At 66.7% G+C, this 57,671-nt stretch carries 45 protein-coding genes (2 of these 45 running past the window's edge); 27 read left to right on the top strand and 18 right to left on the bottom strand.

The genetic code is table 11. From position 1 onward, the window contains the following. Positions 1 to 171 carry the start of a glycosyltransferase family 2 protein gene (locus IHE57_RS01975; protein ID WP_209370429.1) on the bottom strand. Its footprint begins 885 nt before the window's first position, so 171 of the gene's 1,056 nt are visible here — the first part of the coding sequence; it begins with the start codon at positions 169 to 171; the stop codon falls past the left edge of the window. Further along, positions 161 to 1,231, bottom strand: coding sequence for a glycosyltransferase (locus tag IHE57_RS01980; protein WP_209370431.1), 1,071 nt, complete (start codon positions 1,229 to 1,231; stop codon positions 161 to 163). Before IHE57_RS01980 ends, IHE57_RS01975 begins: the two co-directional genes overlap by 11 nt. Before the next feature lie 317 nt (positions 1,232 to 1,548). On the opposite strand from IHE57_RS01980, the gene IHE57_RS01985 reads away from it, so the two are divergent. Genes IHE57_RS01985 through IHE57_RS02000 form a run of 4 tightly spaced genes read left to right on the top strand, consistent with a single transcriptional unit; the run spans position 1,549 to position 7,872 of the window. Next, positions 1,549 to 3,513 carry an SDR family NAD(P)-dependent oxidoreductase gene (locus tag IHE57_RS01985; RefSeq protein WP_366933826.1) on the top strand — a complete coding sequence of 655 codons (1,965 nt, stop codon included), beginning with the start codon at positions 1,549 to 1,551 and terminating at the stop codon, positions 3,511 to 3,513. A 32-nt stretch (positions 3,514 to 3,545) separates the two neighbouring features. Beyond that, positions 3,546 to 4,643: an aminotransferase class I/II-fold pyridoxal phosphate-dependent enzyme gene (locus IHE57_RS01990; RefSeq protein WP_366933827.1), complete on the top strand. Its 1,098-nt coding sequence runs from the start codon at positions 3,546 to 3,548 to the stop codon at positions 4,641 to 4,643. Beyond that, positions 4,640 to 5,623, top strand: a complete 984-nt coding sequence (locus tag IHE57_RS01995) for an LCP family protein (protein ID WP_209370433.1) — start codon at positions 4,640 to 4,642, stop codon at positions 5,621 to 5,623. The genes IHE57_RS01990 and IHE57_RS01995 overlap by 4 nt, the downstream gene beginning before the upstream one ends. Beyond that, entirely contained in the window at positions 5,620 to 7,872 is a 2,253-nt protein-coding gene (locus IHE57_RS02000) for a helix-turn-helix transcriptional regulator (protein ID WP_209370434.1), read from the top strand. Before IHE57_RS01995 ends, IHE57_RS02000 begins: the two co-directional genes overlap by 4 nt. 23 nt (positions 7,873 to 7,895) lie before the next feature. On the opposite strand, the gene IHE57_RS02005 is transcribed toward IHE57_RS02000, so the two are convergent. The 5 genes from IHE57_RS02005 to IHE57_RS02025 form a co-directional block, all read right to left on the bottom strand. Beyond that, positions 7,896 to 9,551: an FAD/NAD(P)-binding protein gene (locus tag IHE57_RS02005; RefSeq protein WP_209370435.1), complete on the bottom strand. Its 1,656-nt coding sequence runs from the start codon at positions 9,549 to 9,551 to the stop codon at positions 7,896 to 7,898. Positions 9,552 to 9,806: 255 nt separating this feature from the next. Further along, positions 9,807 to 11,537 (bottom strand): ABC transporter permease, encoded by a 1,731-nt coding sequence (locus tag IHE57_RS02010; RefSeq protein ID WP_209370436.1) that lies wholly within the window; start codon positions 11,535 to 11,537, stop codon positions 9,807 to 9,809. 3 nt (positions 11,538 to 11,540) lie between these two features. Further along, positions 11,541 to 12,473, bottom strand: a complete 933-nt coding sequence (locus IHE57_RS02015) for an ABC transporter ATP-binding protein (RefSeq protein ID WP_209370438.1) — start codon at positions 12,471 to 12,473, stop codon at positions 11,541 to 11,543. Further along, positions 12,470 to 13,174 (bottom strand): TetR/AcrR family transcriptional regulator, encoded by a 705-nt coding sequence (locus IHE57_RS02020; protein WP_209370440.1) that lies wholly within the window; start codon positions 13,172 to 13,174, stop codon positions 12,470 to 12,472. The genes IHE57_RS02015 and IHE57_RS02020 overlap by 4 nt, the downstream gene beginning before the upstream one ends. A gap of 67 nt (positions 13,175 to 13,241) precedes the next feature. Continuing rightward, a complete protein-coding gene (locus IHE57_RS02025) occupies positions 13,242 to 14,552 on the bottom strand; it encodes an MFS transporter (protein ID WP_209370442.1) in 1,311 nt (436 codons plus the stop codon). A gap of 139 nt (positions 14,553 to 14,691) precedes the next feature. Here IHE57_RS02025 and IHE57_RS02030 point away from each other — a divergent pair, with 139 nt between their 5' ends. Together IHE57_RS02030 and fbaA are read left to right on the top strand one after the other, a co-directional pair. Beyond that, positions 14,692 to 16,614 (top strand): BCCT family transporter, encoded by a 1,923-nt coding sequence (locus IHE57_RS02030; RefSeq protein ID WP_209370444.1) that lies wholly within the window; start codon positions 14,692 to 14,694, stop codon positions 16,612 to 16,614. 193 nt (positions 16,615 to 16,807) lie between these two features. Beyond that, on the top strand, positions 16,808 to 17,833 hold the full coding sequence (gene fbaA / locus IHE57_RS02035; RefSeq protein WP_209370446.1) for a class II fructose-bisphosphate aldolase: 1,026 nt from the start codon (positions 16,808 to 16,810) through the stop codon (positions 17,831 to 17,833). A gap of 484 nt (positions 17,834 to 18,317) precedes the next feature. Here fbaA and IHE57_RS02040 read toward each other — a convergent pair whose 3' ends face one another. Continuing rightward, positions 18,318 to 19,856: an alanine/glycine:cation symporter family protein gene (locus tag IHE57_RS02040; RefSeq protein ID WP_209370448.1), complete on the bottom strand. Its 1,539-nt coding sequence runs from the start codon at positions 19,854 to 19,856 to the stop codon at positions 18,318 to 18,320. A 330-nt stretch (positions 19,857 to 20,186) separates the two neighbouring features. Here IHE57_RS02040 and IHE57_RS02045 point away from each other — a divergent pair, with 330 nt between their 5' ends. From IHE57_RS02045 to IHE57_RS02060, 4 genes are all read left to right on the top strand, one after another. Next, entirely contained in the window at positions 20,187 to 21,821 is a 1,635-nt protein-coding gene (locus IHE57_RS02045) for an ABC transporter substrate-binding protein (protein WP_209370450.1), read from the top strand. A 143-nt stretch (positions 21,822 to 21,964) separates the two neighbouring features. Then, complete coding sequence (locus IHE57_RS02050; protein ID WP_209324064.1) at positions 21,965 to 23,056, top strand: ABC transporter permease; 1,092 nt, start codon at positions 21,965 to 21,967, stop codon at positions 23,054 to 23,056. After that, positions 23,056 to 24,099: an ABC transporter permease gene (locus tag IHE57_RS02055; protein ID WP_253719826.1), complete on the top strand. Its 1,044-nt coding sequence runs from the start codon at positions 23,056 to 23,058 to the stop codon at positions 24,097 to 24,099. Before IHE57_RS02050 ends, IHE57_RS02055 begins: the two co-directional genes overlap by 1 nt. Beyond that, positions 24,096 to 25,829 (top strand): dipeptide ABC transporter ATP-binding protein, encoded by a 1,734-nt coding sequence (locus tag IHE57_RS02060; RefSeq protein ID WP_209370452.1) that lies wholly within the window; start codon positions 24,096 to 24,098, stop codon positions 25,827 to 25,829. The genes IHE57_RS02055 and IHE57_RS02060 overlap by 4 nt, the downstream gene beginning before the upstream one ends. Before the next feature lie 269 nt (positions 25,830 to 26,098). On the opposite strand, the gene IHE57_RS16515 is transcribed toward IHE57_RS02060, so the two are convergent. Beyond that, positions 26,099 to 26,758 (bottom strand): TetR/AcrR family transcriptional regulator, encoded by a 660-nt coding sequence (locus tag IHE57_RS16515; RefSeq protein ID WP_209324062.1) that lies wholly within the window; start codon positions 26,756 to 26,758, stop codon positions 26,099 to 26,101. Between the two features lie 299 nt (positions 26,759 to 27,057). Here IHE57_RS16515 and IHE57_RS02070 point away from each other — a divergent pair, with 299 nt between their 5' ends. Further along, a complete protein-coding gene (locus tag IHE57_RS02070; protein ID WP_209370454.1) occupies positions 27,058 to 27,633 on the top strand; it encodes an NADPH-dependent FMN reductase in 576 nt (191 codons plus the stop codon). Between the two features lie 216 nt (positions 27,634 to 27,849). Beyond that, positions 27,850 to 28,611: an SDR family NAD(P)-dependent oxidoreductase gene (locus IHE57_RS02075; RefSeq protein WP_209370456.1), complete on the top strand. Its 762-nt coding sequence runs from the start codon at positions 27,850 to 27,852 to the stop codon at positions 28,609 to 28,611. Positions 28,612 to 28,735: 124 nt separating this feature from the next. On the opposite strand, the gene IHE57_RS02080 is transcribed toward IHE57_RS02075, so the two are convergent. The 5 genes from IHE57_RS02080 to IHE57_RS02100 form a co-directional block, all read right to left on the bottom strand. Next, positions 28,736 to 28,951, bottom strand: coding sequence for a hypothetical protein (locus IHE57_RS02080; protein ID WP_209370458.1), 216 nt, complete (start codon positions 28,949 to 28,951; stop codon positions 28,736 to 28,738). Beyond that, complete coding sequence (locus IHE57_RS02085) at positions 28,948 to 30,129, bottom strand: beta-eliminating lyase-related protein (RefSeq protein ID WP_209370460.1); 1,182 nt, start codon at positions 30,127 to 30,129, stop codon at positions 28,948 to 28,950. The genes IHE57_RS02080 and IHE57_RS02085 overlap by 4 nt, the downstream gene beginning before the upstream one ends. 36 nt (positions 30,130 to 30,165) lie before the next feature. Continuing rightward, positions 30,166 to 30,978, bottom strand: a complete 813-nt coding sequence (locus IHE57_RS02090; RefSeq protein ID WP_209370462.1) for a hypothetical protein — start codon at positions 30,976 to 30,978, stop codon at positions 30,166 to 30,168. Between the two features lie 97 nt (positions 30,979 to 31,075). After that, the gene (locus IHE57_RS02095) at positions 31,076 to 33,073 is read right to left on the bottom strand and encodes a sensor histidine kinase (protein ID WP_209370464.1); all 1,998 of its coding nucleotides are present in this window, start codon (positions 33,071 to 33,073) and stop codon (positions 31,076 to 31,078) included. Beyond that, the gene (locus tag IHE57_RS02100; protein ID WP_209370466.1) at positions 33,070 to 33,999 is read right to left on the bottom strand and encodes a DMT family transporter; all 930 of its coding nucleotides are present in this window, start codon (positions 33,997 to 33,999) and stop codon (positions 33,070 to 33,072) included. The genes IHE57_RS02095 and IHE57_RS02100 overlap by 4 nt, the downstream gene beginning before the upstream one ends. 167 nt (positions 34,000 to 34,166) lie before the next feature. Here IHE57_RS02100 and IHE57_RS02105 point away from each other — a divergent pair, with 167 nt between their 5' ends. Then, positions 34,167 to 34,916: a response regulator gene (locus IHE57_RS02105; protein ID WP_209370468.1), complete on the top strand. Its 750-nt coding sequence runs from the start codon at positions 34,167 to 34,169 to the stop codon at positions 34,914 to 34,916. A 28-nt stretch (positions 34,917 to 34,944) separates the two neighbouring features. Here the strand turns inward: IHE57_RS02105 and IHE57_RS02110 are convergent, their stop codons facing one another. Further along, positions 34,945 to 35,976, bottom strand: a complete 1,032-nt coding sequence (locus IHE57_RS02110; protein WP_209370470.1) for a nitronate monooxygenase — start codon at positions 35,974 to 35,976, stop codon at positions 34,945 to 34,947. Positions 35,977 to 36,337: 361 nt separating this feature from the next. Between IHE57_RS02110 and IHE57_RS02115 the strand changes: the two genes are divergently transcribed. The 7 genes from IHE57_RS02115 to IHE57_RS02145 all read left to right on the top strand — a co-directional run bounded on the left by IHE57_RS02115 (position 36,338) and on the right by IHE57_RS02145 (position 44,470). Next, entirely contained in the window at positions 36,338 to 37,969 is a 1,632-nt protein-coding gene (locus tag IHE57_RS02115; protein ID WP_209370472.1) for an acyltransferase family protein, read from the top strand. A 131-nt stretch (positions 37,970 to 38,100) separates the two neighbouring features. Further along, positions 38,101 to 39,372, top strand: coding sequence for a trans-sulfuration enzyme family protein (locus IHE57_RS02120; protein WP_366933828.1), 1,272 nt, complete (start codon positions 38,101 to 38,103; stop codon positions 39,370 to 39,372). 246 nt (positions 39,373 to 39,618) lie between these two features. Further along, positions 39,619 to 41,418: a sensor histidine kinase gene (locus IHE57_RS02125; protein ID WP_209370474.1), complete on the top strand. Its 1,800-nt coding sequence runs from the start codon at positions 39,619 to 39,621 to the stop codon at positions 41,416 to 41,418. Then, complete coding sequence (locus IHE57_RS02130) at positions 41,406 to 42,050, top strand: response regulator transcription factor (RefSeq protein ID WP_209370476.1); 645 nt, start codon at positions 41,406 to 41,408, stop codon at positions 42,048 to 42,050. Before IHE57_RS02125 ends, IHE57_RS02130 begins: the two co-directional genes overlap by 13 nt. A 1-nt stretch (position 42,051) precedes the next feature. Further along, positions 42,052 to 43,029: a DUF4097 family beta strand repeat-containing protein gene (locus tag IHE57_RS02135; protein ID WP_209370478.1), complete on the top strand. Its 978-nt coding sequence runs from the start codon at positions 42,052 to 42,054 to the stop codon at positions 43,027 to 43,029. Between the two features lie 68 nt (positions 43,030 to 43,097). After that, a complete protein-coding gene (locus tag IHE57_RS02140) occupies positions 43,098 to 43,850 on the top strand; it encodes an SDR family oxidoreductase (RefSeq protein ID WP_209324048.1) in 753 nt (250 codons plus the stop codon). 80 nt (positions 43,851 to 43,930) lie between these two features. Further along, positions 43,931 to 44,470, top strand: a complete 540-nt coding sequence (locus tag IHE57_RS02145; RefSeq protein ID WP_209324047.1) for a DUF421 domain-containing protein — start codon at positions 43,931 to 43,933, stop codon at positions 44,468 to 44,470. 31 nt (positions 44,471 to 44,501) lie between these two features. Here IHE57_RS02145 and IHE57_RS02150 read toward each other — a convergent pair whose 3' ends face one another. Then, positions 44,502 to 45,482, bottom strand: a complete 981-nt coding sequence (locus tag IHE57_RS02150; protein ID WP_343071796.1) for an amidohydrolase family protein — start codon at positions 45,480 to 45,482, stop codon at positions 44,502 to 44,504. A gap of 101 nt (positions 45,483 to 45,583) precedes the next feature. On the opposite strand from IHE57_RS02150, the gene IHE57_RS02155 reads away from it, so the two are divergent. Then, positions 45,584 to 46,447: a DUF402 domain-containing protein gene (locus IHE57_RS02155; protein ID WP_209324046.1), complete on the top strand. Its 864-nt coding sequence runs from the start codon at positions 45,584 to 45,586 to the stop codon at positions 46,445 to 46,447. 61 nt (positions 46,448 to 46,508) lie between these two features. Further along, complete coding sequence (curA, locus tag IHE57_RS02160) at positions 46,509 to 47,531, top strand: NADPH-dependent curcumin/dihydrocurcumin reductase (protein WP_209324045.1); 1,023 nt, start codon at positions 46,509 to 46,511, stop codon at positions 47,529 to 47,531. 13 nt (positions 47,532 to 47,544) lie between these two features. On the opposite strand, the gene IHE57_RS02165 is transcribed toward curA, so the two are convergent. Beyond that, positions 47,545 to 49,203: an ABC-F family ATP-binding cassette domain-containing protein gene (locus tag IHE57_RS02165; RefSeq protein ID WP_343071795.1), complete on the bottom strand. Its 1,659-nt coding sequence runs from the start codon at positions 49,201 to 49,203 to the stop codon at positions 47,545 to 47,547. Between the two features lie 234 nt (positions 49,204 to 49,437). Next, positions 49,438 to 50,439 carry an asparaginase domain-containing protein gene (locus tag IHE57_RS02170; protein ID WP_209324043.1) on the bottom strand — a complete coding sequence of 334 codons (1,002 nt, stop codon included), beginning with the start codon at positions 50,437 to 50,439 and terminating at the stop codon, positions 49,438 to 49,440. A gap of 41 nt (positions 50,440 to 50,480) precedes the next feature. Between IHE57_RS02170 and IHE57_RS02175 the strand changes: the two genes are divergently transcribed. From IHE57_RS02175 to IHE57_RS02195, 5 genes are all read left to right on the top strand, one after another. Continuing rightward, on the top strand, positions 50,481 to 50,936 hold the full coding sequence (locus IHE57_RS02175) for an MmcQ/YjbR family DNA-binding protein (protein ID WP_209324042.1): 456 nt from the start codon (positions 50,481 to 50,483) through the stop codon (positions 50,934 to 50,936). A gap of 72 nt (positions 50,937 to 51,008) precedes the next feature. Further along, on the top strand, positions 51,009 to 52,472 hold the full coding sequence (locus IHE57_RS02180) for a DUF3375 domain-containing protein (RefSeq protein WP_209370479.1): 1,464 nt from the start codon (positions 51,009 to 51,011) through the stop codon (positions 52,470 to 52,472). Continuing rightward, on the top strand, positions 52,469 to 53,242 hold the full coding sequence (locus tag IHE57_RS02185) for a DUF4194 domain-containing protein (RefSeq protein WP_253719827.1): 774 nt from the start codon (positions 52,469 to 52,471) through the stop codon (positions 53,240 to 53,242). The genes IHE57_RS02180 and IHE57_RS02185 overlap by 4 nt, the downstream gene beginning before the upstream one ends. Next, a complete protein-coding gene (locus IHE57_RS02190; protein WP_209370480.1) occupies positions 53,239 to 56,661 on the top strand; it encodes an ATP-binding protein in 3,423 nt (1,140 codons plus the stop codon). The genes IHE57_RS02185 and IHE57_RS02190 overlap by 4 nt, the downstream gene beginning before the upstream one ends. Further along, positions 56,658 to 57,671, top strand: partial view of a Wadjet anti-phage system protein JetD domain-containing protein gene (locus IHE57_RS02195; RefSeq protein WP_209370481.1) — the 5' portion only. Its footprint extends 300 nt past the window's final position; the window shows 1,014 of its 1,314 coding nt (coding positions 1-1,014); its start codon is at positions 56,658 to 56,660; its stop codon lies beyond the right edge, outside the window. The genes IHE57_RS02190 and IHE57_RS02195 overlap by 4 nt, the downstream gene beginning before the upstream one ends.

A 57,671-nucleotide genomic window follows, 5' to 3' on the forward strand; every position in this document is an offset into this window, starting at 1 on the left:
GGCCATGGCGAAGTCCTCGATGATCGCCGGCGTGGAATCTGTGGAGCCGTCATCGACGACGATGAGTTCGAGTTCCTCATGGCACTGGGCGAGTACCGAGCGGAGGCAGTCCGCGAGGAATCTCTCTCCGTTGTAGACGGGAACGATGACCGAGATCAGCTCATTCGACATGCTGATTCTTCTCCGCTGCAGGTGAGGCGGTTTCACTGCCGCTGACGGACGGCAGGAAACGACGTATCCCATCGGCCGCGTGTGAGTAGTCGAGAGTGCTGCGGTCGAAAGACATCGGTTCCAGCAACCGACCTGACGTCCAGTCAGCGGCGATCCGGTCAGCCAGTTCTCCAGCCTCGCCGTCAGCGGCGAAACGTGCCAAGGGAATATCGCGCACCCCTTTGACATCGAAGGCATAACTGGGGCATCCCATCGCCAGGCTCTCCAGCATGACTCGGGGAAGCCCTTCCCATTGCGAGGTGTGTACCAGGGCATGACTGCGCTCCAGAGCGGCGGCGGCGTCGCCGGCTCCGTTCGCGGTGACGATGCCCGACAGCCCCCGGCTCCCGACATCTGCGCGGATCTCGTTGCGGAATTCCCCTTCGCCGAGCATCTCCAAGCGGAAGACGACGCCGCTTTCGCGAAGATGAGCAGCGATGTCGAGGGCGAGGTGGGGGCGTTTCCGAGAGGAGAACTCTCCGATCCAGCAGAGACGGAGGGGCCCCTCCGGCAACGGTCTCACCGGGTAGTCGAGCAGATCGAGTCCGACTCCCGACGGCAGATGCAGGTGCGGACGGCCGGCGAACCGGGCAGCGAACCAGCGCTGATCGTCGGAGTTCAGCGAGATGACTCCGGCTGTGCGCGCCAAGAGTGCGCGTTCGACGAGGGGCCAGATACGATCTCCGATCGAGCGTGCGTCATTCCAGTGGAGACCGTGACAGAAGTAGACGACTGGGACCGTTCCGCCGGCCAGCCTCACCAGCGCCGAGGCGGTCGCCGAATTCGTGACGACGACGTCGAGGTCTTTGCGTTCTGACCACCGTCGCAGTCCGGTCAGAGCCTTGATCATCCGCAGGTCGGGACGACGAGAGAGACCGGGGATCACTGTCGCCCGGGCGGCCTTCATCGGCGATCCCGCTGCGAAGCTGACGTAATGACCGTGTGAGCGCCATGATGCTGCGATCTCGATGAAGAAGGAGTCCAACATCCCGCCTGTGCTGGCCAACAGTCCGATTCTCACTTCGTGCCACCGTCCTTGAGTCTGCGCACTGATCGACATCCTCAGAATAGGAGGCGGAAGCAGGAGGCAGCAGGTGAAGCGGGGCGGAGTACGGATTCCCGCAAGCCCCCTGCGGTTCACCGTCGGGGCCCGGCCACAGAGCCGACTGAAGGTCTCTGAACAGCTGTTTTGCGTTGATCCTCGGTTGACCTCGCGAGCGAACCGAGTGGCTGAGTATCGGGTACCAGTGATGACCTGAAGGTGACAGAGTAATGACGCGAAGCTGTCCGGAGTCGACCCCCTAGTGACCGAGATTCCGTTGGGGAACTCTGGGCTTCGTGAAAACTCTCAATGAACTCCCAGAACCCCTGTCAGCTCCCGGTGAGACCCAGCGCCGCCGGCTCTACTCCAGCTCTGTCGGGCTCGCCTGCATGGACGCGGCAGCCCTCATCGTCTCGTGGTTCCTCGTCGTCTCCCTCTTCGGGCGGGTCTGGGGAGGTGAGTTCTTCCTGCTTCTGCCGCTCCTGATCATCGGCCAGCTCGGCTTGGGCTACCTGCTCTCGCTCTACCGGAACCGATACCAGCTCGGGTCCGACCACGAGCTGCGCAATCAGGGAATGGTCGCGGCCATCCTCTTCGCCGGCACTTCTCTGGCGGGTGCAGTCCCCGAATACCGCGAGGACATTCCCTGGCTGCTGCTGGCGCTCCTCTTCGCACAGGCACTTATGATCTTTGCCAGGCAGCTGCTCCGAGTGCTCAGACAACTGCGCCTTGTACCCGTGTCTGGAGAGCCTGTCGTCATCGTCGGTGCCGGGGACCTCGGTGCTTCGCTGGTCTCACAGATGATGGCCGACCCGCTCAGTCCGTATCGGCCCGTGGCGATCGTCGACGATGACTCCAGCAAGCTCCGGCAGCTCATCCACGGGGTCCCCGTCCGAGGAACGACCTCCGCCATCGCCGAGGTGGTCGCTTCCTCCAACGCAGCCGGTGTGATCGTCGGCATCGCCGACGCTCCTGCGAAGGTGTTCGCATCACTGGTGCGGCGTCTCGACTCGGACCAGATCTGGGTCAGGGCGGTGCCCTCTCCGCTGGATATGCTCTCTTCAGACGTCGGCATCTCTGACATCCGCGACCTCGACGTCACTGATCTCATCGGCAGACCGGCGGCAGAGCCGGAGAGCGAGCAGATCTCCCGGCTCGTCGAGGGACGCACCGTCCTCGTCACCGGCGCAGGCGGATCGATCGGCTCGGAACTGTGTCGGATCATTTCCCGGCATGCTCCCCGTCGCCTGATCATGCTCGACCGTGACGAGTCCGAGCTGCACTCTCTGTGCATGAGCCTCGAAGGACGCGCTCTGATGGACTCTCCGGACCTCGTCCTCGCCGATATCCGCGATTTTCCGGCTCTTGACCGTGCCTTCACCGAGCTCAAACCGGACATCGTCGTACACGCGGCCGCTCTCAAACACCTGCCGATGCTCGAGAGCTACCCTGCCGAAGGGTGGAAGACCAACGTGCACGGTTCGCTCAATGTGCTGCGTGCGGCCCAGAAACACGGCGTGGGGCGCTTCGTGAACATCTCCACGGATAAGGCCGCGAACCCCAGCAGCGAGCTCGGGCGGTCGAAGTTCGTCGCGGAGCGATTCACTGCCCACTTTGCTGCGGCAACCGGTCTTCCCTACGTCTCAGTGCGGTTCGGAAACGTCCTCGGCTCGCGTGGATCAGTGCTCATCTCATTCGCCGACCAGATCCGACGCGGCGGACCGCTGACCGTGACCCATCCCGATGTCACACGTTTCTTCATGACCATTCCCGAGGCTTGCCTGCTGGTTCTGCGCGCCGCTGCTCTGGGCAGCAGCGGGCAGACGCAGGTGCTGGACATGGGCGAACCTGTGCGCATCGTCGAACTCGCCAAGCGGCTGATGGCGGTGACGGGGCGAACGTGCCCCATCGTCTACACAGGGCTGCGCGCTGGAGAGAAGCTGAATGAAGAGCTCTTCTCCCCGGAGGAGCTTGATCGAACCTCGGCAAATGGGGTGTCGTGGACTGTCGACGTGCCGCCTCTGGACCCCGATGCGGTGCCTGACGCGGCGGCGTCGCTCGAGGACATTCGGAGCTGCTACCTCATCACGGTCGATGCCGCGGAATCACCTCTGGCAGCGGCTTCGGCAACCGGTCGGGCGGATGACGCAGACGTCGGGGAACCAGCAGCGGCGGCTCCCGCCTCCCGGGAGAAACCCAGCATCGATGCCGACGACCGCGAGGCAGCGGCCCTCGGACTGACCGCACAGGGACGGGCGTGATGGAGATACGGATTCCCCTCTGCCTCCCCTCCGTGGGAGAGCTGGAAGAACAGGCGATCGTCTCTGCTCTGCGTTCAGGCTGGGTCGCCCCGGCCGGACCTCAGCTCGCCGAGTTCGAGTCGCGGCTGGCAGCCGTCACGGGCCGTAAACATGCGGTGGCGGTGAGCTCCGGAACCGCGGCGCTGCACCTTGCCCTGCTCTCGCAGGGGATCGGGCGCGGCGACCGAGTAGCGGTACCGACGCTCACCTTCGCAGCGACGGTCAACGCCGTCTACTATGTAGGCGCCGAACCGGTCTTCATCGACTGCGACGAGGCGGGTCTGATGGACTCATCTGTCCTCGAAGCCGCATGCTCTGAGGCGCTGCCCTCGGACCGACCGATCCGGGCGGTGCTGCCTGTCGATCTCTACGGCAGGCCGGCCGACTATCAGCGCATCGTCCGAATCGCCGAGACATACGGAGCCGTCGTCATCTCCGACGCTGCAGAATCGCTGGGCGCCGGAACCTGCGACGCCCCGGCCGGATCCTTCGGAGCCGTCGCGGCGGTGTCTTTCAACGGCAATAAGATCATCACGACCTCCTCGGGTGGGGCGGTTCTGTGTTCCGATCTGGAGACCGCCGAACGGGTGCGCTATCTCTCGACACAGGCGAGGCAGCCGGTGCTCCACTATGAGCACACCGAGGTGGGGTACAACTACCGCCTGTCCAATCTCCTCGCTGCTCTGGGCACTGCGCAGCTTGAGCGGCTCGAAGCGATCGTGGAAAGGAAACGCGAACATCACCACGGCTATGCTCAGGCGCTGGCCCGCATCGCAGGACTGGACCTGCTCTCCGCCGCTGACGGCAACTGCTGGATGAGTGTCCTCATCGTCGGCCCGGAGTCGGGCACAGATGCGTGGACGTTGGGAGAGACCCTGCTGCACCGCGGCATAGAAACACGTCCGGTGTTCAAGCCGATGCACTTGCAACCCGTCCACACCGGTTGCGATCTGCGCTATATCACCGGACGCGCCGAAGCGCTGTACGGCACCGGTCTGGCATTGCCGTCGAGCACAGACCTGACTGCGGACGACAGAAACATGGTCGCTGCCGAGATCGGTGCTGCCATCGGAGAGGCGGTCACGGTATGAGAAAGCGGGCTGCAGTCCTCTGCACGGGGCTCACGGTCGTCGCACTGCTTGTTCTCGGAGCAGGGCTCGGCGCCTACAACGGGTATCTCGCAATGGCCTGGGACAGGGGCGTGACGACAATCGACGACTCCGATCTCGCGGCGCAGCTGAGTGTGCCGACCGAGACCGAGACATCTGCGGAATCCTCGGCCGTCGACATACTCCTCATCGGCACCGGGGAGCCGCGGAACGAAGTGGGAGTCGCCGCTGCCAGCGAGATCGCCGCCGATCTCGTCATGCTCGCCCACATCCCCGCGGATCGGAGCGGAATCCAGCTCGTCTCGATTCCGGATGATGCCTCGGTGAGTGTGCCGGGAGGCGGCCACGACACGATCGAGGCCGCTGTCTCACTCGGCCTGCCGATGGCAGTGCGAACCGTGTCGAATCTCCTCGGAACGGGGATCGATCATGTGGTCCTCGTCGACCTGGCCATGCTCGACACCGTGGCGGCGCTCCTCGGAGGAATCGAGGTCGAGTCGACGGTGGCCTTCGAATCCGATGGACACAATTTCACCTCGGGGCCGAACCTGCTCGACAGCTCCTCCGCGCTCGCCTTCTTCAGCGGACATGGTGCGTTGCCGGAAGGGAAGCTGCAGCGCACACACAATCGACAGGAATTCATCCGTGCCGCCGGCTCTCAGCTGGTGGCGACGGGCCATCTGTCCGAGCCATTGAAGATGTCTGCCGTCATCACCGAGATCAGTCCCTATCTGAGCGTGGACTCAGGGCTCGACGCCAGCACGCTCGTGGGACTCGGCTCGCAGCTGAGGGCAATCAGTGAGGACGATATCGACTTCATCACCTTACCGGCCGCAGGCGATGATGCCACGGACGACGGACGGCTTCGAGCGGACAGATATGACGTGGAGGAGTTGAAACGATCGATCGCTGCCGATTCCGTCGGCGACTACGCTGCCGAAGCGACGGTGCGACTCCGATGATCGACCAAGCCGCACTGCGACTGACCGCAGCTCAGATGCGGGACCAGTTCGATCTCGCCGAAGACGAGGCTGCGGCGCTGCAGATCGCCAGCGGTGGCTGGGTGTCCTTCGCCAGAGCGGCCATCGACGCCGTCGAGTCCAGTGGGCGGGGACTGCTCGAAATCGTGAGCTCCTCAGCTCTGGCAGATTTTGTGGTGGCGCACACGGACGAGTTCTCGCTGTCACTCTCACCTGCGGACCAACGTGCGCTCGGAGTGCTGTCGCTGCTCGACGGATTCGACGACGATGTGGCCGAGATCGCTCTGGAAGTGGCTTTCGAACAATGGCCGGAGCCACTCCGGGCCGATGTTCCCACGGTGCTTCTGCGCCTGCAGATCTCGGGGGCGGTGATCTCTGGGCCGGGGGGCACCCCATGGCACGTGCCCGTCCTCGTCGCGGCGTGGGCCCGCAAAGCTCTCACCGAGAGCACGCCGGATGGCGAGGCTGAGACAGCCGAAAGCTCTCTGGCCGAGGCTCTCACCGCACAGGTGGAACTGTCGGGGTCTACGGACGCTCTGCTGTTGGACAACGCGGTTGTCTTAGCCCGCAGGACACGTCAATGGAGGCTGCTCGATCGTTTATTCCTCACCTGCGGGTACCCGATCTTCTATCTCTTTCCCCGGTCCAGCATCCCGGCGTTCGCCCGCCTGCCGGCGCCGGCTCTGCGAGCTGTTCCGGAGCTCGAAGAGGTCACAGCGGTGGCGACCATGGCACACGACGCCCTGCTCAGCCGAGACCCTGGCTCCGAAGTGGGCTTCCCGGAAACGGCCCGTGCTTGCGTGGCCCGTTTGACCGCGCCGGGGGCATCGCACGTCAGATACACGGTGCAACCGGATCAAGGCGACTCAGAAGACGAATCCCAGCAAATCGAAGAGATCGGAACTTCCATGAGATTCCATGCAGTGATGAATGAGATGGCACGCCTCGGCAACGCAGGGGAACACCGCACCGCAGCCGAGTCGGGAGCCTCCTGGACCGCAAGCGGAGTGGCTCGGCGTTCACGCCGAGTCGTCCGCCTGCAGGCATCGATTCACAGCGTACTGGCCGAGGAACCCGGTCGCGCGCTGGCGCTGCTGCGGTCGATCGAGGACGAGGTGAAGGAGGAGGCCGCGCTGGGGGACTTTCTTCCGCCGGCCGTCATCGCGTGGTCTGCTCTGGCGTCGTATCTCGCGGGAGATCAAGAGCGTGCCGATGCAGAGCTCGCTGAGTTCGCGCTGTTCGACGACCCTCCGTTCGTGCAGGAGCAGACCTTCCGGTCCGCGGCGCTCGTCGTTCAGGCCTACCGCAGTCTCGACGCCTTGAATCTGGTCGATGTCGAAGCGGTGGTGCGACGGATGCGCGATTATCCGGACATGGGCGAACTCTGGTATCACGTGCCGATCATCGAGCGGAAACTCTTTCAGCTGGTGGCAACCTCAAGGTCCGCTCTGCTGCGGTCAGAGGAGTCGATCAATGTCCACGCGTACAGGGCCGCTTCCGACAGACGGATCGAGTCTCTGGTCGCCTCACGCATCGGTATGCTCATCAGTCTCGGACAGCTGCATCGAGCGGAGACTCTGCTGGAGTCGGTCTCCGGACCTCATGGCATCGGGCAGGTGCTCCAGGCTCGCGGCGAATTGGCGGCAGGACGCAATGGAGCGGCTGTGCGAATCGCTGAGGCACAGTACTACGAGAATCATATCTGCACTCGGGACAGGGCTGAGCTCACGGGAATCAAAGCCGCCGCACTGCTTCGCCTCGGCGACAAGGAGGAGGCACTGGATTCTTTCGCGGAACTGCTGGAACTCTCGGTGTTGGTGGGGTCGCTGCTGCCGGTCGTTCAGATGCCCATCGTCGAACGACGCGAACTCCTCCGCGCCAGTGCAGACAAGCCCGTGTGGCAGAAGATCGCGAGAATCATATCCCCGTCAGCCGGCGACGAGCTCAACGTCGAAAGCACACCGGAAGCCTTGATCGGACGATTGGGCAGCCTCGGTGCGGCCGTCGTCGGAGTGGTGGACTTTCCTACGCTCGGTCACCGCGAGATGGTCCTGCTCGAAAGTCTCGGACGGGGGGCGAGCGTTGCCGAAATCGCCCACGATCTCAGGTTGGTTCAGGGCACGGTCAAGAACAATCTCTCGTCCCTCTATCGCAAACTCGGCGTCAACAGCCGGGACGCGGCAGTCGCCCGTGCCCGGAGCCTCGGCTATCTCGATGCCGGCGGTGCCTAGCGGAGGATCCGACTCTTCCGTGATCACAGTGCCGGGATCTGCACACGCGCTTCCATCGTCTGTCGATCGAGCAGGTCGACTACGAGCTTCTCGGCGACCTGAGGGGCCAGCGAGAGGATTCGGATCACGCTCTCGATGTGCCAGTAGGCGGCTGCCCCCTGAGTGTGGCCGGCGACGAGCGGTCCGAGGACGAAGATTCCCGAAGCGGCCCGGAACGACGAGTCCAGGACGAGGCCCGTTCGTGAAGCGGAGGCGCGGGCGATGCCGGATCCGAGCATCTGTCGCAGCAGGGCGGACCGGGTCTCGGTCACACGTTCGAATCCCGTTCCGTTGACGACGACCGCATAGTCTCGATCCGTCGATGTCGACGAGGACTCCGCTGCCCCGGACGAGCCTGTCGGCGGATCCACGGTGGCGACCAGTCGGCCCGCAGAGATTCGGACCTCGCGGAAGCGTCCGGGAACGAAATCGATGGTGCTGTCATCGATGCCCTCGACGAGGAGGTCGAGAGAATCGCCGCCTGCGCGGCGCAGCAGGTCATTGATGATCAGACCGTGCTCGGTGGCCATCGAGCATCTCTCGTAGTCGTCCATATAGGCGAGAGAGGAGCCGACTGCACCGATGAGCACCGCAATCGTCGAATTGACGTTGCCTTTCCGGATCGCGGCGGCAAGCTCTGCCTTGACCGTGCGGCTGAGCTCCGATGCGCGCAGCGGTTCACCCGCCTCGGCGGCGGCGAACAGTCGGTCGAGGAGCGGTGTCGAGGCGCTTTCCCCTGGGCGGTCGTGGTGCCAGTAGTGCGGTCGTCCTTGGGAGCACAGGATGTGGAGGCGAGCCGCGGTGGAGCGGCGGAGCCGTTGCGAGGCGAGGACGAATTCCAAGGCGTCGGCGTTGCCGCCGACGAGGAGGATGTCGCGCTGGTCCATCGGCAGAGACTCGAGCCGTGCCCAGGTCCGCTCTATCACATGTTCGAGATTCGGTGCGTGGAGGTCTCCGATGATGCCTGAGTTCAGCTCTTCCTCCGTGCCGCCGGTCGCCGTGCCGCGCTCGCCGCCGATCACGGTGAGCTCTTTGACAGGAGGCGAGCCGATCGCCAGGAGCAGAGAGCGAGCGCGCAGCTCGAACCGAGCCCTGCCTGCGTCGTCGTGCTCCCGCAGAAGGACGCCGTCCTCGACGGTGTGTGTGATCTCGTCGATGTCTCCGTGAGCGAATTCGACCTCGGCGACGTCGTGGGCCTCCTTGACAGCCTCGGAGACAAGGCCGGCAAGATGCTGGCCATAGAGACGCCGGGGAAGGTAGAGGTGCTCCCAACGGCTCTCTCGTATGTCCTGCTCGTGGCGGAGGATCCAGTCGAGTTCCATGGCTTCGGAGAGAGGGGAATCAGGGGCCCTGCCATCTGCAGCCCACAGCAGCATCGCCTCACGCCGTTCCTCCAGCCAGTTGATGAAATCGCTGCGTTCGGGGTCGGGGAGGAAATGCTCGAGATCAGAGATCAGGAGCGAAGAGCGTCCCGAGCGGTGCCCGTAGGGGAGGCCTGAGTGGAACTGCTCGTCACGATCGATGACGGTGATGCGCACAGGCGCGAGGAGTGCTGTTCTCTCGGCGGACAGACTCGAGAGGATCTCCAGGAGACCGTGAGTCCCCGATGCACCGGAGCCGAGGATCGCGATATCTGTCATGTAGGGGATTGAGCTGCTCATCATGGTGGGCGCCTCTTCGGTGGGGTGCATTCGGCAGAGCGCATGCGTGCGAGTGCATGCGAGGGATTTCATGCGACGGGGGAGAAGCCGTCGAGGACGGCCCGAGCTGTATCCAGCGTAGTTCTTCGCGGAGTCATTTCAGGTGACGAATCCATTCCGATTCCTCGCTCCGTACATGACCCAGCCCGCCGCGACGCCTCAAGCCGTCATCGGGTTTCGCAGCCCCACCCACCTTCATGCCGTCACCAGATCCCGCCTCCGGAACGCGATCATCCCGACTCCGACGAGAACGGCAGCAGTCACGACGAACCATACGATCGCCTCGGCGGACAGATCCTGCGCCGGGTACTGGCCGATGTGGGTAAAGAGGGACAGATCGAGCACCACATCGTCGAGTTCGAGCAGCTGGCCGAAGAGCGCGAGCACCGCCGAGGTGGCGAAGACGACCCAGCTCAAGCTCAACAGACGCGGGGCGAGCCCATAGAGCAGATATGCGAAGCCGAGCAGGGCCCACAGGGCAGGCGTCTGCGCGAGATGCCCGAGGACCGTCGGCCACAGCAGGGACCGATCGTCCATCGATACCGCAGCGCCGAGACCCTCGCCGAGTCCGGCCATGAACATGAGCCCGGCCGTACCGAACAGCGTCACCGCCGCCCATGAGGCCAGCCAGCCGGATCGGGAGACCGCGGTCGCGAGCACCGGCTCCGTGTGGAATACGGTCTCCTCGGCCCGCAGCCCGCCTGCAGCGATGACTGCGTAGGCGGCAACGATGATCGCGAAGTAGAGGGCCATATATCCGAGGTAGCCGTCCACGATGCCCGCACGTCCGCCCATGACCGCAATGATCTCCGGCGGCATCGCGTTCGCGCTTTTGTCCATCGCCCCGGTGAACGAGCCGAATACCCCGCCCATGATGAGCATGCTCGCCGACCACCACGCGAGGTTCGTCGACTGCAGCCTCAGCGCCAGACCCAGCGGCGACGACAGCATCGAGCTCGCATGCGCCCGCCCGAGTCGTTCGGCGACGATGCCCGCACCGAGGTCGCGTCGCGACTGCAGGAGCAGAGCGGCGATGACGAGGAGGACGAACAGCGCGACCGAGTACAGCAGCGGCCACCACCGATCGAGCGTGAACGCAGCCGTCTGCTGCGACCACCCCAGAGGAGAGAGCCACGACAGCCATGCGAGGTCGCCTTCGGACACGTCCGACATATCGCCGATGCCGCGCAGGACGAAGCTGAGTCCGAGAACCGCGCCGGCCATCGACGAGGCTGCCCTGGCGAACGCGCTCAGCTGTGCCGTCACCGCGGTGACCGCGGCGAAGACACAGCCGACGGTGCCGGTGCTGATCGCGAACAGCATGGTCGAGAACAGCGGATCGGGCTCGGCCCGCGAGAACTGGAATGCTGCGGCCATACCGCAGCTGAGCAGCACATTCATGAGCACGGTGAGGATCAGAGCGGCGATGAGCTGAGTGTGCCGTCCGGTCACCCCGGCCCTGATGAGTTCGGCCCTGCCGGTCTCCTCCTCGGCGCGAGTGTGGCGTGAGACCGTGAGGATCGACATCAGGGCTGCACCCAGCATGAGGAAGACCCCGTACATTCCGACGATGAACCTCGGGACGGTCACCTCGTCGAGTCCGTAGCCCGGTCCGGTGATGAGCGCCATGACGGGATTCTTCGCCAGCACCGTCAGCGCCTGCAGGGAGCCGCCGTCCATGACCAGGGCGATCGCATTCGCGAAATATGCGGTGAGCGCGCTGAGGCTGAGCACCCAGATCGGCAGCCACAGCCGATCCCGTCGAAGCATGAACATCAGCAGGTGGCCCAGCCCCGTCAGGTTCCCCTCGCCGAGGCGGCCGCGCCGTTGTCGTTCATGTGCATGTCGCCTGGCCCGCGGCGCTCGCGGAACGCCGCCTCGAACTGGGCCGTCCCCGTCTGCCGTGTGCGCAGCCAGCAGATTCATGGCTCATTCCTCCTTGCCGTAGTGGCGCAGCAGCAGCTGTTCGAGCGTCGGCGGTGTCGCCGTGAGCGATTCGACATCATGTTCGCCGAGCACCCGCATGATCTGGGGCAGCTGAGCGGTGTCAGCGCTGAAATGCAGCCGCGAACCCTCGCGCACGAGGTCGTGGACTCCTGCCATCTCGGACAGAGCGGGCACATCGTGTTCGAGTCCGACGGTGATCGTCGTCCGCGACAAATGCCGCAGCTCGGACAGGGTCCCCGTCTCGACGATGCGCCCGGAGCGGATGATCGACACACGGTCGGCCAGAGCCTCCACCTGGGCGAGGATATGGCTCGAGAGCAGCACCGTGCGTCCGGCGTCCTTCGCTTCTCGGATGCAGTCCTGGAACACCGCTTCCATGAGCGGATCGAGGCCCGCCGTCGGTTCGTCAAGGAGCAGCAGCTCGACGTCCGAGGCGAGTGCGGAGATGAGCGCGACCTTCTGCCGGTTGCCCTTCGAATAGGTCCGGCCCTTCTTCCGCGGATCGAGGTCGAAGGCTTCGATGAATTCATCGCGGCGGCGTCTGTCGACCCCTCCGCGCAGCCGGGCGAACAGGTCGATCGCCTCGCCGCCGGTCAGCCCCGGCCACAGTTCCACATCGCCGGGGACATAGGCCAGACGGCGGTGCAGGGGCACCGCTTTCGCCCAGGGATCCTCGCCGAGGAGGCGCACCGTTCCTGCATTGTGCCGCAGGATGCCGAGCAGGATCCGGATCGTCGTCGACTTGCCGGCCCCGTTGGGGCCGAGGAAGCCATGGACCTCGCCCCGGGCGACTTCGAGATCGAGTCCGTCGAGGGCACGGGCGCGGCCATAGGACTTCACGACGTCGCGCATCGAGATCGCCACCGAGGCGTTTGCTCCGCGGCCTTCGGGTCGGATGCGGGTCAGAGTGCTCATGGTTCCTCTTCTCCTAGGGCGGATTGAGCAGGGGCTCCTGGACCAGATTGTGCTGAGTCGTCCGGGTCGGGCGGAGCGGAGTCGGTCTCCGGTACGGTCTCGAGAACACCGTGCAGGTAGAGATCGAGCAGGTGCGGGGCGAGCCTGGTCATCGTCCCGGTGGTGTTCTCGGTGCCGAGGTGCGCCTGCAGTCGGCGGTCGAGGATCGACGGTGCCAGGGCCATGACCGCGATGGTCGCGGCCTGTCCGTGGGTGTCCTCGCTCTGGCGGAAGGTGTAGCCGGCGAAACCCTCGGTGATGTAGCTCTCGACAAGGGAGACGTAATGGTCGAAGTAGCGCTGTCCGTGCTCGCTGGGATCGAGCAGTGATTTGACGAGGTAGTCCACGGCGGTGCGCATCTTCGGGTCGTCGAACATCACCTGCATCGCCCCGACGGCGTAGTCGGCGTGCTGTGCCTTCGTCTCGGTGATCAGTTCGAACACGTGGTCATCGCAGGCGCTGCGCAGTCCTTCCTTGGATCCGAAATGGTGGATGACGAGACCGGGGGAGACCTCTGCAGCGGTGGCGATGCCGCGCACGGTCGCCTTGGTGAAGCCGTGTTCGGCGAATTCTCTCACCGCCGCGCTGAGGATCCGCTCTGCCGTCTCCGGCGAGGAGTTCGGTGAGCGGGTGGGCGACGGCCCCGAGTTCTTTGAACGCATGTTTAATATTAAACGCATGTTCAATTGTGGGTGTCAAGGGGTGCTGGTGGGAAGCCGGCAGTGGCAGCTATCCCTGCATGGAGTGGCGCGGGGCGTCGGGCCGGACGGGGATGATGAGGACGAGGCCGATGGCGAGCACCAGCAGGATCCCGAGCGTGCCGGCCCGCTGGAAGCCGAAGATCGTAATGGCCAACGCGAACATGGCCGGTCCCAGGAAGCTCACCGCGCGGCCGGTCGTGGCGTAGAGGCCGAAGTTCTCACCGGCGGACTCGGGCGGGGTGATCCGGGCGAGGAAGGACCGGCTCGAGGACTGCACCGGTCCGACGCAGAAGCTCAGGATCAGGGCGCAGACCCAGAATACGGCCGCCTCGGCGCTGAAGAGGATCGGCAGTCCGCCGACGATGATGATGGCGAGTCCGGCGATGATGACGGGCTTCGGCCCGAGCCGGTCGTCGAACCAGCCGGCGATCATCGCGCCGGCGCCGGCGGCGACGTTCGCGGCCACGCCGAGGACGATGATCTGCGAGGGGGAGAAGCCGTAGCTGCCGGCGGCGAGCACTCCGGCGAAGGAGAAGATCGCGGCCAGGCCGTCGCGGAAGACCGCCGAGGCGATGAAGAAGCGCAGAGTCTGATGCTCGGTCGACCACATCCGCACCAAGCGCCGCACGAGCCCCGCATAGTCGGCGATGAAGGCCCTGATCGGATGACCGCCCGAGGTGCCCCTGAATTTCGCTCCGGGTGCGGTGAACAGGACCGGGAGGGCGAAGATCGCGAACCACACCGCGGCCAGCACGGCGACGATCCGGAAGCGCAGCCCGCCCTCATCGCTGGCGCCGAGGAAGCCGACCTCGGGCTCGATGACGAGCACGAGGAGGAGGACGAGGAGCACCAGCCCGCCCACATAGCCCATGCCCCAACCGAAGCCGGAGACCTTGCCGACGTTGTCCCGGCGGGTGATGCGCACCATGATGCCGTTGTAGGAGACCTCGGCGAATTCGAAGAACACGCTGCCTGCGGCGAGCAGCAACAGACCCAGCCACAGATGGTCGGGGGAGTCGCGGACGAAGAAGAGCCCGAACATGGTGAGCACGACGATGGAGGTGTGCACACCCAGCCACAGCCGGTGACGTCCTCCGGCATCGGCGCGGGTGCCGGCGGCGGGGGCGATGACGGCGATGATGAAGCCGGCCGCGGCCATCGCCCAGCCCAGGGCAGAGGACCCGGCCTCCTCGGTGGCGGCCACGGATTTCGTCAGATACGGGGCGAACACGAAGGTGATGATGACGGCGTTGAAGGCAGCTGAACCCCAGTCCCACAGGGCCCAGCTGAGGATGCGGAGCCGGCCTGGAAGGCGCTGCTGCGTCGTCGTTGAGGGCATAGGCTCACTGTACTGAATCCGGTGGCCGGAGAGCTCCGGTTGCCGGTGGCGGACAGCTGTGAAGCTGGGAATCGGTTTGAAGGCGCCTGAGGAATGCGGCAGAGTGGATAGCTGGATCTGTACCCGATGAGGAGACGCAATGAGCGACCCCCACACCGACGAGAGCTCCACGGGCGACCTCGGGCTGGGGCCGGACGAACAGCTTCTGTTCGGCGAGCCCGACCCCGTTGAGCTCCACCTGCCGGAGAAGCTGCACATCGGCGAGAGCGATACTGATGACGCGATCACCGAGAAGCTGCGGCGCCAGGGCGTGCACCTCGGCAAGGGCCTGATCGCCCCGCGCGTCTTCTGGCCCGCCCTCATCGTCATCGTCGGCATCGTCGTGTTGGCGATGGCGATTCCTGAGGGGACGGGCACCGTCATCTCGAACATCCAGAACTGGATCGTCGACAATATGGGCTGGTATTACATGCTCGTCGTCGGTCTCTTCGTCGCGTTCGCGATCGCGGTCGCTTTCTCGAAGTTCGGCAAGATCAAGCTCGGCAAGGACGATGACAAGCCCGAGTTCGGAGTCCTGTCGTGGTTTGCGATGCTCTTCGCCGCAGGCATGGGCATCGGACTGGTCTTCTACGGAGTCGCGGAACCGCTGACCTACGCGACTACCGGGCCGAAGCCCGATTGGGCTGGGGGAGGAGTCGAGCATGCCAAGCTGGGCATGGCTCAGACCTTCGTCCATTGGGGTCTGCACCCGTGGGCCCTCTACGCCGTCCTCGGCATGGCCCTGGCCTATGCCATCCACCGCCGTGGACGCCCGCTCTCGATCCGGTGGGCGCTCGAACCGCTGCTCGGCAACAAGGTCAAGGGCTGGGCCGGCGACCTCATCGACATCATCGCGATCTTCGGCACGGTCTTCGGCATCGCCACCTCACTGGGTCTCGGCGTCCAGCAGATCTCGGCCGGCCTCAAGCACATCGGTCTGGTCGGCGACTACGACAACACCTTCCTCATCATCCTCATCGTCATCATCACCTTCCTCGCCACCGCCTCGGTGGTCTCGGGTGTGGGCGCAGGCATCAAATGGCTGTCGAACATCAACCTCACGATGGCCGGTGTCCTCCTCGTCACCGTCCTCGTGCTCGGACCGACGCTCTTCCTGTTCCAGAACTTCGTCGAATCCCTCGGCGTCTGGCTGGCCAATGTGCTCAACATGACCTTCGACATCGGCGCCTACACGGGCGATGAAGGCAGTGAGTGGAACTCGACCTGGACCCTGTTCTACTGGGGATGGTGGATCTCCTGGGCGCCCTTCGTCGGCGTCTTCATCGCTCGGATCTCCCGGGGGCGCACGGTGCGCGAATTCATCGCCGGTGTCCTGCTCGTACCCTCGATCGTCGGCTTCTTCTGGTTCTCCGTTCTCGGCGGCACGGGCATCCATCGGCAGCTCTTCGGCGCCGGCGATCTCGTCGATCCGGACGAGGGAGTCGTGGCCGAACGGGTCCTCTTCGACGTCCTGGTCGATCTGCCGCTGGGCTCGATCCTCTCGGTCATCGCGATCATCCTCGTGGCGATCTTCTTCATCACGTCCTCGGACTCCGGTTCGCTCGTGGTCGATATGCTCGCCTCCGGAGGGCATCCGAATCCGCCGATGTGGTCGCGTGTGCTCTGGGCCCTGCTCGAGGGCGCCATCGCCATCGCTCTGCTCTGGGCGGGTGGACTCGATGCGCTGCAGGCAGGATCGCTGATGACGGCGCTGCCGTTCAGCATCGTGCTCCTGCTCATCTGCGTCTCCACGCTCAAGGCCTTCGGCAAGGAGGCCAAGCGCACCGCCGCGATCGAACGGGCCGCCCGGTTCCGCCAGGTCGGTGAGCATCTGGCCGACGACTTCGACGAGTACCTCGGCGAGAAGGTCGACGAGCGCATCGACTACCGGCTCACGGCCAGCCAGGGCCTCCTGGGCAAGCAGAGGTCGAAGGCTGCCGCCCGGCGCAAGGGCTCGGCCGCTCAGCCGCAGTCGACGGGAGAAGGTTCGCCGGCACCGGACGGACCCACGACCGAGGGCTGATCCGGTTTCGCCTCCATCAGGGGCGCCGCTGTTCGGAGGATCCGGACGGCGGCGCCCCTGCTCTCGTTCGTGCGCGTCTGGCGCGAGCTGTGACGAGGCCGGATGGCAGACGACGGGCATGCTTCTGCGACCGGGGTCGAACGAGTAGGCTGGTGACAGCAGATACGGCCGACCCCACGACCAAGGAGCTCATATGCCCATCGCCAGCCCTGAAGTGTATGCCGAGATGATCGACCGCGCGAAGACCCAGGGCTTTGCGTATCCGGCGATCAACTGCACGTCCTCGCAGACGATCAATGCCGCCATCCGCGGATTCGCCGAAGCCGGTTCCGACGGCATCGTGCAGATCTCCACCGGCGGTGCCGAATACATCTCCGGCCCGACGGTCAAGGACCGTGTTCGCGGAGCCATCGCCTTCTCTCTCTTCGCCGCCGAGGTGGCCAAGAGCTATGACGTCAATATCGCCCTGCACACCGACCACGCGCCGAAGAAGGAGGTCGAAGAATGGGTCAAGCCGCTCCTGGCCGCCTCGACCGAGCGGGTGAAGAACGGCGGAGAGCCCTACTTCCAGTCGCATATGTGGGACGGCTCCGCTGTTCCGTTGGAGGAGAACCTCGTCCTCGCCGAGGAGCTGCTCGAGCTCTCGGCGGCCGCGCACTCGATCCTCGAGATCGAGGTCGGGGTCGTCGGCGGCGAAGAGGACGGTGTCGAGAACGAGATCAATGAGAAGCTCTACACCACCGCCGCCGACGGTCTGGCCACCGCGCGGGCGCTCGGCACGGGCGAGAAGGGCCGCTATCTCACCGCCCTGACCTTCGGCAACGTCCACGGCGTCTACAAGCCCGGCAACGTCAGGCTGCGTCCAGAGCTTCTCGGTGAGATCCAGGCCGAGGTCGGCAAGGAGGTCGGCAAGGAGTCCCCGTTCGACCTCGTCTTCCACGGCGGTTCGGGCTCGAGCCCGGCCGAGATCGCCGAAGCGGTCCGCCACGGCGTGGTGAAGATGAACATTGACACGGACACCCAGTACGCTTTCACCCGCCCGGTCGTCGAGCACATGTTCCGCAACTACGACGGCGTACTCAAGATCGACGGCGAAGTCGGCAACAAGAAGCTCTACGACCCACGCTCCTACGGCAAGGCCGCGGAACAGTCCATGGCCGAGCGCGTCGTCGAAGCCTGCCAGAACCTCGGTTCCGCCGGCACCAGCATGAATCAATGAGCTGGGCAGGCCTGCGGGACGGGGCGAGTGCACCGTCCTGCGGGCGAGCAGCCCCAGCTCAGAGTCCGCAGCAGTCGCAGCAGCGGACCGAACCCGGCACGCAAGCGATGCTCTGAGTCCGAGCAGTCGCAGCAGCGGTCGTCGACGCCATCCGGACGGCGGCCGCTCTTCGTGGCTGCGCTGCTCGAAGCTGCATCGAGGACAGCGTCATGCTCAAGCGGCGGTCGCAAACGGACACTTTCCGCACAGGGAACTATCCGGACGTGACCACTGTTCGGGCCGGAGGTGCTGGGGGCCGGCGCAAAGCGACCTGAGATGGTGCCGTTTCAGTGGCAGCGCCGCAGGTGAATGGCACGAGGCCCGGGACGCCATTGTCCCGGGCCTCGTCGGCTCTCCTGCCGCGACTGCTCTGCGGAGGCGGCCGGTCCCGTCAGCCTTCGGGCCGGGGACCGACCGCCCGCACACGCGTCGGCGACGGCCGCGCTCAACCCTCCGGCACGACCTCGCCGGCCTTGAGGCGAGCCACCCGCTGGTCCCAGAAGTCGGCGTTGCGGACACCGATCTTCTCGGGCTCGAACACCGGATCCAGGCCGTGCTTCGTCTGGCGTTCGAAGTCGCGCAGGAGCTTGAAGGCCGGCTGCTGCAGGATGAGGATGCCGATGATGTTCAGCCAGGCCATGAGACCCACGCCGATGTCGCCGAGGGCCCAGGCGCTGCCGGACGCCGACATCGCACCGACGGCGACGGCGATGAGGATGAGCAGCTGCAGGATGCGCTTGCCCACCGCGAGGACCGTCGTGTTCCTGACCTTGCCGAGCAGGTACACGAGGTTCGTCTCGGCCATGTAGTAGTAGGCGACCATCGTCGTCAGCGCGAAGAGGAAGATCGAGATCGCGATGAACCCGGCACCGAAGCCGTGGATCATCGAATCCAGACCCGCCTGGGGCCACTTCTCACCAGGTGTCGTGGCGATGGCTTCGACCATCTGACCGCGTCCGGTGCCGATGATCGTCTCACCGTCGGCGTCGAAGACCCTGTACATGCCGGTCGAGAGGATCATGAACGCGGTCGCCGAGCACACGAAGAGAGTGTCGATGTAGACCGAACCGGCCTGGACGAGTCCCTGCTTGGACGGGTGTGAGACCTCAGCCGCCGAGGCGGCGTGCGGTCCGGTCCCCTGTCCGGCCTCGTTGGAGTAGATGCCGCGCTGGACGCCCCACTGCACGGCCATGCCGATGATGCCGCCGAAGGCGGCTTCCGGCCCGGCGTCGATGCCGAAAGCCGACTTGAACATGAGTTCGAAGACCGGGATGATCTGCTCGGCGTTGATGAACGTCACGGCGATGGCCGCGATGATGTAGATGACGGCCATGAACGGCACGGCCAATGAGGCGAAGTGCGCGATGCGCTTGATTCCGCCGATGACGATGAAGCCCATGATGATGACCAGGGCGATCGCCGTCGCCCAGGTCGGCACGTTCCAGGCGTTCTCGACGGCGCCGGAGATCGCATTGGACTGGATGCCCGGCAGCATGAAGGACATGGCCAGGACGGTCACGGCAGCGAAGACCATGCCGTAGACCTTGAACAGACCCTTGGCCTTCGTGTGACGGTAGGCCTTCTCGATGTAGAAGGCCGGGCCGCCGCGGTACTCACCGGTGCGGGGATCCTGCTCCTTGAAGATCTGACCGAGCGTCGATTCGACATAGGAGGTCGAGGCGCCGAGCAGGGCCGAGATCCACATCCACACCACGGCGCCGGGCCCGCCGAAGCCGATGGCGGTGGCGACGCCGGCGATGTTGCCGACGCCGACACGGCCGGCCAGCGAGATCGCCAGCGCTTGGAAGGATGAGACTCCTTCATTGGAGCTCTTGCCGCGGAACATCTGCGTGAAGATGGCAGGGATCTGTCGGATCTGAACCGCTCGCGAGCGGATCGTGAAATAGACACCGGCGCCGAGGCACAGGTAGACGAGGGCGGACGACCACACCACCCCGTTGAGCCAGTCGATGAAAGCGGACACGCTTCTCCATTCGTAGTCGCCGAGCCGGGATCACCGGCTCGGCGTCGCTGCGGGAATGTCTGTGCCAGAGCGCTGACCGCCGGGTGAGCGGCCGGGTTCTCGAGAGTTCCTCGGCAGTTCTCTGTGATGCACCTCATAAGTGAAACCGATTGTGATCTGGGACGCAAATCGACTGCGCCGGGCCGCCTCGGCGAATTATTGCGAAGTCATTGCGAAGTGCGTCACAGCCTATGATTCAGTTCACTATTTGGGACGCGAACCGTATGATGTGGTGCGGATCTCTTCGAGCAAAGACGACACGAAGAGCACACTTGAAATGACAGGAACACCATGAAACGACGCACTGGTGCAAAGGCCGTGGCCATCGCCGCGGCCGGCGCTCTGCTCCTCTCCGCCTGCTCGACCTCGACGACCGGAGGCGGCGACGGAGACGACGAAGGCGGCATGCTCACGGTCGGAACGACGGACAAGGTGGTCGCCCTCGACCCTGCCGGGGCCTATGACAACGGAAGCTCTCTCGTCGAACAGCAGGTCTACCCGTTCCTGCTGGCCTACAAGCCCGGAACCGCCGACCTCAATCCCTCGATCGCGGAGTCCGCGGACTTCGCCGAGCCGACGAAGTACGAGGTCAAGCTCAAGGAGGGGATGAAGTTCGCCAACGGCAATGAGCTGACTTCCTCGGACGTGAAGTTCTCCTTCGACCGCCAGCTGAAGATCCAGGATCCCAACGGTCCGTCCTCCCTCCTCGGCGGTCTGAAGTCCGTGGAGACCCCGGATGAGCAGACCGTGATCTTCAATCTCAAGCGTGAGAACGATCAGACCTGGCCGGGCGTGCTCGCCAGCGCCGCCGGCCCGATCGTGGATGAAGACGTCTTCGACGCCGATGCCATCACCGAGAATCAGGAGATCGTCGACGGCAAGGCCTTCGCCGGCCCCTATACGATCGCCGGCTTCGACTTCAACAAGCTGATCACGTACAAGGCCTACGACGGTTACAAGGGCTACCTGGAACCGGCGAAGACCGAGACCGTGCAGATGAAGTACTACTCGGACGCGAACAACATGAAGCTCGATGTCCAGGAGAACAAGATCGACGTCGCCTGGCGTTCGCTCTCGGCCACCGACATCGAGGATCTCGGCAAGAAGGAGAACCTCACGGTCCACAAGGGGCCCGGCGGCGAGATCCGCTACATCGTGTTCAACCTCGACACGATGCCCTTCGGTGCGAAGACCGATGAGGCGGACGAGGACAAGGCGCTCGCGGTCCGGCAGGCCATGGCCGACTCGGTCGACCGGCAGGCCGTCGCATCACAGGTCTACAAGGACACGTTCACTCCGCTGTACTCACATGTCCCCGACGGTCTGCCGGGTGCCGACCAGCCGCTGAAGTCCGAATACGGCGACGGTGAGGGCGGTCCCGATGTGGCGAAGGCCAAGAAGGCCCTCAAGGAAGCGGGAGTCGAGACGCCGGTCAAGCTCAACCTGCAGTACAACCCGGATCACTATGGTCCGTCATCGGGCGACGAGTACGCACTCATCAAGGACCAGCTGGACAAGACCGGTCTGTTCGACGTCAACCTCCAGTCGACCGAATGGGTGCAGTACAACAAGGACCGCACCGACGATGCCTACCCGATGTACCAGCTGGGATGGTTCCCGGACTACTCGGACGCAGACAACTACCTGATGCCCTTCTTCTATGACACGGACGATACCCCGAGCTTCTTGGGCAACCACTACCGTGACAAGACGATGAACAAGGAGCTCGACGCGCAGTCCTCCATCGACGACAAGGACAAGCGGGCGGCGGCGCTCAAGAAGATCCAGGGCCAGCTGGCCGAGGAGCTGCCGACTCTGCCGCTGCTGCAGGGCAGCCAGATCGCAGTCTCCGGCAAGGACGTCAAGGGTGTGGACGACACCCTCGACCCTGCGTTCCAGTTCCGACTGGCACTGCTGAGCAAGTGATCACCCACACGAGGTGCAGGTGAGCCGACCGGGCTGCCTGCACCTCGTGGCGCGTTCGCATCCGAGAGGGGCCGCCGCGACCCGGCGCCTCCTCTCGTCTGCACGTGCCCACAGGCATCGAAACGAACACTGCGAAGGAACACATGTCTGCAGCCATCAGCGAACCTGGGGCGGAAGCGGCCGAGACCTCGGTCTCGGTGAAGAAGCCCTCCGGGGGAGGTCTGGGACGCTATGTCCTCGTCCGCTTCCTCCTCATCATTCCCACCATCTTCATCCTCACCACACTCGTCTTCTTCCTCATGCGGATCACCGGCGACCCGATCACCGCATCGATGGGCGGACGCCTGACGCAGGATCAGCTCGCCGAGCGCATCCATGCAGCCGGCTATGACCGACCGCTCCTCGTCCAGTACTTCGAGTACATGGGCGATCTGCTCAAGGGCGACTTCGGCACGGCCGTCTCCGATGGGCAGCCCGTCTCGCACATCCTGTTGACCTACGGGACCGCGACCGTCGAACTCGTCTTCTACGCCCTCATCGTGGCGTTCGTCCTCGGCATCCCGCTGGGCATGCTCGCCGCCTACCACCGTGACAAGGCACCGGATGCCGCGCTCCGTGTGCTCGCCATCCTCGGCTACGCCACCCCGGTGTTCTTCGCCGGCATGATCCTCAAGCTCCTCTTCGGGGTGTTCCTGCCCATCCTGCCCGTCTCCGGACGCGGGACCACGCAGACCGAATACATCCTCTCCGGCGTGGTCGATCCGACCGGCTTCTACCTCATCGACGCACTGCGGATCGGCAACTTCTCCGTGGTCGGCGATGTGCTCGCCCACGCGGTGCTGCCGGCGATCGCTCTCGGCGTGCTCACGGCCGGTGTGTTCCTCAGGCTCGTGCGCACGAACCTCATCGGCACGCTCGAGCAGCAGTACATCGACTCCGGACGTTCCCGCGGCATCTCCGAATACCGTCTTGTGACCAAGCACGCCTACCGTCCGGCGCTGATCCCGATCGTCACGGTCATGGGCATGCAGATCGCGCTCATGCTCGCCGGCGCCGTGCTCACGGAGACGACCTTCGGGTGGCAGGGCCTCGGCTTCAAGCTCGCCGAGTACCTCACCGCCCGAGACTTCGTGGCGGTGCAGGGAATCGTCGTGTTCCTCGCCGTCATCGTCGCGATCACGAACTTCATCGTCGACGTCCTCGCCGCATTCATCGATCCCCGAGTGAGGTACTGATGTCCACTCCACAGAATCCACAGACCAACGATTCCCCCGCCGAGGCGGCCCCCGGGTCCGGTGTCCCCGCCCTCGCCTTCGATGACACGGCCAAGAAGTCCTGGATCTCCCGGCTGCCGATCGTCTCCCATCTGCGGCAGTCGGTCGGTCTGCAGCGCGGGATGCTCATCACCGGGCTCGTGCTCTGCGGCATCGTCATCATCTGCGCGGTCTTCGCCCCGCTCATCGCCCCCTACGGCTTCAACCAGCTGGGCACCTCCGAAGGCAACTTCGGGTCGAAGCTGCCCCCCGGAGGCACGCATATCTGGGGCACCACGGTCGGCGGCTACGATGTGTTCTCCCGCGTCGTCTGGGGCGCCCAGACCGCTGTGGCCGTCATCGTCGTGGCCGTCGTGATGTCGATCTTCGCCGGGGTCATCCTCGGTCTCATCTCCGGCTACCTCGGCGGCTGGCTCGACCGCATCCTCGTCGTCATCGCCGATGCCGTCTACGCCTTCCCGACCCTGCTGCTGGCGCTGGTCATGTCGATCGCGATCTCGGGCGGCCAGTCGAGTGCGTGGGGCGGCATCGCCGCGGCCGCGTTCTCGATCACCGTGGTCTTCATTCCGCAGTACTTCCGCGTCGTCCGTGCGGAGACCCTGCGGCTCAAGGCCGAGCCCTTCGTCGAGTCGGCGATCGTCCTCGGGGCCTCGAAGACGCGGATCATCTCCAAGCACATCTTCCGCAACGCCACGCGCACGCTGCCGCTGATCTTCACGCTCAACTCCTCCGAGGCGATCCTGACCCTGGCCGGACTCGGCTTCCTGGGATTCGGAATCGAACCCACCTCGGCGTCGGAATGGGGCTATGACCTCAACAAGGCCCTGCCGGACGTGACGTCCGGCGTGTGGTGGACCTCGGTGTTCCCGGGCCTGGCCATCGTGCTCACGGTGCTCGGCATCACCCTGGTCGGGGAGTCGATGAACGATCTCAACGACCCGCGCCTGCGCGTGCGGCGCAAAGCCAAGACGAAGAACGTCAAGCCTGCGGAGGTCAAGGCATGAGCAAGCAGACACAGGATTCGACTGCCTCCACAACCGGCAGCATCCTCGACGTCGAGGGTCTCGACGTCACCTTCTCCACCGACGGCGGCGATGTGCACGCGGTCAAGGACGTGTCCCTGACGGTCTCTCCCGGCGAGGTGCTCGCCATCGTCGGCGAATCCGGATCCGGAAAGACCGTGACCGCGCGGTCCATCCTCGGCCTGCTGCCGGAGACGGCGCAGCGCTCAGGGGCCGTGGTCATCTCCGGCAAGAACGTGCTCGGTGTCTCTGCCGAGCAGCTGCGGGCGATGCGGGGATCCGATGTGGCGATGGTCTTCCAGGAGCCCTCGACCGCGCTCAATCCCGTCTACACCGTCGGCTGGCAGATCGCCGAGGGCCTGCGGGCGCACGATAGGAAGGCGAGCAAGTCCGAGCTCAAGGCCCGGGTCGTGGCCGCGATGGAACAGGTCGGCATCCCCGATGCCGAGAATCGCTTCGACTACTACCCGCACCAGTTCTCCGGCGGGCAGAAGCAGCGCATCGTCATCGCCATGGCGCTCGCCCTGGGGGCGAAGCTCATCGTCGCCGACGAACCGACCACGGCCCTCGACGTCACCGTGCAGGCCGAGATCCTCGATCTGCTGCGCCAGCTGCGTGACGAGACGGGCACGGCCATCGTGCTCATCACCCACAACATGGGCGTCGTCGCCGACCTCGCCGACCGGGTGGCCGTGATGTTCCGCGGCGACCTCGTCGAGGTCTCGACCGTCGAGCAGCTCTTCAGCGACCCGAAGGAGGAGTACACGCGCGCGCTGCTCGCGGCCGTGCCCCGCCTCGGTTCGACCGTGGCGGGAAGCCGGAAGGCAGCAGCCGCCGCGGGCGAGGCCTTGGGCAGCGCCGCCTCGGTGGGGGAGGGGAAGGCGCGGGAGCCTATCGTCATCGCGCGCGACCTCGACATCGTCTACCCGGGCGGGTTCGGCCGTGCCGACTTCCATGCGGTGAAGAAGGTCAGCTTCGACATCAGGGCCGGTGAGGTGTATGGACTGGTCGGCGAATCCGGTTCGGGCAAGACCACGATCGGTCGCGCGATCGCCGGTCTGACCAGAGCCAGCGGCGGCAGCCTCACGGTGCTCGGGCATGAGATGGTCGGCTTCAAGGAGCGTGAGTTCTCGAAGATCCGGCGACGGATCGGATTCGTCTTCCAGGACCCGGCGGCGTCATTCAACCCGCACCTGACGATCGGCGAATGCATCGCCGAGCCCTTCGCGATCCATCGGCGGGAGATGAGCGCGGCGGATCGGTCGAGGCGGGTGCTCGAGCTGCTCGATTCCGTGCAGCTGCCGAGCGCTTACGGGGCGCGGTACCCGCACGAGCTGTCAGGTGGGCAGCGGCAGCGGGCCTCCCTGGCGCGCGGGCTGGCTCTCGACCCCGAGCTGCTCATCGCCGACGAGCCGACCTCGGCGCTGGATGTCTCGGTTCAGGCCAAGGTGCTCGAACTGTTCGTCGAACTGCAGAACCGCTTCGACTTCGCGGCCCTGTTCATCAGCCACGACCTCGCCGTGGTCGACATGCTCTCCGATCGCATCGGGGTGCTCTTCCAGGGGGAGCTGCTCGAGGAGGGGACGGGAGAGCAGGTGCTCGGAGCTCCGGAGGCCGACTACACGAAGCGCCTCATCGCCTCGCTGCCGGTGCCCGATCCGGCCGAGCAGGCCGAGCGCCGCGAGCTCGCCCGCACCCTCCGCACCCCCTGATTGCTGCCTGACGGCCAAGCACTCTCGCGCAAGGTTGCTGGGCCGCCGTCGGGCAGCACGGGCGGGTCAGCTGGTGGCGGCGGCGGGGTGAGCCGGCCCGTCTGTCGGCCGGGTGCGTGCGTCTGTGGTCACTGCGCCGAGGCGAATCGGCGAAAAGGGCGATTCCGCCTCGGTGGAGTGACCACAAACGTGTCGGCAACGTGGAGTGCAGCGCCCCACACTACTCATGCGAGGGCGCTGGTCCGCCGTCGGATCGTGCAGAGAGGGTGCTACCGCCCGTCGGCGATGAAGTCGAGCATGCCGGCCTGGTTGACGGGCAGTGCGAGCAGGCGGTCGAGCTCCTCTTCGGAAGGGTCGATGCCGAGGATGCGCAGCGTGTACTGCGTGAAGTCGCGCTCGATGTCGTCCGGGGTCAGATCTCCCGTCGGACGGTACCAGAGCGAGAGCGAATTGCAGATCGAATGGATCGCACGGGTGGCCAGAGCCGCGCTGTCGACACGGAAGCGTCCCGCATCGATGCCGGTCTGGACGATGGCACCCATGACTTCGCGGGCCTCCCTCTGGAGGTCCTTGACTCGGACTGCGTTGTCCCCGGTGAGGCGTTCGGTGTCCCGCAGGAGCACGGTGGAGACCGAGACGTTCTCCATGCGGTACCGGGCGAGGTAGCGCACGGCCACGGTCAGCTGGTCGACCGGGTCGTCGTCGACCTCGGCGATGACGGCCCGGCTGTGCTCGATGTACCACGAGTAGGCGGTGTGGACGAGCTCGTAGAGCGCCTCCTGCTTCGAGGGGAAGTAGTAGTAGAGTGCGGAGAGGCTCAGCCCCGCCGTCTGCGCGATGTCGCGGATGGATGCACCGTCGAAGCCCTTGTCCGCGAAGGTGTCCCGTGCCGAGCGGAGGATGTTGTTGCGGCCGTTGGTTGATCGCACGATGACCGGACTCCTTGCCTAGTTTCCGTCGCAGCGGACATTTCTATCGAACAGTCTTTCACTTGCCCCACGACCTTACACGACGCGAACCTCGTTCGGGCCCGATTTTCCGGGGAAGGGGTTGATCGGGGCGCCCGCCTCAGTGGTATCTGCCGGCTTCCGAGCGCCGACACGATGTGATCGGAGTCATAGCTTGAAACGGGAATGATTGACGGTTCAACCATGTTCGTCGTTGTGGAGCGCATGCCCCTGTGGTGCCCGCGCTCACCCGGCCGACACCGACAACCGATAGGACGAATATGCTCAACATTGCCATCATCCCCGGAACCTCGCGACCGCAGGCGCTCAACCCGCAGATCGTCTCCTGGGTCAACGACCAGCTCGCCGCCAATGATGATGTGCGCGCCGAGGTCGTCGACTTCGGCGACTTCGACCTTCCGCTGCTCGATGAGGTCATTCCCGCCGGCGCCCGGATGTACGCCAATGAGCATACGAAGGCCTGGGGCGCGAAGCTCGATGAGTTCGACGCTTTCATCTTCGTCACCCCCGAGTACAACCATTCGATCTCCGGTTCGCTGAAGAACGCGCTGGACTTCGTGGCCGCCGAGTTCAACCACAAGGTCGCCGGGATCGTCAACTACGGCGCCGACAAGGGGGTGCGCGCCGCCGAGCATCTGCGCCACATCCTGGCCAACTACAAGCTCGCCGTCGTCCGCGATCAGGCCTCGTTCTCCATCTTCACCGATGTCACCGACGGCACCTTCACCCCGACCGAGGTCTCCGCTGCACCGTTCGCCGCGATGGTCGATGACATCGTCAGCTGGGGCGAGGCTCTCAAGTCCGTGCGCGAAGCCGCCGAGGAACAGGCCGCCTGAGACTCTCGCTCGTCTGAGCCCGGGTGCAGTGTCTCCGAGTGCACTGAGCCCGAGCACATCGAGGCCCGCCGATCACGATGTTCGGCGGGCCTCCGTCGGTTTCAAGGGGAACCGCTGCACATCTCCGAGGAGAACTGCCGCACACCGCGCAGCCGCGCATCGTTGGGTTAGAGTCGAACCCACAGAACGTTCACTCAAGTGATGCGAAGGATATCCATGGAACTCACGAACACAGTCGCGCTCGTCACCGGCGGAGCCTCCGGACTCGGCCGAGCCACCACCGAACGCCTCCTGGCCGCCGGCGCACAGGTCGTCATGGTCGACCTCAACGCCGAGGTGGGGCAGCAGGTCGCCGCCGAACTCGGCGAGTCCGCGCATTTCGTCACCGCGGACGTCACGAATGAGGAACAGGTGCAGGCGGCCGTCGACACGGCCACCGGCCTCGGAGAGCTGCGCGTCGTCGTCAACTGTGCCGGGGTCGCCACACCGGGCAAGCTCGTCTCACGGAAGGGACCGCTGCCCCTCGACGCCTTCCAGAAGGTGCTGGGCATCAACATTGTCGGCACCGTCAACGTCTGTCGGCTGGCCGCTGCCGCCATGCAGCAGCAGGAAGCGCAGGGCGAAGAGCGCGGAGTCATCATCAACACGGCCTCGGTGGCAGCCTTCGACGGTCAGATCGGCCAGATCGCCTACTCGGCGTCCAAGGGCGCCGTCGCCTCGGTGACCCTGCCCATGGCCCGCGAGCTCGCCTCCTCGCTCATCCGCGTGGTCACGATCGCCCCGGGCATCTTCGAAACGCCGATGATGGCGGGTCTGCCCGCCGAGGCGCAGGAATCGCTGGGCAAGTCCGTGCCCCATCCTGCGCGACTGGGCAAACCCGCCGAGTACGCGCAGCTCGTCGAATCGATCGTGGCCAACCCGATGCTCAACGGGGAGACGATCCGCCTCGACGGGGCGATCCGTATGGCTCCGAAATGATCCGAAATGAGCCAGGGCTGCTCTCCGACCGCGCACCTGGCCTGACTGCGGGAGTCGCAGGCTGAGGCAAGGGCCGCGTTGACGGCACCGAAGGAACCGGGTCGCCACCGTCGCCCACGCACGGTCAGGCCGTGAACCTCACCTCGGTGAACTCCTTGCGCCACGCGGCCACCTCGGCGGCGATCTCACTCAGAGCCGCCTCAGCGGAGGCGACGTCCCCACCGCCGTGTTCGCGGCTGACCTCGCTCGACCGGGCACGGTCCGCGCCGGCCTGGTTGCGGCCGATCTCGAGGGCGCGAGACATGAGCTCGGCCAGGCGCGGCATGTCCGATGCGGTCATACCGCGACGGACGACCTCGGGAGTGCCCACCCGGATGCCGTTCTGCTCACCGGGCACCTCGGGTGCGGGCAGACCGATGCCCGAGGTGAGGAACCCGGCGGCTTCGAGGACCCGCGCCCCTGGAGTCCCTCCGCCGAAGGGGCCGGCGAGCAGGGCGAACTGGTGGGAATCGGTGAAGCCAGCCCCGCACGCGAAGGGTTCGACGCCGCGATCGGACAGTTCGTCCGCCAGTCTCGCATCTCGGCCGCATAGCCCTCACCGCAGGTGATCCAGTCGGCCAGCGTCACCCCCAGCGCAGCCACGGCACCGGCGTCGAAGTTCGCGGTCATCCCCGGGAAGGCGATGGCGTCGATGCTCTCGGACAGCTGGTCGTCGTTGCTCAGCAGCAGTCCGTGGGACGGCCCGCCGAGGCTCTTGTAGGTGCTCATCGACATCAGGTGGGCGCCCTCGTCGAGAGGATTCGCCCACTGCTTCCCGGCGATCATCCCGCACACATGGGCGGCGTCGAAGAGCAGTCGGGCCCCGACCTCGTCGGCGATCTCGCGGACCTTCGCGACGGGGTGTTCGAACAGATTGAGCGAACCGCCCATGGTGATCAGGCTCGGTCGGACCTCCCGGGCCAGGTGCGCCAGCGCATCGAGGTCATAGCTGTACGCGTCCCCGTCGACCGGAGCGTCGACGGTGGTGAGACCGTAGAGGCCCGCGGCGCCGGCAGCGTGGTGGGTGACGTGCCCGCCGATCGTCTCGGGGGAGGCGATGATGGTCTGGCCGGGCCGGCTCGTGGCCATGAACGCATAGAGGTTGGCCATCGCCCCCGAAGGCACGCGCACCTCGGCGAAGGAGGCGTTGAACAGACGCGCCGCGAGTTCGGCCGTGACCACTTCGACCTGCTCGATGTGTTCGAGGCCCATCTCGTACTTCGCGCCCGCGTAGCCCAGCGAGGTGCGCGGGCCCGCACCGCTGGCCAGCAGCGCCGCCGCCCGCGGATTGAGCACGTTCGAGGCGGGGTTGAGATTGAACGCCTCCTCGTTGTGGAGCCGATCGGATGCCGAGACGAGGGATTCGATCCCCGCGACCACCTCGGCCATCGTCCTCCCCTCGCCGAGGTGGCGCTCAGAGATCTCGGCGACGCGGGTTCGGCTCTCAGCGGGGACCCAGGGCTGCGGTGTCTGATGCATCGGTGACTCCTTCGTCAGTGGTGGTGCGGGCGGGCTTCAGGACTGGGGTCCGGGCGCGGAACGGTCATCGGCATCCAGCAGCCGGTCGAGGAGCTCGTCGGCAGTGACGCCCTGCGCGCGTGCGGCGGTCTCGAGCCGGTGCAGCGCCGAGGCCGACAGGTGCGGGGCCGGCGATGCCTGGCCCGATGACTGCGACGCCGAGTCCGACATCGGATCCGACGATGTCGGGGTCGCCGCCTTGCTCTTCCTCAGCAGCAGTGATGTCAGTGGAACGACGACGACACCGAGCGCGGCGAGGATCCACACGATGGCGGTCAGACGCATGAGCCAATCGGACTGCCAGGCGGTCTCGACCCAGATCGTGACGAGGGTCAGCGCCGCAGCGAGTGAGAGGGCTCCGAGGGTGAGCGCCAGCGCGATCCGCACCGCCCACGAGTTCGTCGACGCCAGCAGCAGGACCAGCGAGGCGACCGAGCCGACGGCGGTGAGGAGGATGAGCGAGTAGAGCAGCTGGAACAGGGTCTCATCGCCGGGAGGATCGCCCCAGAGGAACCAGAGGCTCAGCGCCAGCGAGGCGGCCGCGAGTCCGATCGTGACGATGCCGAACCACTGCGCCCGACGGCCGAGGAGTGTGGCTCCGCAGAAGGCCGCCACGCTGAAGGCCCCGGTCAGAGCCGTGGTGGACACCACCTGGAACGTCAACTCCGACTCGATGTCCCCGAGCAGGACGATGATCCCTCCCGCCGCGGCCAGGCTGAATGTCACGACGATGATGATGGCGATGACGCGACGGAAGACGCGGATGGACGAAGACGGTTCCCGAACTGTCGAGGCCTGCGGTGCTGCCATCGGGTCTGTCCTTCCGAGAGGGGCTCTGATCAGCACCGCCAGTATCTCATCGATCCGCCGGCACCTCTTCGAACTCGGGGCCGTGGGCCGTGTCTCCTCAGTCCGCGGGCAGCGTCGCCCTGACCTCGAAACCGCCGATCGTCGTCGGCCCCACCCGCAGAGACCCGCCCAGGGCCTCGACACGTTCGCGCATTCCCCTGAGCCCGAACCCACCGCCGAGGCGGTTCTGCGGTGTCGTGCGAGAGGCGGCGGCCGCCTCGGCGGGGCCGTTGGTCACGTTGATCTCGACGAACTCGCCGACGAAGGCGAGAGCGACAGTGACGGGGGCTCCCGCCGCATGCCGCAGAGCATTCGACAGGCTCTCCTGCACGACGCGGAAGGCGGTCAGACTCGCCGTCGGAGACAGTTCCACGGGATCGGCGGGGAAATCGAGGTCGACGGCGGCACCCGAACCGCGAGTGACGTCGCCGAGTGCGGGTACATCATCGACGGTCGGCTGCGGGGCCAGGTCCGCATCATGGCCGCCGCGGAGGATCGCGAGCAGCCCGCGCATCTCGGTCAGCGCCTTCCTGGCCGATGAGGCCATCGAATCGAACTCGCCGAGGCTGCGCTCATCGAGACCGGGCAGACGATACTTGGCGGTGGTCGCCTGCACGCTGATGACCGACATGCTGTGCGCGACGACATCGTGGAGCTCCTGCGCGATGCGGTTGCGCTCCTCGAGCTCCTGCCGCTTGGCGAGTTCGGCAGCGCTGAGTTCCCGTTCGACCGCGAGCTGGCGGCGGCCTGTGATGAACAGGCTGCCGACGACGCCGATGATCCCGGCGCCGGCGGCGATGGCTGCGGTGGTGATGACGTTCGACAGCGCACCGGCGAACCCGCCGGCGTGCGGAAGGACCAGCCCGAGCACACCGACGAGGGCAGAGAGCGACCACAGGACGACGACGTGGATCCACCGGTGACGCAGGCCGACGAGGAGGTGGAGGAACACGAGCGCCAGCAGCGAGGTCACGGTCACCGGCCGGACCAGACCGGAGGTGTCGGCAGTGAGCAGAATGCTCGCGGCCTGCGCCGCCAGCCCGAGACCGATCGCGGCAGTGGACCACCGGACGGCGAGGACGAGTGCGACTCCCTGAGCGACGGCGACGAGCATCGCGATGATGCTCGGAACTCCGTAGAGCACCGCGGTCACCGGCCAGGAGACCGCCACGAGCACCACCCCGACGAACGCGGAGGCCAGCCAGAACCACCCCTGCCCGCCGGCGAACTGCGCGAATGCCGACGTGCGCGTCGACGACGTCTCAGCAGAGTGACCGAGCGGCGCGGCCGTGGCGATGGGCGGAACCGGCGCGGCCGAGGCGACGGGTGGGAGCGCCGCGCGGATTGCAGCGATCTCGAGCAGAGCCATAGCGTGGAGAACGAAGGGGAACGTGAGGAGGAGGATGAGTCCCGCAGCGAACTGGAAGGTCGCCTCGGCGGTGAAGCCGAGGTCGGTGACTGGGGAGTTCGTCAGCCAGGCGGCCACCCAATCGACCGTGTCTCCACCGCCTTCGGGGAGGAACCTGCCCCAGAGGAAGAAGCTGAGCCCACCCAGTCCCCCGAAGAACCACGCCGCGGAGACGGAGAACGTCACGATGCGGATCGGCAGGGCGAACACTGCCTCGAAGAGCAGGTCCAACCAGGCTCGGGCATCGGCGGTCGGTGCCAGCAGTCGGCGGAGCCCACGTCCGCGCGGACGCATGGCCGCCTCGGCGATGGGGACGCCCCATGCCCGGGCGCGACCCCGGGACAGGGTCCCGAAGGCGCGGGCGATTGTGAGGGTCAGAGGCAGGAGGAGAACACCGACCCAGATGATCGCCGTGGCGATCGAGATCGCGAACAGGGTTAGAAGCGTCGGCATCGCGATGACGGAGATGAGCAGGCCGGGCGCGACCAGGACGGAATCGCGGCCCAGGTTGCGCCGCAGTCGGGCCCACCAGGATCGACCGGACTGCGACGGCTCTGCTGGACTGGGCACCTTCTCAGAGTACGGGGTTCTGGTCCCGGACGCACCGGTCGAGACGGAGACGGGCGGGATCGCGGGGGAGAGATTCATGAACGGGTTCCTTGCTGCAGGCGGTTGGGGGACGTGGACACAGACCGGACGCTCTCAGTCGCGGCCGGGGCGCTCGCCTCGGCGGTGCGAGCCCGGGAGGCGAGTACAGTGGGATGGAAACGTGAGAGCATCCACACCCCGCCCGTGCCGACCGCTGCCGAGGCGAGCAGACCGGCGATCGCGTCGGGACCCAGGCCCGCGTACTCACCGAAGAAGGCCGCACCGATGATCACGGCGACGATCGGGTCGATGACTGTCAGAGCGGCGAGCACCGTCTCGGCAGGACCACAGGCATAGGCGGTCTGCACGAGCCAGAACCCAGCGGCAGAGGCCAGCCCCACCGCGCCGAGCAGCATCCACCACCGCATGCCCAGAGGGGCGAGCCCGGGCAGTCCGGACACCATGATCGCGCGGGCGAGCACATGGGTGGCCGCGGCCACCGTGCCGAAGACGATGCCGGTCATGACGACGCGCGGGATGTGGCCGGCCGAGCCGACCGAGAACGCTCCGGCGAAGACGCCGAGCGCCACCAGGACGGCGAGCAGCCACGTCACCGACTGTTCGGTGACGACGATCTCGTGGGAGAACCGCGCCGAGGTGGCGACGAAGGCGAGGATCCCGACCAGCGTCAGCGCAATGCTGGCGAGCACGGGCACGCTGAGGCGCAGCCCGAAGAAGCGGCGGCCGATGAGTGCGGCGAAGACGAGGGAGATTGCGCCGACAGGTTGGACGACCGAAACCGGCGCGAGCCCGAGGGCGATGACATTGAGCACCGTGACCAGGCCCATGAGACCGAGACCGGTGACCCAGGTGGTTCGGCGTCTGAGCCCGGGCGACAGGGCGGCCACGGCATGACGCTGCAGATGTGTGCCAAGCGCCAGGCAGAAGGCTGCGGCGGTCGCGAGGACGATGGCGGTGAGGATCATGGCGCTCACGCTAAGGAGCAGGCGTGTGCCCGCACATCATACGAAAGGGTGATTGTGGAGACGCCGAAGCACTACCTGAGGGTGAAATCTCCGTTTCACGGGTTGCCGATCCGAGAAACACGTCTCCGCACAGGCGCTCTGCCTCGGTGCTCGGGTAGCGTGGAAGCATGCCGGGAATCGGAGATCAGCGAGCGTCGTCCACGCCGAGCACGACAGCGGGCGCCGGCGGCGAGACGAGCGTGCCGCCACCGGCATCGGAGACCATCCGCGTGGCCATCGTCGATGATCAGGCCATGGTCAGGCAGGGCTTCGGTGCCCTGCTCGACGCGCAGACGGACATGGCCGTCGTCGGCGACGCCGAGAACGGCGCACAGGTCGTCGATCTCGTCCGCCGGACCTCGCCGGACGTCATCCTCATGGACATCCGGATGCCGCAGCTCAACGGCCTCGATGCCACCCGGGCAGTGTTCTCGATGCCCGGCGAACACCCGAAGGTCATCATGCTCACCACCTTCGACGCCGACGAGTACGTGTTCTCCGCACTTCGCGCCGGCGCCAGCGGATTCCTCCTCAAGGACGCGACTGCTGAGGACATGATCACTGCCGTCCGCGTGGTCTTCTCCGGTGAGTCGCTGCTCGCGCCCTCGGTGACCAGGCGCCTCATCGCGGAATACGTGGCCGGTCCCACCGTGGTCAAGGACACCGCAGTGCTCGGCCAGCTCACCGACCGCGAGGTCGACGTCATGGCGCTGGTGGCCAAAGGCCTTGCCAACGCCGAGGTGGCCGCCGAGCTGTTCCTCGCGGAACAGACGGTGAAGACCCACGTCTCACGCATCCTGTCGAAACTCGGCCTGCGCGATCGGGCGCAGATCGTCGTCGCCGCCTATGAATCAGGCTTGGTCGTCGCCGGCGGCTGAGCGCACCGTGTGGCTCGGTGGGCGAGGCTCAGGAGCGCGCGAATCGGCCCCCGAGTTCTTTGACGATCGTCTCGGCCGAGCCTTCGGATGCGCTGCGGTAGCCGGTTCCGGCCCACAGGTGCAGGTTCTGGGGGTCGTCGGCCTTCTTCGCCGCGGTCCGGAACTCCTTCGTCAGATGGTGCACCGCCGGATAGGCATCGAGGGCCACCGGATCGAACTCACGCACGAAGTCGTTCACCAGCGCCCGTGCGGGACGACCGGTGAACGCCCTCGTCAGCAGAGTCTCTGAGAACTCGTCGGACGCCAACGCGGCACGGTGCGTGGATGAGGTGCCCGCCTCATCGGAACGGAGCAGGAGAGTGCCGACGACGACGGCGCTCGCCCCTGCGTCCAGCAGCGCTCCGACGGCTTCGGGGCCGTCGACTCCGCCACCGGCCGCCACAGGCAGGTCCACCTCGGCGAGGATGTCGCGGAGGAGGCCGATGGTGGAGCGGTCCTCGATGACTCGTGTCGGGTCGGCGGTGCCGGAATGTCCGCCGGCGCGAGGGCCCTGGACGATGAGGCCGTCGACCCCGCGCTCGGCTGCGGTGCGTGCCTCGGCGGCGGTCGTGACCGTGGCGACGACCTCCGTGCCGACCGCGTGGAGGCGATCGACCGCCTCTGCGGCTGGCAGATTGAAGGTCGTCGAGACCAACGGCACCGGATGAGCGATGAGCCAGTCGAGTTTGTCATCGAAATGATCGTCGTCATCGACGGGCTCGGAGTTCAGCGCGATGCCTCGGGCGGAGGCGGCCGGGGCCAGCGCCGCGACGAAGGAGCCGAACGCCGCTCGGTCGACCGGCACCGGATTGGGGACGAAGAGGTTGACCCCGAAGACATCGGCGGTCGCGCGCATCCGCTCGACCTGCGGGGCCAGGGTCTCGGCGGTGAGGTAGCCACCGGCTACGAAGGGGAAGCCGCCGGCTCGGACGACCGCCTCGGTGAGTTCGGCCGTGGTGGTTCCGCCCGCCATGGGCGCACCGATGATGGGCAGAGCGGTCTTCTCGAAGGCGATCGTCATCGTCTGTGTCTCCTTGCTCGAAGCGCTGAGGGCGGGTCTTCTGACCCCATTCTCCCACTCGAATCTGACGGATGTGTCTCCGCTGCCGGGCGCCCGCCCGATTCTGCGGGAGAAGAGTGTTGAGGTTTCGGTCCCAGATCGACGATCCTCTCCCGCTGAATCGGTCTTTCGACGATGGTCGGTCCGGTGTGAGCCAGTGGAGACCGTCGTCTGTCTGCAGTAGGGGGCCGAGGGAGCCGAGAGACAACCGCAAGTATCGGTGCGGCGATGGCGAAAGGGGACTCAGAGGTGATGTGGGGGTGCGGATCCGGCTCCTAGCTTCGGAGCAGTCAGCCACCGCAGTGCCCTTCAAGGAGTTGTCATGTCCCTCACCCACGCTCGCCCGCCTGGTGCCCACACTCGCCCGCCGGCAGATCACTCCGGCAAGTCGGCCCACACCAGTCTCCAGTCGGTGGCCTCCTCCGCCGCGGGCCGGCAGCCAGCGCTCACCCCCGCCTCTGCGCCGGAGCCGTCGGGCCCATCTTCCGAGCGACCGTATGCGCACCGGGATCGGGCCATCGACCTCGTCCGGTTCGCCTGCCTCGTTGTCGTGGTCGTCTTGCATTCGATGATGAGCACCGCCGTGCTCGGGCCCGAGGGGCAGCTGGTGCCGACGATGGCACTGGCGCAGACCACGGGGTTCGCCATCGCCTCCTGGCTCTTCCAGATCATGCCGCTGTACTTCGTCATCGGCGGCTATGCCGGCCTCAAAGGGTGGCGACGTGCCCAGCGCCGAGGCGACGACTGGCGGAACTACCTGCGCGCTCGCCTGCAACGCCTCGTGATCCCGGTGCTCATCCTCGTCGCATTCGCCGGTCTCGGGCTGTTCCTCGCCTCGTGGATCGGAGCCCCGCACGAGCTGCTCGCCGAGGCGAGTATGCGAATCGGCCAGCCGCTGTGGTTCATCGCCGTCTACGTCGGCCTGACATCGCTGGTGCCTGCGGCTGCGCATCTCCATGAGAAGGCGCCGCGGCGGACGGTCGCGGTGCTCGTCGCTGCCGTCTTCTCCGTCGATGCGCTCGTCGAAGTCACTGGGGTGACCGGACTCGGCTATCTCAATTTCGCCCTCGTCTGGCCATTGGTCCAGCAATGCGGGTTCTTCTTCGCCGATGCCGCGGAGCGCCCGTTGCGCAGGGGACGGATCTGGACCCTTGTGCTGCTGGCGCTGGTCGGGCTGGGAGTCCTCGTCTCGACGGGTGTCTATTCGCCGAACATGCTGATCAACCTCAACCCGCCCACCGGCGCATTGGTACTTCTCGGACTCGTGCAGACAGGTCTTCTGCGGCTGGGGCACGACCGACTGACTCGCATGGTCCACGGAGGCGCGCCTACTGCGCCCGGAACCGCCCAGAGGGCGAGGCTGTGGGGACGGATCATCACCTGGGGCAATGCCCACGGAATCCAGGTCTACCTCTGGCACATGCCGGTCGTCATCGCCCTCATCGGGCTGTTCGGCGCCGTAGCGACCCTCGGCTCGAACGTCTGGCCGGGAGGGATGGACCTCGCCTCTCTCGTGCTTCCTGCGACAGAGTCGCCGCTGTGGTGGTTCGAGCGGCTGCCCTGGCTGATCGCGGTCATGGGCCTGGCCGCTCTGCTGGCGATGGGAATGTCGCAGGTCGAGCGTTTCGCCACCGGGCGCCGGGGCCTGCTCAGCGAAGAGCGCGTGGGAACGGTCCGAGCGGACTCGATCATCCCGGCCTGGGCGCGCTGGAGTGCGGGCACACGCGGGTTCGCGGCGGTCGCCTCGGCGATCGGAGGCATCGTGATCGCTCTCCTCATCGGCATCGCGCCTCTGATCTGGACCATCGTTTCGGTAGGACTGCTGCTCCTGTCGCTGATTCTCACCGCCGGAGTCCGGACGGCCGCGGCTCCGGCAGCCGAGGAGGGCCGCGGCAGTGGACTGTGTAGGCACGGGATCATGACGCACCGACGCGTGAGGCATGACGAATCATGACAGCAGACGACGATCACATGACATGCCGTGACTCACTGCGTCAGCCAGCCGCGGAGGCGGGCGGGGGACGTCTCAGACTGGTACTCACTGCACCGCCGGTGCCGTGTCCATCAGTGAAGAAAGGATCCGCCGTGAGCTCTCTCCACCGCGCACCCACCACCCCCGCCGGAATCTCGACTCGCTCGGTGCACTCGGGAGCCATGCCCGAATCCCACACCGGCTCGGTCGTCGCCCCGATCTTCCAGACCTCGACCTTTGTGATGGACACACCGGGCGACACCCGCGCCGGTTTCGACTACGCGCGCACCGGCACCCCGAATCGCAGCGATCTCGAGGACGCCCTGTGCGAACTGGAGAACGCCTCCTTCGCGGCCGCCGTGAACTCGGGCACCTCCGCCGAGGTCGCCGTGTTCTCCGCGCTGCTCGGCCCCGGTGACGAGATCATCATCCCCCGCGACGTCTACGGCGGCACTTTCCGGCTGCTGAAGAACGAGTACGAACGCTGGGGAGTGCGCATCCGCACCGTGGACCTCACCGACACCGAGACGCTGGCCGCGGCCATCAGCGACCGCACCGCCATCGTCTGGGTCGAGACCCCGAGCAACCCCGGCCTCGACATCGTCGACATCGAGGCCGCCGCGAAGCTCGCGCATGCGGCGAACGCCGTACTCGCCGTCGACTCCACCTTCGCGACGCCGATCCTGCAGCGCCCGCTCGACCTCGGCGCCGATCTCGTCATCCACTCCACGACGAAGTTCATCAACGGCCACTCGGATGTCATCGGCGGAGCCGTGCTCGCCGGAGACGGCACGAGCTGCCCCCGCGCCGCCGAGGTGACCGAACGCCTCGAGACCCACCTCGCGTCCGTGGGGCTGGGGGTCTCGCCCTTCGACGCGTGGCTGGCCAGGCGCGGGATCAAGACCCTGCCACTGCGGATGGAGCGGCACTGTCAGAACGCCCAAGTCGTGGCCGAATGGCTGGAAGGCAGAGACGAGATCGCCGAGGTGATCTACCCGGGTCTGCCCTCGCACCCGGGCCATGAGGTGGCGAAGCGGCAGATGAGCGGTTTCGGGGGAGTGGTCTCCCTGCGCACCGACACCGAGGCCAGGGCACTGGCGTTGGTGGCGAACACTAAGCTCATCGCACTGGCCGAATCCCTCGGCGGGGTCGAGTCGCTCATCGACCACCCGGCCACGATGACGCATCTGGCCGTGGCCGACAGCGAGCTGAGCATCTCGGGCACCTTCATTCGGCTCTCCGTCGGCCTCGAGGACATCGACGACATCCTCGCCGACCTCGCCCAGGCGCTCGCCGCCACGACGAAGGGTGCTGACGGAATTGGCAGTGGGGCTGCCGGCAACGATCACGCACCGTCAGCGGCACGTCCTGTCCTCATCGGCTGATCTTCCCAGTGCTTCGGCATCCCTCACCCCTAGCGGCATAGCACCTCGTTGCAGCGAGGCGTTTAGTCGCGAAGGGTGAGGGGTGCTCAGACACGTCGCGGGCAGAGGCGCAGCTGATGCGGTCCGGGGTTGCAGCGTCCGCCTGGGGATTCAGTGGGCTCGGTCACAGGGTGTCGGGAAAACCCGACGCGGGGTCGGAGGTCTTCGTGCTGTCAGGGCGTGCGCGACTCCCGTAGCGTATTTGCTATGAGTGAGAACACCCCCGAGAACCCGCAGGATCAGGAGCCGCACGGCACCGATCCGCGGGAGGCTCAGACGCCCGAGGCGGCTGGCAATACCGCAGAGCGTGAAGAGTCCTTCAGCGCCGCAGCGATCGTCAACGCCCCGCCGACCACGGAGATCGACGAGCCCCACGCAGGCTCCGATCGCCAGCCCCCGCAGCAGCCGACCCGGCAGTACGAGCAGCGGCGGACTCAGGCCTACGGGCAGCCCTCAGAGCCCGAGTTTCCGCCGATGCCGTCTGCCCACCCCGCTCCGCACGCCCCCTCGACCGCCCCCGGTCGCAGTCCCCACTCTGCCCCCGGCGGCCACCACGCCGCCGACGTGCAGCACCCGATCCCCGGCGGACACCCCGCCGCCGGCGCCCCGGCACCCCAGCCCGGAATGCCGATGCCGAACGAGCGGCCGCCTCGGGGACAGAAGCCGCGCCCCGAACCGGCCTCCTATGCACCGGTCACCGGGTCTCTGCCGCTGAGCCGGGATGACGTCACCGAGATCCCGGCCGACGGCCCCATCACCTGGCCCAAGCGCTCCACCGGAGTCATCGGAGTCGCGAATCTCGTGCTCTCGGCCATCCTCGCCGTGATCTGGGCATGGATTCCGCTGGGGCTGCTATTCACCGGCATCGGCGGCATCTTCGCCCTCGGCCTCGGAGTACTCGCACTCCTCGCCTGGGTCCTCGTCCAGCAGGGCGCGAACATCGCCGAACGCTACCGGACCGAACTCGTCTACGCGGACCGGATCCCCGTGCCGAAGATCGAGAGCAGCAACCGCGAACCCGGCTTCGCCCGCTTCCTCCACAACCGGTGGCTGCAGGTGAAATCCGGAGCGTTCTGGCGCTCGACGGCCCACCACTACATCAAGATGCTGTTCGGTGCGCTCATCGTCGGCGGCACTCTCGCCGGCATCTGCGGCTCGATCATCGGCATCTTCGCTTCCGTCAACCCGCACGGGATCAGCACCTTCTTCATCGGTGACGCCATCGGCGGATCCGCGCGGATCGGTATCGCCATCGGCTCGGTCATCGTGCTGGCCAGCTCCCTGGCCATCCTGTGGTTCGCGCCGATCCTCGACCGCGCCCTCGACCGCGCCCTCCTCGCCCCGGCACGCACCGTCGCGCTTCAGGCCGAGGTGACCGAACTCGACCGCGCCCGAATGGCCGGCATCGAGGCGGCCGCCGCCGAGCGCCTGCGCATCGAACGCGACCTCCACGACGGAGCCCAGCCCCGCCTCGTGGCTCTGACCATGACCTTGGGCATGGCGAAGTCGAAGATCGACTCCGACCCCGAACGCGCCAAGGAACTCGTCTCCGAAGCCCACACCGAAGCGAAGGGCATCGTCAGCGAACTCCGTCAGCTCGCCCGCGGCATCCACCCCGCCGTGCTCACCGACCGCGGGCTCGATGCCGCCGTCTCCGCCCTGGCCGGCCGCTCGACCATCCCCGTCGACGTCGATGTCCGCCTTGAGGGCCGGATCGGACGTGAAGCCGAAGCCGTGTCCTACTTCGTCGTCGCCGAGTGCCTGACGAACATCGCCAAGCATTCCGGAGCCACTCGAGCCAGCGTCTTCATCGCCCCGATCGACACCGGTGTCCAGATCGTCGTCACCGACAACGGTCACGGCGGCGCGCGCGTCGACCGGAGCGGTCGTCACACTGGCATCGCCGGTCTCATCGATCGCGTCGAAGCCGCGCGTGGCACACTGAACCTGACCAGCCCCGCCGGTGGGCCGACTACTGTAGTTGTGGAGGTGCCATGCGCATCGTGATCGCTGAAGACTCTGCCGTCCTGCGGGCCGGGCTCGAACGGCTGCTGGCCGACGCCGGACACGAGATCGTCGCCGCCGTCCCAGACGCCAACGAACTGTTGGCCACCGTCCACAACGATCCGCCGGACCTCGCCGTCATCGACGTGCGCATGCCCCCGACCTTCACCGACGAGGGGATCCGCGCCGCCGTCCTCATCCGCAAGCAGAACCCGGACGTCAAGGTTCTCGTCTTCAGCCAGTACGTCGAGGAGCAGTACGCCTCCGAACTCATCGCCGAGAACACCGGCGGGTTCGGCTACCTGCTCAAGGACCGAGTCGCCGATGTCGAGGACTTCCTCGCCGCCGTCGAGGAAGTCGCCGGCGGAGGCACCGTCCTCGACCCGGAGGTCGTGTCACAGATCCTCGTGCGCACCCGGAAGAAGGACGGACTGTCGACCCTGAGCCCACGTGAGCTCGAAGTCCTCCAGCTCATGGCCGAAGGCAAGTCCAATGCCGCCATCGCCAGAACCCTCTACCTCAGCGCCGGAGCCGTTGAGAAGCACATCAGCTCGGTCTTCACGAAGTTCGGCCTCACCGCCGACACCTCGGACAACCGACGCGTCCTCGCCGTCCTCACATTCCTCGGAGCCTAGAATGCCTGCCACAGTTCGCATCAGCGAATCCGCTCGACTCGGTCTGCGCACGGTCCTCATCATCCTCGCCGCCGTCGTCCTCCTCGTCCCCATCGTCGTCACAACCGCCCACGGGGCGTCCCGCCTCGACTACGGCAGGATCGAAACCGACGAGGCGCTGCCGAAGGCGATGAAGGAACTGAAGATGACCCTCGACAACGGCGCGGCCGTCGAGATCAGAACCGCCGAGGTCGACGCCCCCTCGGTGAAGCTCACCGCCACCGGCCCCCGCGACAGCTCCCCCGGCCTCAAGGTCCGCACCGGAGCGGACGCCGCCGAGGTGGCCGTGGACAACCGGCAGAAGCTCGAGAACACCCAGGTCACCGTCACCGTCCCCACCGCTGAATCGGCCGACCTCGAGCTCGAGCTCGACAGCAACTACGGCACGTTCGACGTCGCCGGCGACTTCGCCGGGGTCACTGCCAACACCGGTGGAGGAGCACTGCATGTCAACGGCTCGGCCGACCACGTGCGGACCTCGACCGACTGGGGTGCGACCTACCTCAGAGGCACCTTCGGGACCGTGGAGTCGAAGACCGGAGTAGGTGCTCTCGAGGGGGAGGACCTCACCGTCCGCGACCGCCTCGAGGCGATGACTTCGACGGGAACGCTCGACCTCGACTTCACCAACGAAGCGATTCCCTCCGGCGGCATCGTCGCCAAGACCGACGAGGGCTCGATCGAACTGCGACTGCCGAACCTCGCACTCGCGCAGGAGAACATGGCTGCCGAAGCAGCGGCCGACGGCGGTCAGAAGAAGGAGAAGCCCGAGGAGTTCTTCTACCGGATCAACGCGAAGTCGAACGACGGCAGCGTGGATCTGGCCCAGGACCTCGACAAATACGATGTGGCCAATGACCCGAAGGGTGCTGAGGGCAAGACCCTGGTCCCGGTCTCGGCCACAGCCGACGCTGGTATGGTCACTGTCAACCAGAACTGAGACGCGACCGATGCACGGGCGGATTCGAGGACGGGTCCGCCCGTGCGGCGCCTGAGAGGACGGACGCCATGCAGATCACCGTCTACGGAGCCACCGGGACTTTCGGCGGTCACCTCGTGTCCCAGCTGCGCGACCGCGGGCACACGGTCATCGCCGCACATCGCGGCAGCGGAGTCGACACGGTGACCGGCGAAGGCGTCGCCGAGGCGGCCGACGGAAGCGATGTCCTCGTCGACTGCGTCAATCGGATGACGATGAACGCGCGTCGGGCCGTCGACTTCTTCTCCCGCAGTTCGCGATCGATCGCCCTGGCAGCGGCAGACCGGCCGAACGCCTCCCTGGTCTGCCTGTCGATCGCCTTCCGGCCCGAGGTCGGCGAATCGAAGCTCCTCGGCTATTACCGGGCCAAGGCTATGCAGGAACGCATCTACCGTCGCCTCGTCCCGGCCGATCAGCTGCTGATGTTCCGCTCCGCCCAATGGTTCGAACTCGTCGACTCGATGACGATCACAGCCGGGCCGCTGCGCATCGTGCCGAAGATGCGCGTCCGGGCTCTGGCCGCCGCCGAGGCGGCACGGATGATGGCCGAGGCCATCGATGCCGGCGAACACGGCACCATCGAGGTCGCCGGCCCCGAGATCACCGATTTCTCGAAGATCGCCGAACGCCTCGCCGACGAACGGGCCAGGGCCGCCGGTGAGGCGAAGGCTCCAATGGTCATCGGTGTCCCGGTGCCGGGTCCGACTGCAGGCGACGGGCTCATTCCCGACTCGCCGCGACTCTCCGAGCTCAGCCTCGACGACTGGCTGGGCACCCTCTGAACAGCTGTCGCGCCGGCTGAACCCTCAGCAGCTCGAGACCGGGCGAGCCGGCAGCGGTATCATCCATTGCGGAGGTGCCCATGGATTGGATGGAATACGGACTCGACGGAGTCGACGCGGTCAGAGTCGTCGTCTCGTGCATCGCCTTCTACTTCGGGATCATCCTGCTGCTGCGGATCTTCGGTCAGCGCACCCTCGCGAGTCTCTCGAGCTTCGACCTCGCCGCGATCATCGCCATGGGGGCGATCATCGGCCGCGCCATCCTCGGCGACACACCGACCCTGGCCGCGGGATTCCTCGGCCTCGCCACCCTGCTCATCCTGCAGGCTCTGAGCGGGATCGGCCGACGCTTCGGAGTGATCCGCGCCGTCGTCAACTCGCCGGCCGTCGTGCTCATGGCCGGCCGTGAGATTCTGGCCGACAACCTGTCGAAGACCCACGTCGACCACGCCGAGGTGATCGCGAAGCTGCGTTCGGCCGGCATCCGCAACCGCGACGAGGTCGCCTGCGTGATCCTCGAATCGACCGGACATATCAGCGTCATCCGTCGCGGCGCCCCCATCGCCGAGGAGATGCTCACCGGGGTGATCGGCGCCGACCGCGTCCCCCGCGACGGCTGAGGCCGACCTGGCTCCCGGCAAGGGCTGAGGCTCAGCCGAGGCCGAGCACCTGCGCCCCGTTGGTCCACAGCACCGAGCGCATCCAGTCGTCGCCGAGGCCCAGGCCGGCCAGCCCCGAGATCTGGTCGACGTACGGGTAGGGGATGTTCGGGAAATCCGAGCCGAGGATGATCTTCTCCTGCAGTCGGGCCAAGCGTTCCCGGTAGGCCGGCCCCACCTCGGCGGGGGAGCTGAAGTACCCGGAGGCGAACATGGTCGTGTCGAGGAAGACATGGTCGTGGGCCTCGACGAGATCGGCGAACTCCTCGTATTCGGGCATGCCCATGTGGGCGATGACGAACTTGAGGTTCGGGAAGCGTTCGAGGACGTTGGCCACGGCCTGAGGGCCGGTGTACTCGCCCGGCAGGGGCGCGGAGCCGGCGTGGATGACGATCGGCACCTGTGCGTCCTCGAGGGCCTCCCAAGCAGGGTCGAGGACTGCGTCATCAGGAGAGAAGACCCCGACCTGGACGTGGACCTTGAACAGCTTCGCCCCGGCCGCCAGAGCGGCAGGCACATAGTCGGCGGCTTCGGGTTCGGCGTAGAGGGTGCCGCAGTGGATGACGTCGTCGTGGGCGGCGGCGAACTCGGCGTTCCATTCATTCAGCCACGCCGCCATGCCGGGTTTGTGCGGATAGGTCAGCGCCGGGATCGCACGGAGGCCGAGCTCGCGGACGATGCGAAGCCGTGTGTCCGTGTCGTACCGGTAGCTGATCGGCCAGTCCCGGCCGTAGTTCGCCGCGGCGTTGTCGAAGTACTCCCAGACCTTGTTCAGCACGTTCTGCGGGAGGAAGTGCACGTGGATATCGGCGAGTCCCGGCAGTCCGAGGGCTGCGAGGTAGACGGGGATCTCGGCGTCCGAGCGTGGGGGAGCGGTCATGGTCTCGGGGACGCTGACGGTGCGGCCGAGGCCGGTCCGGTTCGCCTGTTCGGGCGGTGTCATCGGTGTGGCTGCATCATCGGAGTCGTTCATGGCCCCACTCTATGGCCTGGCACTCCATGTCTCGGTGGCGGTCCGGCGGACGCGCGATGAGTCCTCAGCGCTCGTCCATGACTGCGGCCTAGACTGCCCGCATGATGCTGAGCGATCCGTATCCGATCACGAGCCCGCCCGCGGTCGGCCCCGTGGGCGGGGAGCCGTTCTGGGAACCCGGTGACACTGTGACTTGGACGTTTCGGCGATTCGACTTCGACCGTGACCACGCCGAGGTGACCCGTCCGATGCGTGTCATCGCCGACGGCCCCGACGGGGCCGTTCTCTGGCTGGCCGGCGGCACACCGACAGGGGAGACGCGCATCGTCGGATGGGAGGAGTCGAACCCCCACGAGGTTCCGCTGCGGTCCCGATTCCGCCCGCCCGCCGAGGCGCCGACCCGGATCAGCGTCGACGGGACCTGGCGCGGGCGCGGCGTGCTCAAGATCGTCCCTCCGGAGGTTCCGTTCTCCGTCTGGGTGCTCCTCAAGGACGATGGGACCGGACCCGCACATGCCGAAGGTGCCGCGGGCGAGGGCGACGGCGGTGTGCGCGCCGAATGGTACGTCAACCTCGAAGCCACGCACAGACGCAATCGGCACGCGCTGTTCACCAGCGATCACATCCTCGACATCACCTTCCCCGTGCCCGCGATGCCCCTGCACACCGAGACCGGCGGCCTCGACGCCGCCGGAGCCGTATTCAAGGACGTCGACGAGCTCGCCGCGGCCGCGAACTTCGGGGCCTGGCCGAAGGAATGGTCGCAGATCATCCGCGCCAACGGCAGTCATCTGCTCGAGCATCTCGACGAATTCCGTTGGGCCTTCGATCCCGGGTGGGAGACAGTGGCCTGGGCCCTGGCCGATGCGGGTGAACCTGCGGACATGAAGCCTGGAACAGAAAACTCAGGAAAGCAGGAACATCGATCGATCCCGAACGGTTGCTATGAAAGACACCTTCGGTGATCCAGATCGGCGAGGGCGACTCCTCGCCGAGCACCCAGAGCTGCTGAAAGGAACCGTCCCCATGACGACCAACCACCGGATCCGCCTGAACTCGCGCCCCGTGGGCGCTCCGACCGCGGAGAACTACCTCCTCGACGAGGTGGCCGTGCCCACTCCGGGCGAGGGCGAGGTGCTGCTGCGCACCCTCTACCTCTCGCTCGACCCGTACATGCGCGGACGGATGTCGGACGCGAAGTCCTATGCCGATCCCGTCGAGGTCGGCGATGTCATGGTCGGTGCCACCGTGTCCGAGGTCGTCGAGTCGAATGCGGACGACTTCTCCGTCGGTGACACCGTCCTCGGCTACGGCGGCTGGCAGGAGTACTCGGTGGAGAGGACCGGGCACCTGCGCAAGATCGATCCCGAGCTCGCACCGATCAGCACCCACCTCGGCGTGCTCGGCATGCCCGGCTTCACCGCCTATGCGGGACTGCTCGAGATCGGTCAGCCCCAGGCAGGTGAGACCGTGGCCGTGGCCGCCGCCACCGGTCCCGTCGGTTCGGTCGTCGGCCAGATCGCGAAGATCAAGGGAGCGACCGCGGTCGGCATCGCGGGCGGCCCGGACAAGGTCGCCCACCTCAAGGAGCTCGGCTTCGACGTCGCACTCGACCACCGGACCGGCAATCTCAAGTCAGAACTCGCCGAGTCGGTGCCCCAAGGCATCGACGTCTACTACGAGAACGTCGGCGGAGACGTCTTCAAGGCCGTGCTGCCGCGGCTGAACACCTTCGCCCGTGTGCCCGTCTGCGGACTCGTGGCCAATTACAACCTCACCGAGCTGCCTGAGGGGCCCGACCGCTCGGGCGTGCTCATGGGCCATATCCTCACGAAGTCGCTGCTGGTGCGCGGCTTCATCCAGACCGAATTCGCCGAACGGCTCACCGACCGGTTCCTCACCGATATGAGCGGGTGGCTCAAGGAAGGCAAGGTCCGCTACCGCGAGGACATCCGCCCCGGTCTCGAGAAAGCCCCCGAGTACTTCAACGACCTGCTCACCGGCGGCAACTTCGGCAAGATGGTCGTCGCCGTCGGCGCGGAGAGCTGAGCGAAGCAGCCACTCAGCTCCCCACCTGCTCGTGTGCGCGACTCGGCTCCAGAGCCAGGCGCGGCCAGTCGTGCAGATCCCGCAGGAGCTGACGGTCATGCGTGGAGAGCACGACGGCCGCCGGGGTGGCTTGCAGCGCATCCGTGAGCTCGTCGACCAGCGAGATCGACAGGTGGTTCGTGGGCTCATCGAGCAGCAGCAGGTGGGGTCGCGCGGACAGTGCCAGGGCCAGGTCCAGTCGTCTGCGCTGGCCCATGGACAGTTCGCCGATCCGTCTGCCGGCCTCATAGGACCGGAGCAGCCCGAGGGAGGACAGCCCGACAGCCTGAGCGGACGGCAGCTGCCCGGCCGCGATGAGCGCATCGAGGTGTGAAGCGTAGAGTTCGCTGGCGCGTCGGTCGAGCGGCAGTTCCGATTCCTGCCGCAGGTGCGCGATCCGCGCCTGTGGTGAGCGGCGCACGCTTCCGGTCGACGGGGAGAGGTCGCCTGCGAGGAGGCTCAGCAGAGTGGACTTTCCCGCGCCGTTCGGACCGGTGATGAGCGACCGGGACCGTCCGAGGATCTCCAGCGTGATCGGTTCGGGCAGCCTCCCGGCGACGGTGAGGCCAGCGGCGCTGACGAGGGTCGCTCCCGGTCGGGCGCTGAGGTCGGGGAATCGGAGCGTCTGCGGCGGTTCGGGCATGGTCACGGCGTGGGCTTCCAGAGCGGCTCGTCGACGGTGGACGTTGGTGACGAGACCTCCGGCGCGGGTGGCACGCTGGTGCTTGCCCGTTCCCTTGTCCGGCCGCCAGCCCGAGATGAGTCGATTCTGAGCGGCGCTGAGGTCGTCCTGGAGCTTCGAGCGCTGCTCCTGTTCGCGTGCGTATTGCTGCTCCCAGCGTTCACGTTCGGCCCGCCGTCCTTCGCGGTAGCCGATGTAGCCGCCGCCGTAGACGCGGGGACGGTCGTCGGGAGTCGGGTCGAGATCGATTGTGGTCTCTGCGATGTCCGACAGCAGCGCACGGTCGTGGCTGACGATGACGACACCTCCCGAGCGCATTCGCAGCTGCTCGGTCATGTAGTCGAGTCCTGCGCGATCGAGGTGATTGGTCGGCTCGTCGAGCAGCAGGAAGTCGGCGTCGCCTCCGATGAGACAGGCCAGACGGACCCGATACCTCTGTCCGACGGACATCTGTATGAGAGGACGCGACCGATCGGTCTCCGCATGCAGAGCCTCGAGAGCGATATCGACCCGGCGGCGAGCGTCCCAGGCGTCCAGGGCCTCGGCCTGTTCGAGAGCGGCCGCGAAGCGATCGTCGGCTCCGGCCTCGCCCGCGGCGAGAGCGAGGCCTGCGGCGTCGAGTTCGTCCAGGGCGGCGAGGGAATCGGCGATCGCGTCTGCGACGACCTCACCGACGGTCCGCTGATCGGTCGTCGCCATCTCCTGTTCGGCGATCCCGAGCGTGCCGATCCTCGTGACCTGGCCTTCGTCTGGGGTCAGTGTCCCGGACAGGAGATGGAGAAGCGTTGATTTGCCGCGGCCGTTCTCGCCGACGACGGCGATCCGCGAGGTGGGTGTGACGGTGAGATCGACTCCGGTGAGCACTCGGACGGCACCGAGTGAGACGGAGACGTCGGAGACCAGGATCTGTGCGCGGGAGCGCGCATGCAGTACGGGTGGGGTGATGGGCACAGTGATGTTCCTCTGTGAAGGCGCGCCGATCGGCACCACGGACGAGGTGGTGCGGGCGCGCGGGGTGGGTGGCCTGCGAGGCCATGACGCCATGATCACCGCCGGCTCGGAGCATGCTCGACGAGGACGGTGGATCCTGGTCGCCGTCAGAGGAAATACAGATGCATGAGGCTATTCTATCAAGTCCGCGCTCGCCGGACCACGGCCGGAGGCTCGATGAAGCCTGTGCGTGACTCAGGCGAAGCCGGCGAACACCTCGGCGGGGGCGAGACCGAAGCTCAGGGCGAGGTTGAGCACGATGCGTGCCTTACGGGCGTCGAGGAGACCGGCGGGGATGAGTCCGGACTCGAGCAGGCCGATCTCGCCGCCGGGATAGCCGTAGGTCTTCGTCAGGCTCGCCCCCGACCCCGTGCGGGAGGCGAGCACCACCGGCATCGTCTCGGCCAGTCGGGCCACCGCGGGCAGCAGCTCCTCGGGCACATGTCCTCCGCCTACTCCCGAGACCACGGCACCGGCGAATCCGGATCCGGCGATGAGATCGAGCGTCTCCTCGGGTTCGCCCATCCCCACCTCGGCGAGGGCGATCTTCGACAGCCGTTCGGGGCGGGCCAGACCGGCGAACGGCGACTTCGGCGTCCGCGGTGGATGCGGCAGGTGGAGCGCGTCCTCGCTGAGCCAGCCGATCGCCCCGAGCACGGGCCCGGAGGAGAATGCGGCCGTCGACGTCACATGCGACTTGCGGGCGAACCGGGGGTCGTGGACCTCGTCATCGAATACCAGCGAGGCCGGCAGGCCGCTGACCTGATCCGATAAGGCGGTCAGTGCGGCGGCTCTGACGTTCGCCGGCCCGTCGGCCCCGGGCAGAGTGGGATTGCGCATGGCTCCGGTGGCCGCGATATGCACCCCTGAGTCGTTGAGCAGCCAGAGGCCGAACGCTGATTCCTCCAATGTATCGGTGCCCTGTGTGAGCACGACGCCATCGGCTTCGGTGCTTCGGGCGAGCTCGACGACGTCGAAGAGCATCTCGAGGGTGACGTTCGCACTCGAGACCTGAGCGACCTGGGTGAAATCGGCCTGCAGGTCCGGCCAGATCCCATCGAGACCGGCAGCCGCGGCGATCTCGACGCCCCCGAGCGCAGGCGCCACTCCGCCGGCGGCGTTCGCGGTCGATGCGATGGTCCCGCCGAGGGCGGCCAGAAGCAGGTGAGGAGCGGTCGGCGATGAGGTCTCAGGCATGGTTCGAGTCTAACGTCAGTGCCGTTTGCTAATCTCCACGCATGGATCCCGAAACAGTGCTCCGGCTGGCCCACGAGCAGGCCATGCAGTACCCCTCGGTCGAGGTCGGCCAGCCCTTCGGACCTGAGTACACCGTCTACAAGGTGCGCGGGAAGATGTTCATGATGACATATGAGCTGAGAGGCGTCCCGAGCCTCAACCTCAAGATCGATCCTCTCGACAGCGAGGTGCGGCGGGACGCTTATGCCGAGATCACTCCCGGCTACCACATGAACAAGAAGCACTGGGTCACCGTGGCCGGGTCGGGTACCCCTGCGGACGATTGCGCGCAGCTCAGCACTGCCGAAGCAGAGGCAGGCGGCTCGGCCGATAATCTCGACCCGGAGCTACTCCACGATCTCGTGCTCGAATCCTACTGCCTCGTCGTGGAGAAGCTGCCGAAGAAGGACCAGCCCGTGGACCCCCGCACCTTCGGCGGGAGGGATGCGATGAGCTGAGGCAGGAGCTCATCCGGCGGAAAAGGGCGCACAGTTTGGCACGGATTCGTCCGCGGACAGAGAATAGTCGTTATGTCAGCCCTGTCTTCCGCGCTCGCCTTTCGGCGGCTGCTCGAGTCGAATGCCACGCTGCGCATGCTCCGGGCCGACAACCTCGCCGTCATGGCCGGCACGCTCGACGCCCACCTGGGACGTCCGGGGACGCGGATGAACACCGAGGACCTGCACGAGAGCATCGATGCCGACCTCGAAGAGCTGCGGGATCATTTCGACCTCGCGCTCAAGACCGCCAAGGCCTACTGCGATGACTGGCGTCGTGCGGAGATCCTCGTCCGGCGACCGGCCACTTCGGCCAGAGGCGAGACCTACGAACTCTCCGCGGCCGGCTTCGACGCCATCCGCATGCTCGAACAGCTGCGCACTCCGCCGCAGACCGCCACCGAGTCCCGGCTGGTCAGCCTCGCCCAGTCCGTGCGCCAGCTGGCCATCGACACGGATCCCGACAGCTCCCGCCGACTGGCCGCCCTGCGTGCCGAACGAGACCGCATCGACGCCGAGATCGCCCGGGTCAGACGCGGTGACCCGCGCTCGGTCGTCCTCGACCGGCGGCGCGCGAACGAACGCGTCTCCGACATCCTCCAGCAGGCGCAGGGTCTGCCTGCCGACTTCGCTCGAGTGCGTGCCCGCTTCGAGGAGCTCAACCAGGAGCTGCGAGTCTCGATCCTCGCCGCCGAGGACTCCCAGTCGCAGGTCCTCGACGAGGTCTTCCGCGGTGTCGACCTCATCGAATCCTCCGACGAGGGCCGCACATTCTCGGCCTTCTCCGCCCTTGTCCGCGACCCCGAGCAGTCCGCGGCCTTCGACGACGACATCGCGGCCATCCTCGACCGCGACTTCTCCGCCACCCTGCCGCTGACCACCCGCCGCTCGCTGCGCACCCTGATGCGGCAGATGAAGGACGGCTCCCACGAGGTCTCGGACATCCTCACCGAGTTCGCCCGTGGTCTGCGCCGGTACGTCCACTCGCACGAGTTCCAACGCGACCGCGTCATGCGCACCCTCCTCCAGGAGGGCCTGGCCGCCGCCGCTCCGGTTGCCCGAGTCCGCAGGCCCTATGACGAGGTCGGCATCGACCTCGAACTCTCGAGCGTGCCGCTCGGCAGCGTCGGCGAGGTCATCCTCCACGATCCCGAGGAGTTCGATGCCGGTGCGGAACTGGGCGAGGCCGCCGAGTCCGAGGTCGACTTCGCCGAGCTCCTCGCCGTGGCGCGGGAATCCGAGATCGATTTCTCCGAGCTCACGGAGAACATCAACTCCGTCGTCTCCACCGCGTCCGAGACCTCCGTCGCCGAGGTGCTCGACCGGTTCCCCGCCACCCAGGGTCTGGCGAGCGTCGTCGGACTGCTGTCCCTGGCCAGCACGTACGGTCAGGTCGATGAGGACGAGCGCGAAATCCTCACCTGGTCCGGCATCGACGGCATTGCCCGCACCGCCACGATCCGTCGCCACTACTTCACCGAAGGCATCACCCTATGACCCGCACCGACCACACCGAGGCGACCGCCTCGTCGACCTCCGCCGACGACACCACCCGCGCCGAGGCGGGGGAAGGAGCCGGCCACAACCCCAGTGCCCTGTGGACCGGCGACACCGGGACTCTGGGGGAGCGAACCCGGCGAGTGCTGCTCGAACTCCTCAAGGGACCCTATGTCTCCGGGGTGCAGAGCCCGCAGCTGTGGGCGGCACTGGTGGCCGACGAGGGCCTCGTCCGCTCCCGGCTGCACGACCTGTTCCTCGACCTCGTCATCGACCGGGTCGACGAATTCGCCTTCACCCGCAAGATCGTCACCGACGAGATCGAGGCACCGGCGGCCGTGCGCAGCGAACGGCTGACCTTCCTCGACACGGCCATGCTCCTCGTGCTGCGCCAGCTGCTGCTGGCCGCTCCCGGAGAGAAGCGCGTCATCGTCGACCGTGAGGAGGTCTACGAAAGGCTCGCGATCTATCGGACCGGGGACGAGTCCACGTTCCAGCGCAACCTCAACGGCGCCTGGTCGCGCATGAGCAACCGTCTGCGCGTCCTCCACAAGGCCGGTGAGGACCGCTTCGAGATCTCTCCGATGGTGAAGTTCCTCATCGATGAGGACCGGGTGCGCGAACTCATCGACGTCTACGAACGCATCGCCGCAGGCGAGACCGACGGCGGTGAGGCGGACACCGCTGCCGCAGCCGCTGTCGCCGAACCGGTCGATGACGGCCCCGAAACCTCGGCTGAGACCACCACCGACGAGGAGGACGAGGCGTGACCGAAGCGCTCTTCCCGCTCGATGCCGCATTCGTCGCCGACCAGGCGCGCGCTCGCGGCGCGAACCGACCCGAAGTGGGCAGCCAGTGGCGGCTGTCGGAGATCCAGATCGCGAACTGGGGCACCTTCGACGCCGATATCCACCGTATCCCCGTCTCCCATCGGGGACACCTCATCACCGGGCCCTCCGGCTCGGGAAAGTCCTCCCTCCTCGACGGCATCGCCGCGGTCCTCACCCCGGACAAATGGCTGCGCTTCAATGTCGCCGCACAGACGGCCGGTGCTCGTCTCGACCAGCGCAGCCTCGTCAGCTACGTCCGGGGAGCATGGACGCGGACCGCCGACTCCGAAGAGGACCGGGTCGTCAGCAAGTATCTGCGACCGCGGGCGACGTGGAGCGGCATCATCCTCCGCTACGACAACGGCAGCGACCGCCCACTGTCGCTGGCCCGCCTCTTCTTCATCAAGGGTTCGGGAACGAAGACGACGGATCTGTCCGACGCCTGCATCTTGGAGCGCGCCGAACTCGACCTCGCCGATCTCCAGCACTATGCGCGGTCCGGACTCGAGACCCGCAAACTCAAGGCCGACCGCCCCGACGCCGTTGTCACCTCGAACGGATCGCACGGGAAGTTCTATGCGCGGATGCGCAAGACCTTCGGCATGGCCGACGAATCCGCACTCCAGCTGCTGCACAAGACGCAGTCGGCCAAGAGCCTCGACAGCCTCGATCGGCTCTTCCGCGATCACATGCTCGAAACCCCGGTGACCTTCGATCTCGCCGAGACCGCGGTCGCCCAGTTCGGCGACCTCAAGGACGCCCACGACCACGTCGTCCAACTGCGCAGACAGCGCGACCATCTGCAGCAGCTGCGGGAGGCCGCGTCCAGCTTCGAGACCGCCAATGACATCGCCGCGAAGTCGAACGCCCTGAGCGAGTCGCTGCTGCCGTACCAGAAACGTCGTGAACTCGACATCCTGCGCACGGACCTGTCCGCACTGACGAGGCAGCTCGTCGAACTCGAGGTCACCGCCGATCGGGCCAAGCGCGACTATGACGCGGCGGTGGACGAATACGACCTGGCCAGACGGGCGACGCTCGAACTCGGCGGATCGGAGGCCGAACACCTCCAACAGCGCATCGACACAGCCGAGACCGAACGCCGTGCCATCGCCGAACGCTGGGCCGGACTGGCTCGCCAACTCGAGCAGGCCGGCATCGAGTCGGCTCCGACTACGGCTGCGGAATTCGCCGAGCTGCAAGCCCAGATCGCGGCCAGCCTCGACGACGACACGCAGGTGGCAGGCCCCAGCCACGCCGACCACGACCGCTTCTCGACCGCCCGCGCCCGGGTCAGGGAACTCGAAGGCGAGATCGAATCGCTGCGTCGTTCGGGATCGACCGTGCCGAACAATCTCATGGCGATCCGGGCCGAACTCGCCGCCGGCACCGGACTGAGCGAGAAGGCACTGCCGTTCGCCGCCGAACTCATCGAGGTCGATCCCGATGAGGCCCGATGGACCGGGGCGATCGAACGAGTGCTGCGCCCCATGGCGCTGACCGTCCTCGTCCGCTCCGAGAACCTGACCGCGGTGCGCTCCTGGGTCGATGCGCACCGCATCCGCGGTCGTCTCGTCTTCGAGGAGATACCCGCTCAGGTCCCCGGCCCGCGCCCGGTCGGCAGTGAGAGTTCCCTGGTCAACAAGGTCCGTGTCGCCGACACCGGATTCGGCGACTGGGTGCGATCCACCCTGTCCGAACGCTTCGACTTCGCCTGCGTCGACCATCCCGACGAACTCGACGACCACCCGCGTGCCGTCACCGTCAAGGGACAGGTCAAGACCTCGCGGACCAGATACGAGAAGGACGACCGCCGGCGCATCGACGACCGCAGCCAATGGGTCCTCGGTGACCGGGAAGCCAAGCTCGAAGCGCTCATCGACTCCCTCAAGGAAGCTCAGACGGAGCTGGCCGCCGCCGAGCAGATCGTCGCCGCCGCCGATGCCGAAACCGCCCAGGCACACCGCCGCCGAGGCATCCTCGCCGGCATCCGCGAACAGTCCTGGCGGGATGTCGACCGGGCAGGGGCTGCCGAGGCCGTCGAAACCTTGGAACGGCAGCTGGCCGAACTCGAAGACGCCGACGGCGACCTGCAGCAGGCGATCGGCGCCGAACGTGAGGCGAAGGCGGCCAAGGACGCCGCCGAGACCGCGCGCTCCGAGGCCGACTACGCCCTGCGCCGAGCCGGGGAGGAGTCGGCGAGTCTGCGCTCAGGCATCGAGCGTCTGGAAGACGATGTCAGCGCCGGCCGCATCCCCGAGGTCGACAGCCACCTCGGCGAACAGCTGGATGAGCGGTTCCGCAGGATCCAGCGCGGAATCCGGCGCGACAGCCTCGCCGAGGTGGGCCAGCAGGTTTCGCAGGCGCTGCAGGAGGAGAAGGACCGGGCGCAGGCGGAGGCGAGCCGGGCCGGCCAGTCCGTGACGCGGCTGGCCGCGGAGTTCAAGGCCGCATGGCCGTCGGTGTCGTCCCAGCTCACGGCCGAGGTCGACGACCGGCGCGCGTATCTGGCGATGCTCGACGAGATCGAGGCCCACGGCCTGCCCGATCACGAGAACCGGTTCCGGGAGCTGCTCCAGCAGCGTTCACGCGACCTCATCGGCGAGCTGCTCAACGAGATCCACGCCGCCCCACGCGAGATCGAGGACAGGGTCGCCCCGATCAACTCCTCCCTGTTGCGGTCCCAGTTCGACGAGGACCGCTACCTGCGGCTCAAGGTCAAGACCCGCCGACCGGAGACCGTCAACGCCTTCATCGCCGACCTGCGACTCGTCGCCGCCGGCAGCTGGGGCGAGGACGATATGGAGACCGCGGAGAGGAAGTACGACACGCTGGCCGAGGTGATGCGCCGGTTCGCCTCGAGCGAGCACGTCGACAAGGTGTGGAAGACCCAGTGCCTGGACACACGTCTGCACGTCAGCTTCCTCGCCGAAGAGATCGACGACCACGGCCGCGCGCATGCCACCTACGATTCGGGTGCGGCGATGTCCGGCGGGCAGCAGCAGAAGCTCGTGATCTTCTGTCTGGCGGCGGCGCTGCGCTATCAGCTCGCGGACCCCGACGAGGCGATCTCGAAGTACGGCACGATCATCCTCGACGAAGCCTTCGACAAGGCCGATACCCGCTATACGCGGATGGCTCTGGACATCTTCATCGAGTTCGGGTTCCACATGGTGCTCGCCACTCCGCAGAAGCTGCTGCAGACGATCGAACCCTATGTGGGTGCGGCGACCTCGATCGAGAATCCGAGCCGGCAGAAGACCCTGGCCTCGACCATGGTGTGGGACGAGACGGACCGCGGGAAGGCCGAGGGCTCGGATGATGCGCACGAGCCGGCCGAGGCGCCCGACGGGCGATGAACATGCTCTCCGTCGCCGAGGCCCGCGCTCGGGCGCGCAGCCGTCTGAGCTCGTCCATGGCCGCCTGGGCGGCCGGAGCCGTGGACGTGGTTCGCCTCGAGATCGCGCTCAGACCTCCGACGGAGAAGCAGGTGCTCGCCGACCAGAACGCGGCCGCCGACTGGGCGGCGAGCTGGCGGGCCGTCGAGGAGAAGGCGGATGCCTCGGCGCTGCAGATCGATTGGGAGGACCGCAACTGGGCCCGCATCGGGCGCCAGCGCGTCCCGATCCGACTGCGTCTGACCACCCCCGCCGAGGTGGCCGCCTTCGTCGGCGGCGACACCGCCCGTGACTGGAGGACGCTGCGCGATCGCGCAGCGCTGATCCGGCAGCGGCTCGGTGCTGATGGCAAGGGAGATGCTGACAGGTTCAGCGCCGCAGAACTCGGTCCCGGTGCGGACAGCGACCCGCTAGCCTCGGCGATCCGATCGCAGGCGAAGAGGATCCTGTCGCTGACCGACGGGACGTTCGCCACCGTCATCGACGTCGTCGACTGGCTGCGCAGCCACCATCTCGGTTCCCTGCGACCCCGGCAGCTGCCCATCCGCGGGGTCGACTCGAAGTGGTTCGAAGCCCACCGCAGTCTCGTCACGACGCTGCTGGCCGGGGTCGGGCACGCCGGGGCCGTCACCGTCCTCGACGCCGAACCGAGGCTGCGGCTGCGCATCCTCGATCCGACCGTCGCGGCCGACATGTCCGGTCTCGACGACATCAGCGCGCCGATCTCCCAGCTGAGTCGTCTGCCCCTGGCGCCGAGTGTGGTCTTCGTCTTCGAGAACCTCGAATCCGTGCTCGCGATGCCGACCTGGCCGGGCGCGGCAGCCGTCCACGGCTCCGGCTATGCGGTCGACGGTGTGGCGCGGTTGGCGTGGACCGGACGGGCCCGAGTGATCTACTGGGGCGACCTCGACTCGCACGGGTTCGCGATCCTCAACCGCCTGCGCAGCCATCTGCCCGAGGTCGAGTCCGTG

The organism is Brevibacterium renqingii (assembly GCF_017808105.1).
Taxonomy (GTDB): Bacteria; Actinomycetota; Actinomycetes; order Actinomycetales; family Brevibacteriaceae; genus Brevibacterium; species Brevibacterium renqingii.

Bases quoted from the DNA above. Each gene is read 5' to 3' on its own strand.
- IHE57_RS01995 (WP_209370433.1), top strand. From the start codon at position 4,640: ATGAGAAAGCGGGCTGCAGTCCTCTGCACGGGGCTCACGGTCGTCGCA.
- IHE57_RS02000 (WP_209370434.1), top strand. From the start codon at position 5,620: ATGATCGACCAAGCCGCACTGCGACTGACCGCAGCTCAGATGCGGGAC.
- IHE57_RS02005 (WP_209370435.1), bottom strand. From the start codon at position 9,551: ATGACAGATATCGCGATCCTCGGCTCCGGTGCATCGGGGACTCACGGT.
- IHE57_RS02010 (WP_209370436.1), bottom strand. From the start codon at position 11,537: ATGAATCTGCTGGCTGCGCACACGGCAGACGGGGACGGCCCAGTTCGA.
- IHE57_RS02015 (WP_209370438.1), bottom strand. From the start codon at position 12,473: ATGAGCACTCTGACCCGCATCCGACCCGAAGGCCGCGGAGCAAACGCC.
- IHE57_RS02020 (WP_209370440.1), bottom strand. From the start codon at position 13,174: ATGCGTTCAAAGAACTCGGGGCCGTCGCCCACCCGCTCACCGAACTCC.
- IHE57_RS02025 (WP_209370442.1), bottom strand. From the start codon at position 14,552: ATGCCCTCAACGACGACGCAGCAGCGCCTTCCAGGCCGGCTCCGCATC.
- IHE57_RS02030 (WP_209370444.1), top strand. From the start codon at position 14,692: ATGAGCGACCCCCACACCGACGAGAGCTCCACGGGCGACCTCGGGCTG.
- fbaA (WP_209370446.1), top strand. From the start codon at position 16,808: ATGCCCATCGCCAGCCCTGAAGTGTATGCCGAGATGATCGACCGCGCG.
- IHE57_RS02045 (WP_209370450.1), top strand. From the start codon at position 20,187: ATGAAACGACGCACTGGTGCAAAGGCCGTGGCCATCGCCGCGGCCGGC.
- IHE57_RS02050 (WP_209324064.1), top strand. From the start codon at position 21,965: ATGTCTGCAGCCATCAGCGAACCTGGGGCGGAAGCGGCCGAGACCTCG.
- IHE57_RS02055 (WP_253719826.1), top strand. From the start codon at position 23,056: ATGTCCACTCCACAGAATCCACAGACCAACGATTCCCCCGCCGAGGCG.
- IHE57_RS02060 (WP_209370452.1), top strand. From the start codon at position 24,096: ATGAGCAAGCAGACACAGGATTCGACTGCCTCCACAACCGGCAGCATC.
- IHE57_RS02070 (WP_209370454.1), top strand. From the start codon at position 27,058: ATGCTCAACATTGCCATCATCCCCGGAACCTCGCGACCGCAGGCGCTC.
- IHE57_RS02075 (WP_209370456.1), top strand. From the start codon at position 27,850: ATGGAACTCACGAACACAGTCGCGCTCGTCACCGGCGGAGCCTCCGGA.
- IHE57_RS02080 (WP_209370458.1), bottom strand. From the start codon at position 28,951: ATGACCGCATCGGACATGCCGCGCCTGGCCGAGCTCATGTCTCGCGCC.
- IHE57_RS02085 (WP_209370460.1), bottom strand. From the start codon at position 30,129: ATGCATCAGACACCGCAGCCCTGGGTCCCCGCTGAGAGCCGAACCCGC.
- IHE57_RS02090 (WP_209370462.1), bottom strand. From the start codon at position 30,978: ATGGCAGCACCGCAGGCCTCGACAGTTCGGGAACCGTCTTCGTCCATC.
- IHE57_RS02095 (WP_209370464.1), bottom strand. From the start codon at position 33,073: ATGAATCTCTCCCCCGCGATCCCGCCCGTCTCCGTCTCGACCGGTGCG.
- IHE57_RS02100 (WP_209370466.1), bottom strand. From the start codon at position 33,999: ATGATCCTCACCGCCATCGTCCTCGCGACCGCCGCAGCCTTCTGCCTG.
- IHE57_RS02105 (WP_209370468.1), top strand. From the start codon at position 34,167: ATGCCGGGAATCGGAGATCAGCGAGCGTCGTCCACGCCGAGCACGACA.
- IHE57_RS02110 (WP_209370470.1), bottom strand. From the start codon at position 35,976: ATGACGATCGCCTTCGAGAAGACCGCTCTGCCCATCATCGGTGCGCCC.
- IHE57_RS02115 (WP_209370472.1), top strand. From the start codon at position 36,338: ATGTCCCTCACCCACGCTCGCCCGCCTGGTGCCCACACTCGCCCGCCG.
- IHE57_RS02125 (WP_209370474.1), top strand. From the start codon at position 39,619: ATGAGTGAGAACACCCCCGAGAACCCGCAGGATCAGGAGCCGCACGGC.
- IHE57_RS02130 (WP_209370476.1), top strand. From the start codon at position 41,406: ATGCGCATCGTGATCGCTGAAGACTCTGCCGTCCTGCGGGCCGGGCTC.
- IHE57_RS02135 (WP_209370478.1), top strand. From the start codon at position 42,052: ATGCCTGCCACAGTTCGCATCAGCGAATCCGCTCGACTCGGTCTGCGC.
- IHE57_RS02140 (WP_209324048.1), top strand. From the start codon at position 43,098: ATGCAGATCACCGTCTACGGAGCCACCGGGACTTTCGGCGGTCACCTC.
- IHE57_RS02145 (WP_209324047.1), top strand. From the start codon at position 43,931: ATGGATTGGATGGAATACGGACTCGACGGAGTCGACGCGGTCAGAGTC.
- IHE57_RS02150 (WP_343071796.1), bottom strand. From the start codon at position 45,482: ATGAACGACTCCGATGATGCAGCCACACCGATGACACCGCCCGAACAG.
- IHE57_RS02155 (WP_209324046.1), top strand. From the start codon at position 45,584: ATGATGCTGAGCGATCCGTATCCGATCACGAGCCCGCCCGCGGTCGGC.
- curA (WP_209324045.1), top strand. From the start codon at position 46,509: ATGACGACCAACCACCGGATCCGCCTGAACTCGCGCCCCGTGGGCGCT.
- IHE57_RS02170 (WP_209324043.1), bottom strand. From the start codon at position 50,439: ATGCCTGAGACCTCATCGCCGACCGCTCCTCACCTGCTTCTGGCCGCC.
- IHE57_RS02175 (WP_209324042.1), top strand. From the start codon at position 50,481: ATGGATCCCGAAACAGTGCTCCGGCTGGCCCACGAGCAGGCCATGCAG.
- IHE57_RS02180 (WP_209370479.1), top strand. From the start codon at position 51,009: ATGTCAGCCCTGTCTTCCGCGCTCGCCTTTCGGCGGCTGCTCGAGTCG.
- IHE57_RS02185 (WP_253719827.1), top strand. From the start codon at position 52,469: ATGACCCGCACCGACCACACCGAGGCGACCGCCTCGTCGACCTCCGCC.